Genomic DNA, 55,958 nt, shown 5'->3' on the forward strand with positions numbered 1-55,958 from the left:
CCAGGCCAACACCGCCTTCACCGATCCCGACCACCTGATACGCCACATACGCCACGGCCTCCGCCGCATCCCATACCGCAGTGACCTCATCGACGGATGCCCGGCCGCGACCGGACTCAAGCGAACGACAGAGAGACCAGCATGACGACACCACGCCTACAAACTCAGTAACGGGCGGGGACGCCGCCCGTGCGGCTCCCGGCCAGTGCCTCCGCGGCGGCCACGCCGCAGGCGGCGGTGGCGCCATGGGTGTAGAGCCGGACCGCTCCCGGGAGCGGGCCGCCGGGCAGGCCCATCTCCACCACCACCGCATCGGGGCGGGCCGCGGTGAGGTCGGCGAGGGCGCGCGCCATCCAGGCGTGCCGGGCGGCGTCCCGGACGACGACGACCAGCGGCCGTCCGGCGGCGGGTGCCAGTGCGTGGTCCGCCAGGACGCCGGGCTGCTCGGCGAGTTGCGCGTGCGGTACGCGGACGGAGGTGGTGCCGGGCAGCCGTTCGCGCAGCGGGGCGCCGATGCCCCAGGGCGTCGCGTCGCCGACCGCGAGGTTCGTCGACGGCACGAGTTCCACCACATGCGGCGCGGCGGCCAGCGGAAGCACCCGGTCCGCGGGGCCGTCGACGCGGAGGGCGCGGCGGGCGGCGGTGAAGCCGAGGTCGCGGCGGACCGGATCGAGGGGGACGGCCAGGCCCAGCCGCCGGGACCAGCCGGCGAACCGGTGGACCCGGTCGGCGGCCTCGGCGAGGCGTTCCGCACCGAGGTCCCCGCGGACCACCGCGCCGGTGAGGGCGTCGGTGAGCAGGGTGGCGGTGTCCTCCCCGGCGTTCTCCCCGCCGACGCAGACCGCGTCGGCGCCCGCGGCGACGGCCCGGACCGCGGCGCCGCCGATCCCGTACCGGTCCGCGACCGCGCCCATCTCGATGGCGTCGGTGACGACGAGGCCGTCGAAGCCCAGCTCCTTGCGGAGGAGATCGTGCAGGATGCGCGGGCTGAGGGTGGCCGGCAGCTCCGGATCGAGGGCGGGCACCAGCAGGTGGCCGGTCATCACCGCGCCCACCCCGGCCTCCACCGCGGCCCGGAACGGCGGCAGTGCCTGGGCGGCGAGGGTCTCGGCGTCCGCGTCGTAGCGGGGCAGCCCGTGGTGGGAGTCCACCGCGACGTCCCCGTGCCCGGGGAAGTGCTTGGCGCAGGCGGCGACACCGGCCGACTGGAGGCCCCGGACCCAGGCGGTGGCGTGCCGGGCGACGCGCGCCGGGTCGGCGCCGAACGACCGGACGCCGATGACGGGGTTGTCGGGGTTGGAGTTGACGTCGACGCTGGGCGCGTAGTCCAGGCTGATCCCGGCGGCGTGCAGCTGGCGGCCCAGATCGCGGGCGACGGCCTCGGTGAGGTCGGGGTCGTCCACGGTGCCGAGGGCGAAGTTGCCGGGCCGGGTGGCGCCGGTGGCGGTCTCCAGCCGGGTGACGTCCCCGGCCTCCTCGTCGATGGCGATGATCAACTCCGGGTTGGCGGCGCGGAGTTGGGTGCTGAGCCGGGCGACCTGTTCGGCCGAGACGATGTTGCGCGAGAAGAGCACCACGGACGCCAGCCCGTCGCCGATGGCGCGCAGGATCCAGTCCGGCGCCACCGTCCCCGTGAAACCGGGCTGGAGGACGGAGAGCGCGAGGCGTCGCAGCTCCTGGCTGTGCGGGGTGGCGGGCATCGGCGGAGCCTTCCCTTCGGGCGGTGCGACAAACAGGAGCTTGGTGTAGACCAGCGGATATTGGCCTGGACCAATCCGCGCTGTCAAGGGCAACTCCGGGCTTGACACCCCGAGTTGGTCTAGTCCATTTTTGTGGGGCGTGAGTGAAGCAAGTGACGTGAGTTACGTCAGGGGCGGATGACCGGCCGCCCTACCCGTCCCACTCACCTCCACCACCCCGACCACCGCGGCACGGACCCCCGGGCGCGCCCCACCGCGCCGGGCACCGCGCCCCCGCGGGGCCGTGCCCCGACCGTCCCGACGCGCCCGCCGACCGGCATCCCGGACCGGCCGGCGGACGCCCCGGCCCCGCCACCCCGCACACCTTCGAACGAGGGAGCGCTGCATGCCGGCGACCGACCCGTACCTCTACCGAGCCTCCAGTGACGTCCCCTACTTCAGCGCCGACGGCGAGACGTACCTGGCCCGCACGCCGCTGCGGGACCTTCGCAAGACCCGGCCGCTCAGGGTGCTGTCCGAGGAGGACTTCGCCTTCTGGCAGACCTACGGCTACGTCGTGGTCAGAGAGGCCGTCCCCGCCTCCGCGGCCCGGCGCCTGCTGGACTTCGCCTGGGACTTCCAGGGCCTGGACCCGGCCCGGCCGGACACCTGGTACCAGCACCGCACCTTCCGCTCCGACCTCGACCGGGACCTGTACGTCTACGGGTTCGTGGAGGCGTACCACCACCAGCTGCTCTGGGACAGCCGCCAGCACCAGCGGGTCTACGACGCGTTCGTGGACGTCTGGGACTGCGAGGAGCTGTGGGTCACCCTGGACCGGCTCAACCTCAACCCGCCCAACGTCAAGAACCGCGACCGCGCGCTCATCGCACCGACCGCGCGCGGTTTCGACATCGAGCTGCACTGGGACGTCGACACCTCCCTGGGCGTCCTGCCGCAGCGCGTCCAGGGCATCATCGCCCTCAACGACACCGACCCCGACTGCGGCGGCTTCCAGTGTGCGCCCGAGCTGTTCCGCCGCTTCGAGCGGTGGCGGGCGCTCCAGCCGGCGGACCGGGACCCGCTCCGCCCCGCCTTCGACCGCGCCGAGATGCCCGTCGTCCGCCCCGACCTGCGCGCCGGCGACCTGCTGATCTGGAACGGACTGCTGGCGCACGGCGTCGCGGCCAACACCTCCCGGGACGGGGTGCGCGCGGTCCAGTACCTCGCCATGATGCCGGCCCTCGAAGCCCACCAGCGGCTGCGCGAGAGCCGTATCGACTCCTGGCGCCACCTGCGGACCCCCGACTGGAACGCCACCCTGCTCGGCGACGCCGCGCGGCCCGAGTCCCTCCGCTACGGCACGGCCGAACTGAACGGCCTGGGCGCCAGACTGCTCGGCCTGGAATCCTGGCACGGGCGGCAGCCCCTGGAGGCCGTGGGGGCGGGCGCATGCGCAGAATCTGCCTGACCCTCCCCACCAACCGCCCCTGCGCCGCGACCATCGCGGCCATCGGCGCGGAGGCCGCGTACGCCGCCGAGCACTTCGGCGCCGAGGTCCACCTGCTGATCCTGGACTCCTGCGACGCGCCGGTCCTCGCCGCCCACGCACGCGCCGTCCGGGCGCTCCGCCCGGTCCCGGGCGTCGTCGTGCACCACCTCGACGAGCCGGCCCAGCGGGACTTCCTGCGGCGGGTGATCCGCGACGCCGGCGTCGCCAAGCCCGAACTGATGCTGGAGCTGATGCTCCCCGCCGAACCCTCCTACGGGGCCTGCACCAACCGCGCGTTCCTGATCGCCGCGGCCCTGGGCTGCGCCTCCGTCCACCGCCGGGATTCGGACAGCCGCTACCAGACCCACGGCGGTGCGCCGGTCTTCCCCGTCCACCACGAACTCCGCACCCTGGGGCGGCGCGCGGCCGACGCCGCGCCGCGCGTCTCGGAAACCGCCCTGGACCCCCGCTACGCGGACCGGCCCGTGGCGATGGCCGGCAGCTCCTTCGTGGGCGAACCCTCCGTCGACCTCGCCGAGATCGAGCGGCTGGACCCCGCCCTGTACGCGGACATCGTCGGCCTGTGGGCGCCCGCCGGCCAGCCCGAGCAGGCCCGGCGGCAGCTCGTCGCGGAGTCCTTCCGCGGGGCCGGCACCGCGCCGTTCACCGGCGACCACGCGCTGCTCACCCTGGTCGACCCGATGCGGGTGGACATGTGCAACATCAGCTTCCACCAGGTGCACGAACGCGTCCCGCTGCCGCCCGCCACCAACACCATCGGCAGCGACTACTTCCTCATCCACCTGGTGCACGACGCGGCCCTGCCCGGCGTCCTGCACAACCGCAACATCGTGAACTTCTACACCGGCGCCCGCCGCACCGGCCCCGGATTCGTCGCGTACCAGCTGCGCTACGTGAAGTTCCTGCTGTCGATGCTCTACTTCCACGCCGTCTACGACCGGATGGCGCGGGCCGGTGGGTCGCTGCTCGACGACCGGCAGCAGGTGCGTGCCCCGCTAATCGCCGGTTTCGTCCGCGAGAGCACCGCACTGGACCGCACGGAGAACCTCGACCGGCTGGCCGTCCTCGACACCTCCTACCGCCAACTGGGCGGGAAATACGCCGTGGTGGCCGACGTCGTGGCGTCCCGCCGCGCCCGCCTGCTCCACGAGGCCGGGCAGGACATGGCGGACTTCGCCCTGCTCATCGAGGAGTGGGCGGCGCTGATCGGGGCCGCCCGGGCCGGCGGACCGCACCGGATCCCGCACCGGCCGGACCGTGACCGCCGATGAACCACCCCACCGCACCCCTGCACGCCGCCCTGGCCGCCGCGGACCAGGACCAGATCATCTACGACCTGGCGGGCATCGCCGGCAACCTCGACACGCTGCGCCGCGAACTCCCCGGCGCGGACGTCCGGTTCGCCGTGAAAGCCTGCCCGGTGGACGCCGTGGTCGCCTGCCTGGCGGAGCGCGGCGCGGGCGCCGACGCGGCCGGCCCCCGCGAGATCGCCCAGGCACTCCGCTCCGGCGTACCGGTCGAGCGCATCCACTACGGCAACACCGTCAAGTCCGACGAGGACATCGCCGCGGCCTACCGCCTGGGCGTCCGGGACTTCGCGACGGACAGCCTGGCGGACGTGGCCGCGCTCGCCGCCCACGCGCCCGGCGCCCGGGTGTTCTGCCGGCTGGCCACCGACGGCGAGGGGGCGCTGTGGGGGCTGAGCGGCAAGTTCGGCTGCTCCGCCGCCGATGCCGTCCGCGTCCTCGCGGCGGCGCGCGCGGCCGGCCTGACCCCGTCCGGACTCTCCTTCCACGTCGGCTCGCAGCAGATGACGGCCGGTGCCTGGCGGCGGGCCCTGGACCTGGCGGCCGGGACCCTGGCCGCGCTGCGCCGCCGCGGTATCTCCCTCGCCCACGTCAACCTCGGCGGCGGCCTGCCGGCCCTCGGCTACGCCGACCGGCACGGCCGACCGCTCGACCCGCCGGTGGACAAGATCTTCGCCGTACTCCGGGAGGGCATGGCCCAGCTCGGCGAAGCCGCCGGCCGCCCCCTGGACTTCCTGGTGGAGCCGGGGCGCTACCTCGTCGCGGACCACGGTGCCATCCGCGCGCACGTCGTCCGGCTCACCGACCGGGAGCACCCGGACGGGACGCGGCGGCACTGGCTGTACCTGAGCGTCGGCAAGTTCAACGGCCTGTACGAGATGGACCAGGTGCAGTACCGGCTGGTCTTCCCCGGCCACCGCGGCGCCGCCCGCGTGCCCGCCGTCGTCGCGGGACCCACCTGCGACAGCGACGACGCCTTCACCACGGCCGGCGGGCCGGTCCAGGTGCCCGGCACCCTCGCCTCCGGCGACCCGGTCTGGGTGCTGTCCAGCGGCGCCTACGCCATCAGCTACCTCACCCGGGGCTTCAACGGCTTCCGCCCGCTCCCGCACACCTGGATCCACGGCCCGGCGCGTCCGGCCCCGGCCCGGCGGGAGGCACCCGGCGGATGACCGATCAAGACTTCCGCGCGCACCCGGGCATCCGGGCCGTCGCCGAGGACGACTGGGACGGCATCACGGCGCTGGAGTCCCGCGCCTACGCCGCCCTCGGCCTGTCCGAGGAACCGGCCGCCCTCAGGTCCCGGGCCCGCTCCTCGCCCGCCACCTGCTTCGTCCTCGACGTCCGGGGCCGGCTCGCCGGCTACCTGCTGGCGCTGCCCTACCCGCCGTACCGGTACCCCGACCTGACCCGGGCCGAGGCGGACCGGGCGGCCGCCGCCCCGACGCGCAACCTCCACCTCCACGACCTCGTCGTCGACGGCCCGTGCCGCGGCCGGGGCCTCGGCGGGCAGCTGCTGCGGCACCTGATGGCGACGGCCGCGGCGACCGGCGGCTACGACCGGCTCTCCCTGGTCGCGGTCGCCGGCAGCCGGACCTTCTGGGCGGCCCACGGCTTCACCGCGCACCCCGGGGTCGTCCCGGCCGGAGCCTACGGGCCGGACGCCGTCTACATGACCCGGCCGCTCCCCCCGCACCACCGGGCCGGGGCGCCCCGGCCGGCCGCCCCGGGCACCCCATGACCCCCACCACGACGAAGGGGAACCACTCCGTGTTCCGCGTCCACGACCCCTTTCTGCGGGCGCAGTTGGCGATCGCCGCCCTGTTCTGCTCGCTCGGCTTCCAGTACGCCACCTGGGCGGCGCAGATCCCCGCGCTCAAGGCCCACCTCGGCCTGTCCGCCGCCGAGGTGGGCGTCCTGCTGATGTCCACCGGCGTGGGCGCGGCGGCCTCGTTCCCGCTGGTGACCGTATTGATGAACCGGCTGGGCGCGAGACGCCTGGCCCTGCTGTCCGCCCTCTGCCTGGCCCTGCTGCTGTTCGCCCTGGCGGCGGCCCCGAACTACCCGGCCGCCCTGGCGGTCCTGGGCGCCGACGGCGTGCTCGTGGGGTGCCTGAACGTCGCCATGAACGCCCAGGGCGCCGCGCTGGAAGCCAGGCACGGGCGCAACGCCATGGCCAGGCTGCACGCCACCTTCAGCGGCGGCTCGCTGGCCGCCGCGGTCCTCGCGTCCGGCATGAACGCGCTGTCCGCGACCGTCACCGCGCACTTCGCGGCCGCCGCGGCGGTCCTGCTGCTCCTGCTCGGCCACGCGCGCCCCGGCCTGCTGCCCGACGAACCGCCCCCCGCGGCGGCCGTCCGCGCGGACCGCGGCCGCCGGCGCCTGCCGTCCCGCATGACCCTGTGGATGTGCGGCGCCATGGCCTTCGGCACGGTGACCGAAGGCGCCATGAACGACTGGTCGGCCCTCTACCTCAAGGACGTCGCCCGGGCGTCGGCGGAACTGGCCCCGATGGGCATCGCCGTGGTCTCGGGCGTGATGGTGCTGGCCAGGCTCTTCGCCGACGGCTGGCGGAGCCGCTGGGGCGATGCGGTGATCGTCCGGGCCGGCGGCGCCCTGGCCGGGGCCGGGCTGGCCCTCGCCCTGCTGGCCGGCGGGGTGCTGCCGGCGCTGCTCGGCTTCGCCTGCGTCGGCCTGGGCATCGCCGCCGTCACCCCGTGCGTCTACGTGGCCGCGGCCGGCCAGGGTCCGCAGGCTCTGACCCTGGTCGCGGCCATGGGCACCACCGGTCTGCTGGCCGGTCCGCCGGCCATCGGCTTCCTCGCCAACGCCCTCGGCCTGGTGTGGGGGATGGCCGCGGTCGCCGCCTCGGCGGTGGTCGTCACGCTGTGCGGTCTGCGGATCCGGTGGACGCCGCGCCCGGCCGCGGTTCCGCCCGCGGCCCCGGGCGCGGCTGCCGCGGGCGAGGTCTGACCTGGCCCCGGTGGGCCTCAGCAGGCCCCGAGGTCCTGCCAGACACCCCACTCGCCGGTGGTCCCGGGCTCCTCGCCGGTCGTCCACCACTTGGCCTTCCAGGTGTGCCCCTGGTGCGAGACCTGCTGGCCGGCGGTGTAGACCGTGCCCGCGGCCCACGGCGCGGCCGTGCACACGTGCCCGCTCCCGCCCGTGACCGTCAGGTCGTACCCCGTCGTGCGGGTGCCCGAGGGGCCCGTGCCGACGATGCTGAGGTGGTACGTACCGGAGGCGGTGGCCGCGGTCGTGGACAGGGTGAGCGTGGAGGTGCCGCCGGCCGTCACCGAGTCCGGGCTCAGCGAGGCGGTGACCCCGGCGGGGGCGCCGCCGACGGTGAGCCGGACGGTCTGCGCCGCACCGGAGGTGACCGCGGTCCGTACCGTCGTGGTGGCCCGGTCGCCCGCGGCCACCGTCCCGGCGGCGGGCGCCGCGGTGACCGAGAAGTCGTCGGACGGTGCGGTGCCGCCGCCGGTGAACGGCGCGAAGAGATGGGTGAAGTCCCAGGTGTTCTGGGCGATCCCGGAGCAGCTGTCGGTGGACGGGCCGCCCGGGCAGCTGCCGTTGTCCCGCTGGAGGGCCCAGAACGACAGGGTGTTGATGCCCTTGGCGACCGCCCAGTCGTAGACCTGCCGGGCGTTGGCCAGGCTGAACGTCTCGGCCGGCCCGAAGTCGTCGATACCGGGCATCTCGATGATCCCGATCATGCCCCACAGCTGGGCCGGGGTCTTGTTCGGGTACAGCGGCGCGAGTTGGTCGTACAGGCCCTGGGCGGCGGTCTGGGTGTCCTTGGCCATGTCGTGGGTGGCGTTGTCGTAGTAGTCGAACGTCATGATGTTGGTGACGTCCACCCGGGCGCCGTTGCGCACCGCGCTGCGCAGCACGGCCAGTCCGCTGTCGGTCAGGCCCCGGGTCGTGGTGGGCAGGGTGTAGGAGATCTCGACGGTGCGCCCGTTGGCGGCCGCCCGGTCCTGGACGAGCTTGATGGCCTTGTTGCGCCGGTCGACGGCGGCGGAGTCGTCCAGTGAATCGGCCTCGATGTCCATGTCGAGCCGGGTCACGTCGTAGGTGGTGATCACCTTCTCGTACACCGCGGCGATCTGGTTGACGTCGGTGCAGCTGTCGGCGATCTCGGTGCCCGTGGTGTCGGCGGTGTACCCGCCGAATGACGGGATGACGTCACCGCCCCTGCCCTGGATGGTCGTGATGTCGCTGCCGAAGGAGGCGGGGGAGACGGGCGTGTCGGTGCTGCCGTTCCAATAGGCGGTGCACGAGCCCTTGGCGGCGGTCTGGAGGAACGCCATCGTCAGGTGCCCGGCACCGGACCGGGCGGACAGCGCGGCGGGGCTCTCGCCCGTCCAGGACTCGAAGTAGGGGGCGAACACGTGGCGGGGGAGCGGGGTCGCGGCCTGGGCGGCGCCGCCGCCCAGCGCGGTCAGGCCGAGGGCGGCCACGGTGGTGGCGGCCGCGGTGAGCAGGGTGCGTAACGAGCGCCTGCGTCTCATGTCTGTCCCGGTGTGAGGAGGAGGTGAGGAGGAGTGGACCGCCGATTCCCCTGGTACGCGGCGGTGTTGCCTCAAGGGGATAGCCCTGGGTGCAGGGGCATGTCAATGGACTGGACCAAGACAGGACTAGACCACTTCGCGCGCGCCGCCGGGACGCCGCTGCCCAGTGCCCGCACGGCCGGGTGGACCACCCGGTGGCCCGGGTACCGCCGTTCGGCGCCCGGCCCCGCGGGGTGGCCGCCGCCTCGCAGGTGCGCGGGGGGCCGGCAGCAGGAAGCGTGGAGGGGGTCTGCGCCGTACGGGGGCGCTCCTGGCTCGTCATGGGTATGACGCCTCCTGCCGAGAAGGGGAAGGGGGCGGGCGGCAGGAACGCGGCGACGTGCACCGCGAACGAACGGACCTGCTTGTCGGACAAGCTCGCGTCGTTCGCACCGGTCTATCGGGCGCCCAATGACGTGCCCATGCTCCTTTACCGATCCGTTGATTCCACCTCCGGCCGCTCTCGTACGCCGGAAACGTCGCCCTTCGCCCGTGGTGTACGGGCGACATGCCCGCCGTGTGCCGACTGCGGGCCCGCCGTGTGGCGCCGTTGCGGCCGTCGCGGGCCGGGAGTCGTCCGGCGACTGGGATCCGGTCGCTTCCCTGTCGGGGGACGTGCCATACTCCGGCTCCATGACCTTGTCTGACAAGCTTCCGCCGCACGCCGCCACGCCGCCCGCCACCTCGCACACCGCTCCGACTCCCGCCCCGGGGGCGGCGGTTGCGGGATCCGCTCGCCTGCTGGACCGCGAGCAGGTCCGCCGGGCGCCCAAGGTCCTGCTGCACGACCACCTCGACGGCGGACTCCGGCCGCAGACGATCATCGAGCTGGCCGAGGCGATCGGATACCGGCAGCTGCCGGTCACCGAACCGGCCGCACTCGCCGAGTGGTTCCGCCGGGCCGCCGACTCCGGTTCGCTGGAGCGGTACCTGGAGACCTTCGCGCACACCTGCGCCGTGATGCAGACCGGCGAGGCGCTGTTCCGGATCGCCGCCGAGTGCGCCGAGGACCTGGCCGCCGACGGCGTCGTCTACGCCGAGGTCCGCTACGCCCCCGAACAGCACCTGGCCGGCGGCCTGACCCTGGACGAGGTCGTGGAGACGGTCAACGCCGGCTTCCGGGAGGGCGAGCGCCGGGCCGCGGCCGCCGGCCGCCGGATCCGCGTGGGCACCCTGCTGTGCGCCATGCGCCACGCCGACCGCGCCCGCGAGATCGCCGAACTGGCCGTGGCCCACCGGGACCGCGGCGTGGCCGGCTTCGACATCGCCGGCGGCGAGATCGGCAACCCCGCCTCCCGGCACGCCGACGCCTTCGACTACCTGCGCAGCCAGGGCGCCCGGATCACCGTCCACGCCGGCGAGGCGGTGGGCGCGGAATCCATCCACCAGGCGGTCCTGCGCTGCGGCGCCCACCGCATCGGCCACGGCGTCCGCATCACCGACGACCTCACCATCGAGGCCGACGGCACCGTCCGCCTGGGCCGACTGGCCTCCTACGTCCGCGACATGCGCATCGCCCTGGAGGTCTGCCCCACCTCCAACCTCCAGACCGGCGCCGCCACCAGCTACCCGGACCACCCCATCGACCTGCTGCGCCGACTGGGCTTCCGGGTCTGCCTCAACACCGACAACCGCCTGGTCAGCGGCACCACCATGACCCAGGAGTTCCAGCACCTGGCCGACACCTTCGGCTACGGCGCCAACGAACTGGAAGCGCTCACCCTCAACGCCGCCAAGGCCGCCTTCCTCCCGTACGACCAGCGCACCGCGCTGATCAACGAGGTGATCCGCCCCGGCTACGCCCGGTTGCGCGCCGGGGAACTGAGCCGGGTGCCGGTACGCGGAGGGGGCGCCGCAGCGGCGGCGTGACCCTCCCGTACGACGGACGGCACCCGTCACAGGGGCCGGGACCGGGCGTGCCGGCCCCGGCCCCGCCCGGCGCCGCGGCCCGCGTCCCGGCCTCAGCCGCCCGCGGCGTACTCCAGCGGCGGCGCGATGGCCTGGGCGTCCGCGCCCTCACCGACCCACAGGCCGATCAGCAGCGCGGCGGTGGCCTCCAGCAGGGCGGCCCGGTCGAGACCGCCGGCGGCGAGCGGCTCGCAGCCCAGGTCCCGCACCAGGCGGCGCACGGTCGCCAGCGCCGGTGCGTGGTCGCCGCAGAGCGGGACCGCCAGCGGGCGGCCGCCGAAGACGGGCGGCGAGTGGCGCCAGACACTCTCGTGGCAGAGGTTGAACGCCTTGACCACCCGGGCCCCTGGCGCGGCGGCGGCCAGGCGCTCGGCGGCCGAGGGCCCGCCCCGGGTCTCCAGCACGAAACCGGGGCCCACCGGATTGGTGCAGTCGATCAGCGTCCGGTCCGCGAGCGCCCCGGCGAGCCCCGCCGCCACGGTGGCCGCGGCCCCGTACGGCACGGCCAGCAGCACCGCGTCCGTGCCGTGTCCGACGGCGTCCCGCGGCCCGCCCGCCCGGGCGCCGATCCGTTCGGCGAGCGCGGCCGCGCGGTCCGCGTCCCGGCCGCCGACCAGGACGTCATGGCCGGCCCGCGCCCACTGGCCGCCCAGGGCGTCCGCCATGTTCCCGGTGCCGACGATCCCGATCCTCATCATCCCCACGCTCCCTGTTCCCGTACGGCGCCGCCGCTGCCGTTGCCGCTGCCGCCGCTGTGTCGGTGATACGGCCACGACATTAGGGAGCCGTTCGGGCACCATTCGGTACGTGACCGCTGACCAGAGCTTTCTCGCCGACTGCCGGGCCCGGCTCGCCTTCGACCTGCTGGCCAACACCTGGAACGCCGTGGTGATCTGGGCGCTCCGCGACGGTGCGGCCCGCCCCGGGCACCTGCGCGCCCGCATCGGCGGCATCAGCCCCAAGGTGCTCACCGAGACACTGCGCCGACTGGAGTTCAACGGCCTGGTGGCGCGCCGCGCCCGCACCGGGGCGCCGCCGCGCGTCGACTACGAACTCACCGCCCTGGGACGGACGTTGCTGCCGCCCATCGAGGCGTGCGGTGCCTGGGCCTTCGCCCACGGCGAGGAGGTGCTGGCGGCCCAGGAGCAGAGCGAACAGCGGGCGGCCGGCGGGCGCTGACCGCCGGTGGGGGAGGGGCGCACGCCACCGCACGGGCGGCGGCGTGCGCCGTCGCGGTGCGGCCGTCAGCTCCCGCAGGTGGTGAAGGTGGGGCTGGTCTCGGCCACGTAGATGCTGGCGTGGCCGGCGTTGTCGTTGCGCAGCGGGACCGTGATGGTGTCGTTGGCGGTCCACGGGAAGCCGTTGACGTCGAAGGTCCACTTGCCGGTGACCTTGGTGGCCAGCTCGGACAGCGACACCCAGCCGTAGTTCGCGGGCGGGACCTCGAACTCCAGGCTGCTGCCCAGTTCCTGGGTGAGGTTGTACGTGACCTCGCCCTTGATGGAGTTGGAGACCGACGCGGCGATCGGGGACGCCTCGCCGGAGCCGATGGTGGTCTGGAACTCGAACCCGAGCGCGGTGGTCCACCCGGTGGTGGTCTTCAGGGAGAAGGTCCACGGCACCGGCTTCTGGGTGCCGTTGTACCAGACCGGCGAGATGCACTGCTTGGGCAGCGGGGCGGCCGGGGTCTGGCTCTCGGCGGTCCAGGAGCAGGCACCCGCGTTGGTGGTGCAGACACCGGCGGCGTAGGCGACCGCGAGCTGGAACGCCTGCGGCTGGGCGGCGGCGGGCACGGTCCACTGCTGCGGCTTGGTGTTGTTGCAGCCGTAGCTGCCGGTCCAGGCGTCGTTGTAGGTGGCGCCGAGCAGCACGTCCAGGCAGTTCTTGTCGTCGGCGTGCCGGATCATGAAGGTGTTGGGCGCGCCGGTGGGCTGGAAGTACCACTTCTCCCCGCCGCGGCCGTCGCACGGCTGGAGGCGGTTGGGGACGCCGGCGTCCAGGCACTTGCCGTTGGCGTCGTTGACGACGGCGAACGACGAGTCGCGCGGGTTCACGTTCAGGTGCCAGGTGGTGTGGTAGCCCGGCGCGTTGGTGACGATGATGGTCCCGTCACCGGAGTTGCCGTTCTGGACGTCCAGGGCCCGGCCGTTGTTGACGTTGGTGAAGGTCAGGCCGGTGACGGAGCCGCCGCCGGACGGGGCGGCCGCGGCCGGTGCGGCGGCGGCCACGGAGAACACGGCGGAGAGTAAGAGCGCCGCGGTGACCGCGGCGAACGTCGTCAGCCGCGCGAGCACCTGTCTCGCAATGCCGGTGTCAGACACGGGAAGTGTCCCTTTCTGGGAGTGGTCGGTCGATCGCACAGGTATGGCGATCCCGTGCAACTTAGGGGGAACCGGTGAAGCGGGCAATGGCCCGTGGGTGGTCGCGCCTGTGAACTGGGTCTCGGGCGGCGGCCGGCGGTGTGTCATGGACCCATGACCGTCCCCCTGTCCTCACGCGCGGCCGGCGAACTGGTCGCCGCGCGCGCCCGCGCCGCCCCGCACGGCCGCCCCGCCCTGGTCGCACTGGAGGGCCCGGCCGGTGCCGGGAAGACCACCCTGGCCGCCCAACGGGCGGACGCTTCCGGCCCGTTGGGCCCGGCGGCGGTGGTGCACGGAGACGGCTTCCTCCGCCCCCTGCCCTGGCCGGACCGCCTGGCCATGACGCCGCACCAGGGCTATCTGCGGCTCTTCGCCTGGCAGCGCCTGCGCGACCAGGTGCTCGTCCCGCTCCGCGCCGGACGCGCTGCGCGCTACGAGCGGTACGACCCGGCGGTCAACGGCCTGCGGCCGGACCGGCCCGGACGCGTCGCCCCGGCCGGCACGGTCATCGTGGCAGGCGTCCTCACCGCCCGCCCGGAACTTGCCGCCTGCTACGACGTGATCGTCTTCGTCGACACACCCGGCGAGGTGTGCCTGCGCCGCCTGCACGCCCGCGGCACCGACGCCCGGCGACTGGCCTGGATCAGGACCTGGCAGGCCGTGGAGCGGCACTGCTTCGCCGCGACCGCGGCACGCGAGCGGGCCCACGTCACCGTGACGAGGTGACGGCTCACCCAGGAGCCCGCTCCCGTACCCGTCAGGAAGCGCAGCGGGTTGCGCCCGGTCATGCGGTCCAGGAGGCCGTCGGGGACGCCGGCGGCCCGGAGCCGGGGCAGGACGGTGCGGAAGAGGTGGCCGTAGCCCGTCCCGCCGCGGCAGGACAGATGGCTGTGGCGCGACACGTCGCAGGAGAGCAGGATCCGGTCGGCGTGCCCGGCCTCCAGCAGGGCGAGGAGCAGCCGCAGCCGGGTCCCGTCGTCCTGGTAGCCGTGCTTGCCGAAGGTGTCGAAGGAGAGGTAGGAGCCTTCGGCCGCCAGGCGGTGTCGCCCGTGCGCACCTCCGCGGGATGGAACGCCTCGTGGTACCAGCCGGTACCGGCCACCACGGCCACCCCGCAGGCAGCCGCGATCCCGGCGACCGCGGCCACGTCGCGCCCCATCCCGCGGCAGGTCTGCTCGACGACCGGCGACAGGCCGAACTCCCGGCGCAGCGAGGCGAGTTCGGCGGCCACCGCGGCGGCGTGCCGGGCGTCCAGAAAGGCGTCCGGGGCGCCCGGGCGGCGCAGGTCCGGCCGCAGGTGCTCGTGCGCCGGCACCGGCCCGGCCGGCGCCCCCGCACCGACCGGGCCCGCTACCGTCCGGATCGTCGCCACCCCGCCTCCCTAGGGGGCGTCCTAGCACGGCGGCCGCCCGAACGGCAGGGGGTACGGCCCGGACGACCCGGCGCGCGCGACGGGGGCACCCGGGCTCTACTGGGAGGGATGCACGGACCACCCGGGACCCACCTGGGACGACGACCTCGTCATATGTGGAGGCACCCGTGGAACTGGCCTTCCTGAACACGGTGTACGCAAGCGGGGGACCCTACGCCTGTGCCTGTCTCGACACGTCGGGTGATGCCGGCCCGTCGCGGGGGCCGGGAACGCCCGGCACGTCCGGCGCGGCCCCGGATCCCGGCCGTGCGGGCACGCCGCGCAGCCGGCACCTCTGCGCGGCGCTCGCCGCCCAGGGGGCCGACGCGGCCACCGTGGAGGCGGTCCGCGCGGCAGCGGACGGTGAGCGGGAGGTCGCCGGGCGGCACGGGCGGATGATCGTCGCCAGCCGCGGGCGGGTGCTGCTGGCCGAGGAACTGCCCGAACCGCCGGCCCGCGACGAGGCCGCGGTCACCGGGCTGCCCGACCTGCTGCCGCTGGCGGTGCAGTACGCGCCGGGCATCCGCTACGTCGCCGCCGGCGTGTACGGCACGCCCGGCCCGCGGGGCGGGCCCCCGGACGTGGTGGAGGTGGTGTTCCAGGCCGGGACCTGGCCGAGCAGTGCCGTCGCGCCGGGCGCCTGCTACCGCATGCGCAGCCCCGCCGCGGGCCGCCGGCTGAACGGGGCCGGGCCGCTCGCCGACGGCATCGCCGGACTGGCCCGCGGCAGCGGCGCCGAGGCGATCGTGCTGGGCGGGATCGACTGGGCCCGCGACGCGCTCGCCGACCAGCTGGCCGCACGCTGGCGCAAGCGCCTCGTCATCGGCGGCGACACCCCCGCCCCCGGCGGCGACGGGAGCCGGCCGGACCCGCAGGGCACGCCCCTGCCCCCGCCCGGCCGGGCGCTGATGGAACCGGAGCTGGCCGAGGTCTTCCGGGACGGGCTGCGCACCGCCGACGCGGCGCGCCTGGAGCTGTTCCAGGCCCGCCGCCCCAGCCGGCACGGCGCCGTCGAGGGGGTGGCCGACGTGGTGGCCGCCCTCCAGCGGTCCCAGGTCGCGACCCTGCTGCTCAACGTCCCGCTCCGCTTCCCGGCGCGCCGGCACGTCAGTGCCTGGGTGACCGCGCAGGGGCTCCCGGAGGCGGCGCCGGCCCCTTACGGCCTGCTCGGCTTCCGCGAGGGGCCGGTGGGGGCCGCGGTGCTCCGGGCCGCGGTGTGCACCGGCGCGGAACTGGTCGTCGTCCCGCGGCACCACCTGGCCCTGTCGGACGGCCTGGGAGCCCTGCTGCGCTACGCCGGGCCGGAGCGCACCCCGCACTTCTCCCGCCCCGCCCGCCGCTGAGCGGCGGGCCGCTCGCTCACGGCCGCCCGGCGGGCGTGCGGACCGCGCCCGTACCGCCCCCGAGCGGCCACTCGCGGTGCAGCGGCCCGAGCGGAATGCTCCGCTCGAAGACCGGGGTGCCGAAGATGTCCAGGTGCGCCCGGAGCGCACCGGACAGGTCCACCCCGCCGTACGCCGCCCACTTCCCGACCAGCGCCCCGGTGCCGTCCGAGGCGCCGGTGGCGGTGCCCTCGGCCTCGGCGCGCAGGTACGGGGCGAGGGTGCCGGTGACGCCGACGCTGCCGTAGAGCCCGACACTCGCCTCGGCCCCGAGCGCGGCCTTGACGCGTCCGGCGGCCGTCGCGGTGACCCGCACCGGGGTGCCCGTCAGGTCGGCCCGGGCGAGCGGCGTCCAGCCCGTGGCCCGGTCGTAGGCACCGCCCACCCGGAAGTGCCCCTTGACGTCCTGGCTGACGTCGACGCTCACCTTGCCGTCCGCATCGACCTGGAGGTAGCAGGTCAGCGCGAGGTTGACCACGACCGGCACCGCGCCGACCCGGATGACCGGGTCGGCGTGCAGGGTGGCGAACGGCACCCGCAGCGGTGCGCCGCCCGGCGTCGCGGCGGCCGCCCGGCCCTTCAGCTCCCACCGCGAGGTCCAGTCGCCGGCCAGGCTCACCGACGCGGTCCCCGGCCGCCCGGTGGCGCCGCCCGTGCCGTCGTAGGCGAAGTCCACCTGCGGCGTGAGCTGGACGAAGCCCGCAGCGGAGGCGTCGGCGGTACCCGCCGGGGTCCGGACGGCGGGCAGCGCGGCGCGGACGTCGATCCGCAGGCTGCCCAGCGGCAACCGCCCGCCCTCGGGCCCGACGCGCAGCCCGCCGGTCTTCGCCCAGGAGACCGCCACCTTCGGGGCGAGCGGCTCGACCGTCACCGCGGCCGGATCGACCGGCACCCGCCCGCGCGCCGTGGCACCGCCCAGTACCGCGCCCAGCGTGGCCGGCGCGGTCCGCACCTCGGTGCCCCGCGCGCTGGTCCCCACCACGCCGGTGACCTTGGCCAGCGCACCGTGCGGGGCCCCCGGCGCGGGCGCACTGGCGATGACGTCCCCGACGGCAACGGGCGCCACCGGCTTGCCCGTTGCCCCCGGCCGCCCCTTGTCCGCCCCGCCGGTACCGCCCGCCGGCCGGGCGCTGAGCACGGCCCGCCCGCTGCGCTTGTCGAATTCCACGATCCGCAACGGCGACGTGGCCGCGGGGCGCCGGCCGGGCCCCGGCGTCGCGACGGCGCCGGACCCACCGGACCCGCCGGACGCCGCGGCCACCGCGAGCGGTGCCGCCCCGCCCCCGTCCGCACCGCCGCCCGCGTTCTCGACGGCGGCCGGGGGCACGTCACCGCCGCCGTTCCGCCCCGCGGCGGGAGCCCCGGACGGCGCTCCTCCCGCGCAGCCGGTGACGACGAGCAGGGACGCGGCGGTCAGTGCCGGTAAAACGGCATACCGGAGGCAGTGGCGCACAGTGGGGTTCCTCGGAAGCGCTGATGTGGGGGCGGCCGAGGGAGGGGAGCACGGCTCCGCGACGCCCCCGGCCGAACGATTACCCGTGGGTAATGATCGGCATGATCGTGCCACGCGCGCCGCCCGCCCCACACCGGAAATCCGGCCGGGGGGCGATGATCTGGATCACATCCGCGGTCGCGGACCGGGAGCGGGGCCCGGCAGCCGCGCCTCCTTCCGCCCCCGCCCGCAACCGACCGGCCAGGCCCCCGGCCCGCGCCCCGGTCCCTACGCCCCTTCCCGAGCCTCCGGGCGTCCCTCTTCCTCCGGGCGTCCCTGCTCCTCCGGGCGGTGGGCGCGGCGCCGGCGGACGCGGTCCGCGGCGATCAGGGCGGCCACCACGAGGGCGGTGCCGGCGAGCTGCTGCCGGCCGTCCTGGCTGGTGGCCATCACGCCGAACACGCCGAGGAGGGCGGCCAGGGCCAGCCAGGTCAGGTACGGGAAGCCCCACATGCGGACCAGCAGCAGTTCGGGAGCCGAGCGCTCCAGGCGGCGCCGCATCCGCAGCTGGGTGAGGCAGACGATGGTCCAGACGACCAGCACCGAGCAGCCGGCGATGTTCAGCAGCCAGGCGAAGACGGTGGTCGGCCAGATGATCCCGGCGACCACGGCGGCGAAGCCGAAGACGCAGGACGCCAGGACCGCCGCCGCCGGGACGCCGCGGGTGACCTTGCTCAGGAACCGCGGCCCCTGACCCCGGCTGACCAGGGAGTACGCCATCCGCGACGAACCGTAGATGTTGGCGTTCATCGCGGACAGCAGGGCGATCAGCACCACGATCTGCATGATCGTGCCGGCGGCCGGGATGCCGAGCCGGTCCAGCACGGTGACGTACGGGCCGTCCGTGGCGACCTTCGGGTCGTTCCACGGCACCAGGGTGACGACCACGGCCATGGAGCCGATGTAGAAGACGGCGATGCGCCAGACGGCGGTGCGCACGGCGCGCGCCACGTTCCGGCTCGGCCGGTCCGATTCGGCCGCCGCGATGGTGACGGTCTCCAGGCCGGCGAAACCGGAGATGGTGGTCAGCAGCCCGGCGGCGAGGCCGGCGGCGCCGGTCGGGAAGAACCCGCCGTGGCCGGTCAGGTGGTGGGTGCCCGGCGGGTTGCCGAACACGCCGAGGATGCCGAGCACGCCCAGCACCAGGAACGCGACGATCACGGTGACCTTGATCGTGGCGAACCAGAACTCGAACTCGCCGAAGTTCTTGACCGCGGTGAGGTTGCTGGCGCAGAAGAACACCATGAAGACCGCGACCCAGCCGTAGGCGGGGAGGAACGGCAGCCAGTTGTGCACGAGCGTGCCCGCCGCGGTGGCCTCGGCGGCCACTCCGGCGCAGAGCATCAGCCAGTACATCCAGCCCGAGGTGGTCCCGGCCCAGGAGCCGAGCTCCTCCTCGGCGTGCACCGAGAACGAGCCGGTGGAGGGCCGCGCTGCGGACATCTCGCCGAGCATCCGCATGATCAGCATGACCAGCGCGCCGGTACCGGCGAAGAGGAGGACGATGGCCGGACCCGCCGCGGCGATGCCGACGCCGGAGCCGACGAAGAGGCCGGCACCGATCACCCCGCCGAGCGCGATCATCGACAGATGGCGCTGTTTGAGGCCGTGGGACAGCACGGGTGCCGCGCCCTGCACGGCCGGCGGGGAGCCCTGGGGTGGCCGGTGGACGGTCCGAGTCATGGTCGTGCCTGTTCATTGCGTGACGATCAGTGAGCCCGACGAGTCTGCGATCTATCTCGCCGAGAGGACGTGAACGCCCGCTATGCGGACACGGCGCTCACGGAGCGTGGGGCGGCGCGCACGGCGGGAAGGGGTGGCGGGGGTGAGGGTGCCGGGTGGGCGGCAGTGACGCCGGGCGGCTTATTGCACATCAGATGCAACTACGATGTGGGCGCAATAGCAGCTATGAGGGAGTGGCCATGACGCAGGGGCGGACGCGGGCGCGGACACGGGCGCCGATCGTGCTCGGGATCGAGTCGTCGTGCGACGAGACCGGGGCCGGGATCGTCTCCGGCGGGCGGCTGCTGGCACATGCGGTGGCGTCGAGCATGGACGAACACGCGCGGTTCGGCGGCGTGGTGCCGGAGATCGCGGCCCGGGCCCATCTGCACGCGTTCGGGCCGGTGGTGCGGGCGGCGCTGGACGAGGCGGGCCTGCGGCTGAGCGACCTCGACGCCGTCGCCGTCACCACCGGCCCCGGGCTGTCGGGCGCCCTCCAGGTGGGTCTCGCCGGCGCGAAGAGCCTGGCGTACGCGGCCGGGGTGCCGCTCTACGGGGTCCACCACCTGGCCGGCCACGTCGCGGCCGACACGCTGGCGCACGGGCCGCTGCCCGATCCGTGCCTGGTGCTGATCGTCTCCGGCGGCCACACCTCGCTGCTGCTGGTGCGGGACCTCGTGCGGGAGCCCCTGGCGCACCTCGGGGACACGGTGGACGACGCGGCGGGGGAGTGCTTCGACAAGGCGGCCCGGGTGCTGGGCCTGCCCTATCCCGGCGGCCCGGCGATCGACCGGGCGGCGCGCGGCGGGAACCCGTGCGCCGTCGCCTTCCCCCGCCCGCTGACCGGCGCGCGCGCCGACCCGTACGCGTTCTCGTTCTCCGGGCTGAAGACGGCCGCGGCGCGCTGGGCCGAGGGCTACCGCCTGCGCGGGGACGCACTGCCGCTGGCCGACGGCGCCGCCTCGCTCCAGGAGGCGGTGGCGGACGTGCTGACCCGCAAGGCGCTGGCCGCCTGCCGGGAGTTCGGCGTGCGGACGCTGGTGGTGGTCGGCGGGGTGGCGGCCAACTCCCGGGTGCGGGCGCTGGCCGAGGAGCGGTGCGCCGCCGCCGGGGTGGCGCTCCGGGTGCCGCCGCTGACGCTGTGCACCGACAACGGGGCGATGATCGCCGCGGTCGGCGACCTGCTGGTCCGCGCGGGCGCCGCCCCGGCCCCACCGGACCTGTCCGTCGACCCGTCCGCGCCCCTGGAGTACGCGGCCCTGCACCCTGCCGCCGTGCCCTATGCCCGCTCCGCGTGACCCGGGGCCGCCGAGTGCGGCACCCAGGGCACCGTCCGGTCGAGGGTCGCGCCCGGCCCGGGCGGTCACCGCGTCACGCGGTCATCCGCGCGGAGCGCCGCAGCGCCTCCCGTACGCCCTCCAGGTCGCCGGCCGCGGTGCGCGCAAGCTGCTGGGCGAGGTCGTGCATCGCGCGGCTCACGGCCAGTTCGTCGCCGATCTCCGGCACGTCGGGGTCCCGCGGACCGCACCGGGCCGTGCCGCGCCCGGTCAGCGTGGCGGTCCCGGTGTCGAGGACCACATGGGCCTTCGTGGCGGTGTCCTCCTCGAAGAGGTGCACCCGCACCTTCCACTCAAGGGTCCTGGCCATGACGCACCTCCCGCGCTCGTCCCCCGGCATCAGGGTCGGCCCGCGCCACCGGGCCCGGACAGGGCCCAAGCGCCTGGGCCGGTGAGCCGACCGGCCCCTCGCCGCCCAGGAGGGCGAGGTCCCGGGCGATCCGGGCGACGAGCGGGCGGACGGCGGCGGCGACCGGCGGTGACAGCGTGCGGCCCGGGCCGGTGTCCGCGGCCTCCACCGCGTAGAGGAGCAGTTCCCCGGGCAGCCGGCCCAGGACACGGGCCAGTTCCACCGCATCGGCCAGCGCGAAGCCGTGCGAACTGGTCCCCGCGGGGCTGCTGCGGCGGCAGGCTTCGTGGAGCCCGAACCGGTGGACCCGGCCGGGCCGGGGCGACGGACGGCAGCGGGCCGCGTCCACCACGATCGCGGTGCGCGCACCGTCCCAGGCGGCCAGGAGCCGGGACGGCTCCCCGTCGCTGCGGAACAGCGCGATCCCGCGGGGGAGCCGGCGCCGCGCCAGTCCGGCCACCACCGCCCAGCCCACACCGTCGTCGCGGCGGTGGTCGTTGCCGATGCCGATCACGGCGATACGCGCGGGCGGGCCGGAGGAAGGGTGCATGGTGCGGGTCCTTCCCGCCCGGGCCGCCGCCGAGTCGCCCGGCGCGGCTCCCGGGGGCCGTCCGGGCTATCCGCAGCGCTGTCCGGGGCACGCCCCGGACCCGTCGGCGCGGCCCGGTACCGCGGCCGGTCACATACTGACCCGGATGGCGCGAGCGCACCGGGAGGCAGGCGATGACGGGCGAGGCAACCACCGCGGTGCTCGGCACCGACGGCATGGCGGCGCTGATCCGGGCCCTCACCGCCCGGGGCCGTACCGTCATCGGCCCCACCGTGCGCGACGGCGCGATCGTGCTGGCGGAGCTCACCGACGGCGCCGAACTGCCCTACGGCTGGGGCGTCGAGCTGGCGGCCGGGCACTACCGGGTGCGGCCCCGTGCGGACGGTGCCGCGTTCGCGCACAGCGCCGGACCGCAGTCGTGGAAGACCTACCTCCACCCCCAGCGCGAGCGGCAGTGGAGCGCCGACCGCGCGGCCGACGGCGCCTGGGTGGTGTCCGAGGAAGCCGCCCCACCGCCGGCGTACGCGTTCCTCGGGGTCCGGCCCTGCGACCTGCGGGCGATCGCCGTGCAGGACCGGGTGCTGGCCGGCGGGCCGCACGCCGACAGCCGCTACCGCGCCCGGCGCGAACGCGCCTTCCTGGTGGTGGTGGAGTGCACCGAACCGGGCGCCACCTGCTTCTGCGCCTCCATGGGCACCGGCCCCGCCGCGGACGGCGGCTACGACCTGGCGCTGACCGAGGTCGTCGACGCGGGCGGCCACCGGTTCTGGGCCCGGGCGGGCAGCGACGAAGGGGCATCGGTGCTCGCGGAGCTGCCGCACCTCCCGGACGACCCCGCACTCGCCACCGGGGCGCGGGACCTGGTCGCCGCGGCGGCCGGCCGGATGGGACGCACCATGCCCGAAACCGACCTCCAGGCGCTGATGCGCGAGACCCTGCACGCCGACCGCTGGAACGATGTCGCCGCCCGCTGTCTGACCTGCGGGAACTGCACCATGGCCTGCCCTACCTGCTTCTGCACCTCCGCCGAGGACGTCACCGACCTGACCGGCGACCACGCCGAGCGGTGGCGGCGCTGGGAATCCTGCTTCGACCTGGAGTTCAGCCATCTGCCGGGCGGCCCGGTCCGCGCGTCCGGCCGCAGCCGCTACCGGCAGTGGGCCACCCACAAACTGGGGACCTGGTACGACCAGTTCGGCAGCTCGGGGTGCGTCGGCTGCGGGCGGTGCATCGTGTGGTGCCCGGTCGGCATCGACATCACCGAGGAGGCCCACGCGCTGCACACGGAGCGGGCGGCCGGCGGCGCGCCGGGGGAGGAGGGCCGGTGACCACCGAACGGCCCGGCTTCCTCGCCGCCCTGCCGTCCGCGCACCGCGACCGGCTCCTCACCCTCGCCCGCGAGGCTGCCTTCCCGGCGGCCCTGCGGCTCTTCGACGAGGGCGGTCCGGCCGACCGGTTCTGGGTCCTCCGCTCCGGCACCGTCGCCCTCGACGTGTACGAGCCGGGCCGCGGCACGATCGTCGTGGAAACCCTCGGCCCGGGCGAACTCCTGGGCTGGTCCTGGCTGTTCGAGCCCTACCGCTGGCACCTGGGCGCCCGCACCCGCACCCCGGTGGCGGCCTACGCATTCGACGCCGCGCGGGTCCGGGCGGCGATCGACGCCGACCCCGCCTTCGGCCTGGCGGTCACCCGCTGCGTCGCCGCGGTCGCCATCGGCCGGCGGCTGCGCGCCGCCCGGATGCGCCTGCTGGACCTCTACGGGGCGCCGGGCACCCCGCCCGGGACCACGGGAGCGGTACCGTGACCGCCGCACGCCCCGACCTGGTGCCGGTGCCCTACCGGGTCGGCGAGCGCACCGAGCGGACCGACGACACGGCGGACCTCGTGCTCGAACCGGTGGCCGGCGCCCTGCCGCCGTTCGTCCCCGGGCAGTTCGCCATGGTGTACGCCTTCGGCGCCGGTGACATCCCGCTCTCGCTGAGCGGACTGGACGGCCACCGGCTGACCCACACCGTCCGCGCGGTCGGCGCGGTCTCCCGGGCGCTGCACGGTCTGCCGCCCGGCGCGACGGTCGGCGTCCGGGGGCCGTTCGGCATCGGCTGGGGCCTGACCGCCGCCCGGGGGAGGGACCTCGTGGTCGTGGCCGGAGGGCTGGGACTCGCCCCGCTGCGCCCGCTGGTCCGGGCCGCGCTGGCCGCGCCGTCGCGGTATGGCCGGCTGACTGTGCTCATCGGCGCCCGCTCCCCCGGCGACCTGCTCTACGGCCGCGACACCGACGCCTGGCGGGCCGCCGGCGCGCGGGTGGAGGTCACCGTGGACCGGCCCGACGACGGGTGGCAGGGCGACGTGGGCGTCGTCACCGCCCTGCTCGACCGGGCGGAGTACGACCCCCGGAACGCCACCGCCTTCGTCTGCGGACCCGAGGTCATGATGCGGGCCACCGCCCGCGACCTCCGCCACCGCGGACTCGGCGCCGACCGGATCCAGGTCTCCCTGGAACGCACCATGCACTGCGGCACCGGCCACTGCGGGCACTGCCAGCTCGGCCCGCTGCTGCTGTGCCGCGACGGCCCGGTCATCCCCTGGCGGCATGCCGAACCCCTGTTGTCCGTAAGGGAGTTGTGAGGTGACGGTCACCACCGGAACGGCCCGGAACGGCCGCCGGCCGGAGCTGGCGGTGTGGAAGTTCGCGTCCTGCGACGGCTGCCAGCTCACCCTGCTCGACTGCGAGGACGAACTCCTCCCCCTCGCCGGCCGGCTCAGGATCAGCTACTTCCTGGAGGCGTCCAGCGCCCCGGGGCCGGGCCCGTACGACCTCTCCCTGGTCGAGGGATCGGTCACCACGCCGCAGGACGCCGAACGGATCCAGCACATCCGCGCCGCCTCCCGCCGCCTGGTCACCATCGGCGCCTGCGCCACCGCCGGCGGTGTCCAGGCGCTGCGCAACTACGCCGACGTCGCGGAGTTCCGGGCCGCCGTCTACGCCCGGCCCGACTACATCGACACCCTCGCCACCTCCACGCCCATCAGCGCCCACGTCCCCGTCGACCTCGAACTGCACGGGTGCCCCATCGACCGCGGCCAGCTCCTGGAGGTCATCACCGCCTACCTCGCCGGCCGCGACCCCGACATCCCCGCCCACAGCGTGTGCTTCGAATGCAAACGCCGCGGCACGGTCTGCGTCACCGTCGCCCACGGCACCCCCTGCCTGGGACCGGTCACCCACGCCGGATGCGGAGCCCTGTGCCCCGCCTACCAGCGCGGCTGCTACGGCTGCTTCGGCCCCTCGAACTCCGTCAACTTCCCCTCGTTCGTCCCGCTGCTGCGCCGCGACGGCATGGACACCCTCGACGTGGTGCGGGTCCTGCGCACCTTCAACACCGGCGCACCCGAATTCGACGCGGAATCGCGGAAGCAGGCCGGACGGTGACGCGCCGGGGGACGAAGGTCCTGCGCGTGGACTCGCTGGCCCGGGTCGAGGGCGAGGGCGCCCTGCGCCTGCGCCTCGACGGGGGCCGCGTCACCGAGGCGCACCTGAGGATCTACGAGCCGCCGCGGTTCTTCGAGGCGTTCCTGCGCGGCCGCTCCCACACCGAGCCGCCCGACCTCACCTCCCGGGTCTGCGGGATCTGCCCCGTCGCCTACCAGATGAGCGCCTGCCGCGCCGTCGAGGACGCCTGCGGCGTCAGCGTGGACGGGCAGCTGGCCGCCCTGCGCCGGCTGCTCTACTGCGGCGAGTGGATCGAGAGCCAGACGCTGCACATCTACCTCCTGCACGCCCCGGACTTCCTCGGCCACGACAGCGTCATCGACCTCGCCCGCACCCACCCCCGGCACGTCGAGCGCGGGCTCGCGCTCAAACAGGCCGGCAACGCGGTCATCGAACTGCTCGGCGGCCGGGCCATCCACCCCGTCAACGTCCGCCTCGGCGGTTTCCACCGCGTCCCCACGAAGGCGGAACTGCGCCCGCTGGCGGAACGGCTGCGGCGCGCCCGCGACGCGGCGGAGGCCACCGTGCGCTGGGTGGCCGGCTTCGACTTCCCCGACGCCGGCGGCGACCACGACCTCCTCGCCCTGGCCGAACCGGGCACCTACGCCATCGACGCCGGGACCCCCACCGTCATGCCGGCCCCCGGCACCGCCGGCCTGCCACCGGACAGCGACCGCGCCCTGCCCACCCGCACCTTCCCGGTCCGCGCCTTCCCCGAGCACGTCGCCGAGACCCAGGTACCGCACTCCACCGCCCTGCACGCGCGGCTCGACGGCCGCCGCCACCTGACCGGGACGCTCGCCCGCTACGCCATCAGCGGCCGCTGGCTGCCCCCGGACGTGCTCGGCGCCGCACGCGAGGCCGGGCTCGGCGACCCCCGCGAGGGCACGGTGTGCCGCAACCCCTTCCGCAGCATCATCGTCCGCGCCGTGGAGGTGCTCCACGCCGCCGGCGAGGCACTGCGGCTCATCGACGCCTACGAGCCCCCGCCCCGCCCCCACCTCGACGTCCCGGCCAGGGCGGCCACCGGGCACGGCGCGACCGAGGCCCCCCGCGGCCTCCTCTACCACCGCTACACCCTGGACGCCGGCGGGACCGTCACCGGGGCCTCCCTGGTCCCGCCCACCGCCCAGAACCAGGCCGCGATCGAGGACGACCTGCGGCGGGCCGTCCAGTACCGCCTGGACTCCGGCCGCCCGCCCACCGACGCCGAACTGACCACCTTGTGCGAGCGGGTGATCCGCAGCCACGATCCGTGCATCTCCTGCTCCACCCACTTCCTGGACCTGACGGTCGAGCGGGACTGAGCACGCCCCGGCCGGTGCGGCGGCGCACGGGACGGCGGCCGGAAGAAGGGCCGTTCGGCCCCTCGGCGAGGGCCGGCCGGAACGCGCGCCCGCGGCCGCGGCGCGCTGCACTGAAGGTGACGAGGAGGACGGGCAGACGCGGAGGAGCGGAGCGAAACCGCGCACCGCGCCCTCAGGGCCCGCGAGAAGTGGGCGGTCCTCCCGGGTCACGGATGCCGGCTCGCCTGCGCGGGCCGGCCCGTTCGCATGAGGAGGCCGGTCATGCGGGTCCGCGATGTGATGCGCACGCCGGTGGTCACCGTCGCCGCCGACGCCACCCTGCGGGAGACCGCCCGCCTCATGGCGCGGCACACCGTCGGATGCGTGGCGGTGGTGTCGGACGAGGCGGTGCTCGGCATGGTCACCGACCGGGACCTGGCCGTCCGCGGCCTCGGCGCGGGGCGGAGCGCGACCGCGCCGGTCGGTGCGGTGATGACCGAGCCGGTCCGGGCCGTCCGGCCGGACGACGACGTCGACGCCGCCTACCGCACCATGGCGCACGCCGCGGTCCGCCGGCTCCCCGTCCTGGAACAGGGCCGGCTGGTGGGCGTGGTGGCGCTGGACGACCTGCTGATGGACGTCTCCCGGCGGCTGTCCGCCCTGCTCGGCGCGGTCTCGTGGAGCGTCCTCCCGGATGCACCGGCCGCCGGGGACCCGCCGGCCGCCGGGCAGGTGCCGCACCCGGGATGAGGGCCGCCCCGGGGCGGCGGTGCGGCGGCCGCCGGGACGGGGCGGCCGGACCGCGCTCCACCGGTACCGGCCCCCGCCCGCCCGGGCCGGGGAGCCGGCGGGGCACCGACGAGGACGACAGCCACCCTGCCGACGCCGTGCCCCGGCGGCCGGCCGGCGTCAGCCCCGGGCGCGCAGTGCGTCCGCCAGGGCCTGGTTCAGTTCGACGACGTTGACGTACGGCTGGCCGAGGAAGCCGAGCGCCCGCCCGTGGACGTGGCGGGCGACCACCTCCCGGACCCGCGCCGGAGCCAGCCGGCGGGCCCGGCCGACGCGCGGTGCCTGCTGGTACGCGTACGCCGGGGAGATTGCCGGGTCCAGACCGGAGCCGCTGGCGGTGACGGCGTCCGCGGGCACCGAGGCCGGGGGGACGCCGTCGAGGGCGGCGACGGCCGCGCGGCGGGCCCGCACGGCCTCGGTGAGCGCGGGGTTGGTGGGCCCGAGATCGGTGGCGCCGGAGCGGGCGGGGTCGTAGCCGGCGGCGGAGGGGCGGGGCTGGAACCAGGCGGGGTCGGGGCGGGCAGCCCCGCCGGGACCGTGCCGGGGGAGCGGGAACTCCTGCCCGATCAGGCGGGAGCCCACCGGACGGCCCTGGTCCGTCGTGAGGAGGGAGCCGTTGGCCCGGTCGGCGAAACCGGCCTGGGCGATGCCGGTGACGAGCAGCGGGTAGCCGGCGCCGGTGACGGCGGTGAGCACGAGCAGCATCCGCAGCGCCGCCAGGTGGGGACGGAGCACACGGGGGAGCGCGGTACGGGCCATGGATCCCTTCTCCCGGTCCCGCGGGCCGGTCAGCGCAGGCCGGGGACGAACTGGAGGACGAGGTCGAGCAGTTTGATGCCGAGGAACGGCAGCACGAGGCCGCCGAGCCCGTAGCGCCAGATGTTGCGGCGCAGCAGTTCGGCGGCGGAGGACGGGCGGTAGCGGACGCCCCGGAGCGCCAGCGGGATCAGGGCGACGATGATCAGAGCGTTGAAGACGATCGCGGAGGTGATCGCCGATGTCGGGCTGTGCAGGCGCATGAGGTTGAGCCGGTCCAGTCCCGGGTGGACGCTCGCGAACATCGCCGGGATGATCGCGAAGTACTTCGCCACGTCGTTGGCGATCGAGAACGTCGTCAACGCGCCGCGGGTGATGAGGAGTTGCTTGCCGATCTCGACGATCTCGATGAGTTTGGTGGGGTTGGAGTCGAGGTCGACCATGTTGCCGGCCTCCTTGGCGGCGGAGGTCCCGGTGTTCATCGCCACGCCGACGTCCGCCTGCGCCAGCGCCGGGGCGTCGTTGGTCCCGTCCCCGGTCATCGCGACCAGCGCCCCGCTCTCCTGCTCGCGCCGGATCAGCGCCATCTTGTCCTCGGGGGCGGCCTCGGCGAGGAAGTCGTCGACCCCGGCTTCCTGGGCGATGGCGCGGGCGGTGAGCGGATTGTCCCCGGTGATCATGATGGTGCGGATGCCCATCCGGCGCAGCCGGCCGAACCGGTCGCGCATGCCTTCCTTGACGACGTCCTTGAGGTGGATGACACCCAGGACGCGGGCGTCCGGGGGCGCCGCGCCGCGCCGCGTCACCTGGCCGACCACCAGCGGGGTGCCGCCGCTCGCCGAGATGCCGTCGACGACGTGCCCCACGTCGTCGGTCGGGTGCCCGCCGTTGTCGCGGACCCAGCGCATCACCGCCGTCGCCGCCCCCTTGCGCAGGGAGCGGCGCCCCTGCGGCACGTCCAGGTCGACGCCGCTCATCCGGCTCTGCGCGGTGAACGGCACGAACGCCGCCCCGGCCAGCTCTCCCTCGCCGCGGGCGCGCAGGGCGTACTGCTGCTTGGCGAGGACGGCGATCGAGCGGCCCTCGGGGGTCTCGTCGGCGAGGGACGACAGGTGGGCCGCGTCGGCGAGGTCCTCGACGTCCACCCCGGGCACCGGAAGGAAGGCCGCGGCCTGCCGGTTGCCGAGGGTGATGGTGCCGGTCTTGTCCAGCAGCAGGGTGTTGACGTCGCCGGCCGCCTCCACCGCGCGTCCCGACATGGCCAGCACGTTGCGCTGCACGAGCCGGTCCATGCCGGCGATACCGATGGCCGGCAGCAGGGCGCCGATGGTCGTCGGGATGAGCGCGACGAGCAGGGCGACCAGGACGACCAGGGGCTGCTCGGCCCCGGCGAAGACGGCGAACGGCTGGAGCGTCACCACGGCGATCAGGAAGATGATCGTGAGGGAGGCGAGCAGGATGTTCAGCGCGATCTCGTTCGGTGTCTTCTGCCGGGCCGCCCCCTCCACCAGGGCGATCATGCGGTCGATGAAGGTCTCCCCGGGCCGGGCGGTGATCCGCACGACGATCCGGTCCGAGAGCACCTTGGTGCCGCCGGTGACCGCCGACCGGTCACCGCCCGATTCCCGGATCACCGGCGCCGACTCCCCGGTGATCGCCGATTCGTCGACGCTCGCGATGCCCTCGACCACATCGCCGTCCCCGGGGATCAACTGCCCGGCCTCGACGACCACATGGTCGCCCGGCCGGAGCCCCGTGCCCGGCACCTCCTCCTCGACCGCGTCCGCGCCACCGGGCCGCCAGCCGGTCAGCCGCCGGGCCGTCACGGTGGTCTTGGTGCGGCGCAGCGCCGCCGCCTGCGCCTTGCCCCGGCCCTCCGCCACCGCCTCCGCCAGATTGGCGAAGACCACGGTCAGCCACAGCCACCCCGTGATCACCCACGGGAACACCCCGGGGGCCCGGATCGCCGACAGCGTCGTCAGGACCGCCCCGACCTCCACCACGAACATCACCGGGTTGCGGTACATCGCCCGCGGGTCCAGCTTCCGCAGCGCGTCCGGGAAGGAGCGCGCCAGCTGACGCGGATTCAGCAGGCCCCCCGCGGCCCGGTGCGGCCGGCGGCCGGCTTCCGGCGCGGCCATCAGTGCAGGCCCTCGGCGAGGGGGCCCAGCGCCAGGGCCGGGAAGTACGTCAGGGCGACCACGATCAGCACCACGCCGGTCAGCAGGCCCGCGAACTGCGGCCGGTGGGTGGGCAGGGTCCCCGCGGTCACCGGCACCGGCTGCTGTCCCGCCAGCGACCCGGCCAGCGCCAGCACGAACACCACCGGCAGGAACCGGCCCAGCAGCATCACCACACCGAGGACGGTGTTGTACCAGACGGTGTCCGCGGCCAGGCCGGCGAACGCCGAACCGTTGTTGTTGGCGGCCGACGTCAGCGCGTACAGCACCTCGGAGAAGCCGTGCGGCCCCGGATTGCGCATCGCCGCCCGCTCACCGGGGAACGCCATCGCCAGCCCCGTGCCGGTGAGCACCAGCGCGGGCGTGGTGAGGAGGTAGAGCGAGGCGTACCGCATCTCCTGGCCGCGCAGCTTCTTGCCCAGGTACTCCGGGGTGCGGCCGACCATCAGCCCGGCGACGAAGACCGTGATGACGGCCAGCACCAGGATGCCGTAGAGCCCCGAGCCCGCGCCGCCCGGCGCGATCTCACCCAGCATCATGGCGAAGAGCGTCATGCCGCCGCCGCCCGGCGTGTACGAGTCATGGGCGGAGTTGACCGCCCCGCACGAGGTGAGGGTGGTGGAGACCGCGAACAGCGCCGAGGACCAGATGCCGAAGCGCGTCTCCTTGCCCTCCAGCATCGCCCCGGCCGCGTGGCCCGCCGGGCTGCTGACCCGGTGCAGTTCGTTGGCCGTGGTCAGGGCGACCGAGCCGGCCCACAGCAGGGCCATCACCGCGACGATCACATAGCCCTGCCGGTGGTCCCCGGCCAGCGCGCCGAACGTCCGCGGCAGCGCGACCGGGATCACCAGCATCAGGTAGATCTCGATCAGGTTGGTCAGGCCGCTGGGGTTCTCGAAGGGATGGGCGGAGTTGGCGTTGAAGAAGCCGCCGCCGTTGGTGCCGAGCACCTTGATCGCCTCCTGCGAGGCGACCGGTCCGCCCGGCAGGCTCTGGTGGCCGCCGGCGAGCGTGGTGATGCCGAGCGGGCCGTGGAGGTTCTGCACGACGCCGGCGGCCACCAGGACGACCGCGGAGAGGAGGGCGAGGGGGAGCAGGACGCGCAGCACCAGCCGGGTCAGATCCGTCCAGAAGTTCCCCACGCACCGGGTCCGCTTCCGGGTGAAGCCGCGGATCAGCGCGGCGGCGACGGCCATGCCCACCGCCGCGGAGACGAAGTTCTGCACCGCCAGCCCCGCCATCTGCACCAGGTGCCCCGGCACCGTCTCCCCCGCGTACGCCTGCCAGTCGGTGTTGGTGGCGAACGACGCCGCGGTGTTGAACGCCAGGTCCGGAGGGACCGCCGCCCTCCCCAGCGAGAGCGGCAGCCGGTCCTGGAGGCGCAGGAAGGCGTACAGGAACAGCACCGAGACCGCAGAGAAGGCCAGCAGGCTCCTGAGGTAGACGGGCCACCGCTGGTCGGTGTCCTCGTTCACCCCGGCCGCGCGGTAGAGGAGGCGCTCCACGCGCCAGTGGGGGCCGCCGCCGAGCACGCGCGCGAGGTGGTCGCCCAGCGGCCGGTACGAAAGCGCCAGCGCCGCCACCAGGACGGCCGCCTGGAGCCAGCCGGCCGCGGTGTCGCTCATGACCGCCCCCTAGAACTTCTCCGGAAAGAGCAGGCAGAGGACGAGGTAGACCACCAGCGCGGCGGCGACGACCAGCCCGACGGCGTTGTCGACGGTCACCGGCGTCCGGCACCTTTGGCGGCCAGGCCGAGGACGGCGAACACCACGACCGTCAGGCCGATGTAGGCAACGTCCGTCATGGGTGGGGCACTCCGCGGTGGCGTCAGGGGGCGGGACGCGGGTCCCGTCCGGCCGGCAGGGATCGAGCGCCCCTGACGGTATATCAGGTTCCCGGCGCGGGCGGCCTGCCGCGCCGTGGGCCGCCCGGCGCGGAACCGGGCAGGGTGAGCGCCACCGCGTAACCGCCGCCCCTGCGGGACGTCTTCAGCGACCCGCCCATGGCCTCGGCCAGATCGCGCGAGAGGCGCAGCGCCAGGCCGTCGGCCCGGGGACCCGCCGGCCCGGTGGCCGCGGCGGGGCCGCCGGACCCGTCCGCCACCCGGATCGCCACCCGGCCGTCCCGGTTCTCCGCGGTGATCAGCGGCGGCCGGTCCGGCGGGCTGTGCCGGAGCGCATCGGCCCCCAGCGCGGCCAGGACACGGGTGAGCAGGGCGGCGTCGGCGATCACATCGGGCAGGTCCTCCGGCAGGCGCACCACGATCGAGTGGCCGCCGGCTCCGAGGTCGTCCAGCGCCGCGCCCAGCGCCTCGCCCACGTCGACCGGGCGGAGGTAGAGGTCGAGCGCCCCGGCGTGCAGCCGGCTCAGGTCGTCGAGGTCGGTGACGAGCCGGGCCGCCCGGTGGACGGCCGTGCGGGCGGTCTCCAGCAGCCGCTTCTCCTCCGGGGCCCGCTCCTGCGGACGCTGCCGGAGCCGTCCCAGCGCGTCCTCGGCGGTACGCAGCGGCGCGCGCAGATCGCGGCCGGCGGCGAGCAGGAGGGCGGCCCGGGTCCGCTCCGCGTCGGCGAACGGGTCACCGGGCCCGGCGAAGCGGCCCCGGGCGTGGGCGAGTCCGAGCTCGGCCGCGCACGCGTCGAGCAGCCGCCGGTCCTCCGTACGCAGCCCCGGACCCCGCGCGGCCAGGGTCCGGAAATCGTCCACCGGGCTCTCCACATCGGCCTCGTACGGCCGCTCCGGGGGAGCGTCGCCGGCGCTGGCCACGACGTACCAGCGCGGCGTCGGGGAGGCCCTGGGGTCCCGTTCGAGCAGGCTCACGGCGGTCAGACCGAAGTTCTCCCGGATCAGCTCCACCAGCGCCGGCAGGTCCTGGCCGCGCAGCACGTTGGCGGCCAGCCGGCTCAGGGTGCGCGCCTCGGACGTCGCCCGGGCCGCCTGCCGGGTGGCGCGGGCGGCGGTTCCCGCCGCGGTGCCGACCAGCACCGCCGTGGTGACGAAGACGGCCAGCGCGACGATCTCTTCGGGGCGCGCCATGCCCAGGGAGTGCAGCGGCGCGGTGAAGTAGTAGTCGGCCAGCAGCGCCGCGGCGACCGCGACCAGCAGCGCCGGCCAGACGCCCCCCGCCAGCGCCACCACCACGACCAGCAGCAGATAGGCCGCCAGGACTCCGGCCAGGCCCAGGCGGCCGCGCACGGCGGCCAGCAGCAGCGTCAGCGCGGGCAGCAGCACCGCGGCACCGGCCAGCGCCCCGCCGAGCCGCCGCGGGCCCGCGCCGGCGCCCGGCCGCGGCAGCCGGAACGCCGCCCGCCCGGCCGCCTCCTCGTGCGTGACGATGTGCACGTCGATCGGCCCGGAGCCCTTGATCGTCCGTTCCCCCACCCCCGCTCTCAGGGACGAGGCGAGCCGGTTGTGCCGAGTGGCGCCGAGCACGATCTGGGTGACGTTCTCCGCCTCGGCGAACCGCAGGAGGGCCGCGACCACGTCCTCGCCGGTGGTCTGGTGGAAGCTGCCGCCGAGCGATTCGAGCAGGACGCGCTGGGCGTTCAGCGCCGCCGGGTCGATGCGCGCCGAGCCCTCCTCGGGCACCACGTGCAGCGCCAGCAGGTCGCTGCCCGGCGTGCGGGCGCAGATCCGGGCGGCCCGCCGGATCAGCGTCTCGCCCTCCGCCCCACCGCTGAGGCCGACCAGGATGCGCTCCCGGGTCTCCCACGGCGCGGCGATGCCGTGTTCCGCGCGGTAGCGCTGGAGTCCCTCCTCCACCCGGTCGGCCAGCCACAGCAGGGCGATCTCCCGCAGCGCCGTGAGGTTGCCGACCCGGAAGTAGTGGGTGAGGGCGGACTCGATGCGGTCCGGCGGGTAGATGTCGCCGTGCACCATCCGCCGGCGCAGCGCCTCCGGTGTCAGGTCCACCAGCTCGATCTGGTCGGCCCGGCGGGCCACCTCGTCGGGCAGGGTCTCCCGCTGCCGCACCCCGGTGATCTGCCGGACCACGTCGTTCAGCGACTCCAGGTGCTGCACGTTGAGCGTGGTGACGACGTCGATGCCGGCGTCCAGCAACTCCTCGACGTCCTGCCACCGCTTGGCGTTGCGGGACCCGGGGACGTTGGAGTGGGCCAGCTCGTCGACCAGGGCCACCTGCGGCCGGCGGGCCAGCACCGCGTCCGGGTCCATCTCGGTGAACCGCGCCCCGCGGTGCCGCACCACCCGCCGGGGGACGGTCTCCAGCCCCTCGGCCATGGCCGCCGTCGGCCGCCGGCCGTGCGGTTCGACGTAGCCCACGACCACGTCCGAGCCCAGCGCGCGCAGCCGCTGCCCCTCCGCGAGCATGGCGTACGTCTTGCCGACCCCGGGCGCGGCCCCGAGGAAGATCCGCAGCCGTCCACGTCCCACCGGTGGCCCTGCCGTCCGTCCTGGTGCCTGGCGCGTGCCCTTCCATGGTGCGCCCGGCGCGGCCGCGGGCGTGCCGTCCACGCCGCGGTGAGGGCGTCCTTCAGGGCGGCGGCGGGCCGGCTCCGGGCGGTCCTGCCGCGGAGCCGCCGGCCCGCTCCCCGGCGCCCCGGGCCGGCCGAAGGTCCTCGGACACCGAGACCACCCCGTCGACGCTCGCGCACATCCGCACCAGAACGGGCACCAGCAGCGGTTCCGCCACCGTGCCGTGCAGGGCCACCTGGCCCCGGCGGACCTCGGCGGTCACGTCCGAGGCGCCGAGGCGGGCGGTGCGCCCGATCACCTCCCGGGTGATCTCCTCCTGGATCGCCCGGTCCTTCCGCAGGAAGACGCGCAGCAGGTCGGCACGGCTGACGATGCCCAGCAGGGCGTCGGTCTCGTCGACCACCGGGAGCCGCTTGAGGCCCTGCACCTCCATCAGGCGCGCCGCCTCCACCACCGTCCACTCCGGGTGCGCGCACACCGCCGGCGCGGACATCAGCTCGCCGGCGGTGCGCCCCTGCGCGCGCGCCTGCTCCCACGCCTCCAGATGCGGCAGCGGCGTCCGCCCGGACAGGTCGGACCGGTCGGCCGCCTTCCGCAGCAGGTCGGCCTCCGACACCACGCCGGCCGGCCTGCCGAGGTCGTCCAGGACGGGCACGGCACTCACCGCGTTGTCGGCGAGCGTCTGCGCGATCTCCTTGAAGGGGGTGTCGATCCGCACGCTCACCACCTTCCGGGTCATCAGCTCGGCGATCGTGCGGTGCTCCATCTCGGTCTCCTTCCACCGCGGCGGCCGGCGCCCCGGCCGCCCCACCAGCGTCGCCGGGCCGACAGCCGCACCGATATGAGCCACTCGGCCCCTGCCCGCCGCCGGGCGTCCCCGGGCCCCGGGGCCCCGGTGGGAGCCGCAGCGGGCGGGCGGCCGCGGCGAGGCGCGGACCGTCGTCTTCCGACCGCCCGGGGCCGGCCGCCGCCGCGCCGCGCCCGCCGTGTGCCGTCCGCCGCGCCGTGGTCACACTGGAAGCACGACCGCATCGAGGCGAGACCGGCGGCAGGAGGTACGGCCGTGGTGGCGTTGCGCGATCTGCTTCTGCGTTTCCGGCCGGTGAGCACGCCCGGACCGGCGGCCACCGGCGTACCCGCCGACCGCACCGCGGAACTGACCGGGGAACTCACCCCGCCCCTGGCCCAGCTGGACCGCACGGCCGCCGAGGCCGACGCCGTCCGGGCCGCCGCACACCGCACGGCCGACGGGATCCGGCGGGACGCCGCCCGCCGCGCGGCGGACCTCGCCACCCGCGCCGCGGACCGGGCCGAGCGGGTGCGGGCGCAGGCCGCCGCCCGGCAGCGGGAACGCGGCAGCCGCGCGGCGGCCGAGCTGGCCGCCGCGGGCGAGCGGGAACGCGCCGCGCTGCGCCGCCGGGCCGCCGACCGCACCCCGGCCCTGGCGGACCGGCTGGCCGGCGACGTCCGCCGCGAACTCGGCCTGCCCGGCCCGGAAGGACCGCCGGGAGGCGAGCCGTGAGCGCCGCCTGGGTGGCCGGGGTGACCAGGGCGCGCGGCCTGCTGGCCCATGCCCCCGGCCCGTCCGGGGCCCGGGAGGTCGCGACCGCTGGCACTCCGGCGGACGCACTGCGCCGCCTGGCCGCGTCCCCCTACCAGCGGGTACCGGCCGCCGCCTCCCTGGCCACCGCCCAGCGCGCGGTCACCGGCACCCTCCTGTGGCACCTGCGGGTGCTCGCCGGCTGGCTGCCGCACCGCGGGGTGGAGTGCCTGCGCCTGCTGGCGTCCGGTTTCGAGATCGCCAACATCGAGGCCCGGTTCCGGCAGCTGAACGGAGCCGAGGGGGAGCCCGCCCCGTACGAACTGGGGGCGCTCGCCACCGCCTGGCACCGGGCCGCCCGCGCCGCCGGCCCCGGGGAACTGCGCGCCGCGCTCAGCACCTCCGCGTGGCGGGACCCCGGCGGGACGGCCGCCGAACTGGCCGTCGGGCTGCGGCTGACCGCGGCCGCACGGACCGCGGCGCGGGTCCCGGGCGCGGCACGGTGGTCGGCGGGCCGCGCGGCCCTGCTCGTCGCCCGGGAGCGGTTCGTGCTCGGCCGGGACCTGCCGGACCGGGCCCGGGCGCCGGCCGCGCGGCTCCTGGGCGCCGCCCACCGGGCGCCGGACTTCGACGCCTACCGGCGGCGCCTGCCGCCCGCGGCCGGCTGGGCGCTGCGCGGCATCGACGCCCCGGAGGGCCTCTGGCGGGCGGAGGGCCGCTGGTGGAGGGATATTGAACAGGACGGTCTGCGGATGGCGCGCCGCACCCGCTACGACGCGATCCCCGTCGTGGGCGCGGTGGCGGCGCTGTCGGCCGACGCCTGGCGGATGCGCGCCGCGCTGGCCCTCGCCGCCCACCCCGGCGTCCCGCGGGAGGAATCCGATGGCTTCGGTGTCCTGGTCTGAGGTGCTCTTCCCGGTGCCGATGCAGCGGGTGGCCGTGGTCATGCCGCGGGCCGCCGAGGAGGACGCGCTCCGGTGCCTGTCCGACGCCGGCTGTGTCGACCTCGACCGCACGGCCGGCCCCGGGCAGCCGCAACGGCCCGGTCCCCCCGAGGAGGAACGGCAGATGGCGGACGTCCTGGCCGACGCCGTCCGGCGCGGCGGGGCATCCGCGCTCGCGGGCTGGTGCCCGCGCTCGGAGGTGCCGCGGGTGCGGGCCCGGCTGGCCGGCCTCGGCGGGGCGCTGGTGCCGCTGGCGGCACCGCGCGGCATCGATCCGCCGACCGCGCTGCGCCGCACCGGCCCGGTCCGCGGCGCCGGAGCCACCCTGGTCACCACCTACGGCACCCCGGCCTACGCGGACCTCGACCTCTCCTGGGGGGCCGCCGCCCTGTACGCCGTGATGTTCGGGATGATGTTCGGCGACGTCGGGCACGGCGCGCTGCTGGTGCTCGGCGCCGCCGCCCTGGCGCTGCGGCGCCCGCGCCGGTGGGCCGCGTGGCGCGGCGCCTGGCCGCTGGTGGCCGCCGCCGGCGCCCTGAGCATGGTGGCGGGACTGGCCTACGGCGAGTTCTTCGGGCCGACCGGAGTGCTGCCCGTCCTGTGGCTGGACCCGCTGCGCCGGCCCGCCCGGCTGCTGGTGTCGGCGGTGGTCGTGGGCGCCGTCCTGCTGCTGGCCGCCTACGCGGCGGGCTGCGTGAACCGGTGGCGGGAAGGCGGCTTCACCGCCGCCCTGTACGCGGTGTCGGGCCTGGCGGGCGGCGGGCTCTTCGCCGGGCTCGCCGGGGTGGCCGCGGGCGCCTGGCTCCACGCGGCATGGCTGGTGGCGGCGGGCGGCGCGGTGGCCGCCGTGGGCGCCGCCCTCGCCGCCGCCGGCTTCTACGCCGACAGCGCCCGGGGCGTGGCCGGTCTGCTCCAGGCCGGTGTGCAGCTCTTCGACGGCGTCCTGCGCATCGCCTCGAACGCGGTGTCCTTCGCCCGGCTGGCGGCCTTCGGCCTGACCCACGCGGCACTGGGGGCGGTGGTCTGGGCGGGCACCGCGGGCCTGGCCCGGCACGGTCCGGCAGGGGTGCTGGGGGCCGTCGCCGTGTTCGCCGTGGGCAATGCGCTCGTCTTCGCGCTGGAGGCGCTGGTGGCGGGCGTGCAGGCGCTGCGCCTGACGTACTTCGAACTGTTCTCCCGCGTCTTCGAGGCCCAGGGCCGGCCCTTCCGCCCCTGGCGCCTCCCCGTCCGCCGTCCGGAGGCCGTGCCGTGATCGCCTGGTTCGTCTCGCTCCCCGTCATCGCCGCGATGTGGTGGGCCGTGCGCACGCTGTTCCGCAGACGCGGCGGCCGGCGCGCCCTCCGGTACGTCGTCGGCGCCAATCTGCTGCTGCTGGCAGGAGCGCTGGCCCTGCTGGCGGCGGCGCTGAGCGGGGGTGCGGCCCAGGCGGCCCCGGCCGCGCCCGCGGGCGCCCCGCACGCCAACTCCGCGGCGCTGATCGGCGCCGCCATCGCCGTCGCGGGCGCCTCGATCGGCGCGGCGATCGCCGTGGCCTACACCGGCGCCGCGGCCCTGGCGGCGCTCAGCGAACGCCCGGAGCTGTTCGGCCGGGCGATGGTGATCGTCGGGCTGGCCGAGGGCATCGCCATCTACGGCCTGGTGGTCGCGGTGCTGCTGATCGGCAAGGCGTGAGCGATGGGCACCGTCGTCGCCCTCGGTGAGCGGACCCGGACCGCGGGGTTCGCCCTGGCCGGCGTGCGGGTCCGGGCCGCCGAGGACCCCGAGCGGGTCCGCGCGCTGTGGCGGGACCTGCCCGCCGACACCGCCCTGGTGATCCTCACACCGGCCGCCGCCGCGGCCCTGGGCCCGGGGGCACTGGACGGCCCGGCGCCGCTGACGGTGGTGATGCCGCCATGACACCGGCCGCCACCGGCCCCGCCGACCCGCTCGCCCCCGTCCGCGCGGCGCTGCTGCGCGCCGCCGAGGAGGATGCCGGCCGGCTGGTGGCCGCGGCCCGGCACGACGCCGGCGCGACCCTGGCGAAGGCCCGCGCGGCGGCGGCCGCCACGCTGCGCGAGGCCCGCCGGCACGGCGCGGAGGACGGCGCCCGGGCCGCGGCGGCCGGCGTCGCGGAAGCCCGCCGCACGGCGCGCGCCCGGCTCCTGGAGGCCCAGGCCGACGCCTACCAGGAGCTGCGCAGGCAGGTCCTCGTCCGGGTGCGGCGGTACCGCCGGGAGGCGTGCGCACCGGAGGTGCGGGAGCGGCTGGCCCGGCAGGTGTACCGGGCGCTGGGGCCGGGTGCCGCCGTCGCCGCGCACCCGGCGGGCGGGGTCACCGGGACGGCGCCGGGACGGCGCGTGGACCTCACCCCCGAGGCCCTGGCCGCCCGCGTCCTGGACCGCGCCGGCCCGGGGGTCGAAGAGCTGTGGCGGAGCTGACCGCGGCGGGGCCCGGGGCCCGCCGGCCGGCGGCCAGCCGCATCCTGCGGGTGGCCGGGCCGCTCGTGGAGGTCGCGAACACCGGCCGGATCGCCATGAACGACCTGCTCCTCCTGGGCCCGGCGCAGGTGCCCGCCGAGGTGGTCGCCCTCACCACGTCGCGGGTCACCGCCCAGGCGTACGAGTACACCGGCGGCCTCGCACCGGGGCAGCCCTGCCGGCCGCTCGGCCACCCGGTGACGGCCCGGCTCTCCCCGGCCCTGCTGGGCGGGGTGTACGACGGCCTGCTCCGCCCGCTGGCCACCGCCGGGGACCGCCTCGCGCCCGGCACCGCCACCGGCCCGGCCCCCGGCCCCCGCTGGCGGTTCACCCCCGCCGTCGCCACCGGGGCGCAGGCCGGGGAGGGCACCGCGATCGGCGAGGTGTGCACCGAAGGCGGGCAGCGGACCCGCGTCCTGGTACCGCCGGGCCGCGGGGGAGAGGTCGGCCACGTGGCCGACCCGGGCGACCAGGCCGAGGACGCCGTGCTGGCCGTGGTCGGCGGGACCGAGATCCGCGCCGTGACCGACTGGCCGGTGCGCCGGCCGCGGCCGGTCCGCGAACGGGTCCCGGCACGCCACCCGCTGACCACCGGGCAGCGGGTGATCGACCTGCTCTTCCCGGTGGCCCGCGGCAGCACCGTCGCGGTACCCGGGGGCTTCGGCACCGGCAAGACGGTCCTGCTCCAGCAGATCGCCAAGTGGTGCGACGCCGATGTCATCGTCTACGTCGGCTGCGGCGAGCGCGGCAACGAGATGGCCGAGGTCATCGCGGACTTCGCCGAACTGCCCGATCCGCGCACCGGCGGGCGCCTCGCCGACCGCACCGTGATCATCGCCAACACGTCCAACATGCCGATGATGGCCCGGGAGGCCAGCATCCACACCGGCGCGACCGTCGCCGAGTACTTCCGCGACACGGGCCGGGACGTGGTGGTCATCGCCGACTCCACGTCCCGGTGGGCCGAGGCGCTGCGGGAGTTCGCCTCCCGGACCGGCGAACTCCCCGCGGAGGAGGGGTACCCGGCCGGCCTGGCCTCCGCCCTCGCCGCCTTCTACGAACGGGCCGGGGCGGTACGGACGCTGGGCGCGGGACCCGGCTCGGTCACCGTCCTCGGGGCCGTCTCCCCGCCGGGCGGCGACCTGGCCGAACCGGTCACCGCGCACACCGAACGCTGCGTGCGCGGCCGGTGGGCGCTCGACCGCGACCTGGCCTACGCGCGGCACTACCCGGCGCTGTCCTGGTCCCAGTCCTTCTCCCGGGACGCCGACGTCCTCACCGCGGACCCGGCCGGCCGGGACACCACCGGGCGCCGGGCCGCGGTGGCCGGGCTGCTGGCGGAGGCCGACCGCCTGGCGGACCTGGTGGACCTGGTCGGCGCCGGGGCGCTGCCCCCGCCGGAGCGGGTCAGTGTCCTGGCCGGCCGCCTGGTCCGCGAGGGCCTGCTCCAGCAGAGCGCCCTGTCGGCCAACGACGCGCACTGCACACCGGCGAAGACGGCCGCGCTCGCCGACGCGGTGCTCGCCGTCGTCGCACGCTGCCGGTCCCTGGTGGCCTCCGGCACCCCGCCCGAGGACGTCGAACGGGCCGACTTCACACCGCTGCTGCGGGCCAGGGAGGACGCCGGCCCGGACGACACCGCCCCCGTCCACGCCGCCCGCGACACCGTCCTCACCGCCCTGGGAGGCCCCCGGTGAGCGGGGCGAACGGGCCGGACGGGCCGCCACCCGTCACCTACACCTCGGTGCGCGAGCTGCGCGGGCCGCTGGCCGTGGTGACCGGGGTCCAAGGGGTCGGCTGGGACGAGTTCGCCACGCTCACCCTCGCGTCCGGAGAGCGCCGCTACGGCGTCGTCCTGGAGGTGCGCGACGACATCGCCGTCGTGGAGGTGCTGGAGGGCACCGGCGGAATGGACCCGGCCCGGCTGCGGGTGGCGTTCGCCGGCTCCCCGCTGACGGTCCCCGTCGGCGAGGGCTGGCTCGGGCGGACCTGCGACGGCAGAGGAGCACCGCGGGACGGCGGGCCCCCGGTCTTCGGCCGGGAGTCCGCCCCCGTGGAAGGTGCGGCGATCAACCCCGTGCGCCGTCGGCCGCCGGGGGAACCGGTGCTCACCGGCATCGCCGCGGTCGACGCGCTGACCACCCTGGTACGCGGCCAGAAGCTCCCGGTCTTCTCCGCCGCCGGCCTGCCGCACCTCGAACTCGCGGTGCAGATCGCGGCGCAGGCCACCACGGCGGGCGAGCGGTTCAGCGTCGTCTTCGCCGGCATGGGGCTGACCCACGCCGATGCGTTCGCGGTCCGCGACGCCCTGGAGGAGCGGGCCGCGGCCGGCGAACTGTGCCTGCTGCTCAACACCGCCGACGACCCGGTCATCGAGCGGCTGCTCACCCCGCGGCTGGCCCTCACCGTCGCCGAGCACCTCGCCTTCGACGGCGGACGGCACGTCCTGGTCGTCATGACCGACATGACCTCGTACGCGGAGGCGCTGCGGGAGGTCTCCGCGGCCCGCGGCGAGGTCCCGGCCCGCCGGGCCTACCCCGGCTACCTCTACAGCGATCTGGCCTCCCTCTACGAACGGTGCGGCCGGATCGCCGGGCGGCCCGGCTCGGTGACCGTCGTCCCCGTCCTGACCATGCCCGCCGGGGACCTCACGCATCCGGTCCCCGACCTCACCGGCTACATCACCGAGGGGCAGATCGTGCTCTCCCCGGAGATCCACGCCGCCGGGGTCTACCCGCCCGTCGACGCGCTGTCCTCGCTGTCCCGCCTGATGCGCAGGGGCGCCGGTCCCGGCCGGACCCGCCCCGACCACCTGGACGTCGCCGCCCAGCTGACCGCCGCGCTCGCCCGCGCCCGGCAGGCCGCCGAACTCGCCGCGCTCGCCGGGGAGACCGCCCTGAGCCCCGCCGACCGGAGCTATCTGGCCCTCTACCCGGTCTACCTGCGGGACTTCCTGGACCAGGGGCGCGACCGGACGCTGACCCTGGACGAGTCGCTGGAACGCGCCTGGCGCGTCCTGCTGACCCTGCCGCCCGGCGAACTGGGCATGCTGCCGGCCGCGGTGGTCCGGGCCCGGACCACCGGAGCGGCACCGTGACGGCGGCGTCCCCGCCGCCCGCCGGCCGGGCCGCCCGCCTGCGGCTGCGGCGCAGCCTGGAGACCGCCGCCCGCGGCGCGGACCTCCTCGACCGGCAGCTGCACCTCCTGCGGGAGGAACTGGCCGGGCTGCGGAGGGCGGAGGCGAGCGCCCGGCAGGAGTGGGAGGAGCAGGTCCGGCAGGCCCGGACGTGGCTGCTGCGCGGCCTGCTGCTCGGCGGGGAGGACGCCCTGCGGACCGCCTCCCTGGTGCCCGCAGCGGAGGCCACCGTGGACTGGGCCGAAACCCTGGGCGTCCGGCGCCCGGGCCGCACCGTCACGACACCCGGAACGGCGGCCGCCGACGACGCCGCCCCCGGCAACACCGCGCTCGTCCACGCCCGCACCGCCTACCGCGCCGCGCTCGCCGCCGGTGCCCGCTACGGCGCGGCGGCGGCCGCCGTGCGCGCGGTCGACGCCCGGGCGCACACGACCCTGGTACGGGTGCGGGCCCTGCGCCGGCACCACATCCCCCGGCTCCGGCAGCGGCTCGCCGCCGTCGAACTCGCCCTGGAAGAGGCCGAGCACGAGGACGCCGTCCGACGCCGCTGGGCGGCGCAGCGGCGCGTACCCTGACCGGGCCCCGCGGGCGTCCGCCGCACCCGGCCGTCCCGCCGCCCGCCGGTCAGCCGGTGCGCACGTCGTGCGGCACGATCGCCAGCGGGCCCGGCGCGAAGTGGGCGAGCGTCCGGCTGGTCGAGCCGAGCACCAGCCCGCGGAAGCCGCCCAGCCCGCGCGAACCGACCACCAGGCAGCGCCCGGTGGCGGCGGCCTCGGCCAGGCGCGCCGGCGGCGGCCCCACCACGACCTCCTGCCGCACGAGGACCTGCGGATACCTCTCCCCCCACCCGGCGAGCGCCTGCGAGACGTCGATGAGGGACTCCTGGAGGTCCTCCGGCCAGTCCCCGTGGCGCGGCCGCCGCACCTGCACCGCCACCAGGTCCGCCCGGGCCAGCGCCGCCTCCTCGAACGCGAAGGCCACCGCGGGGACCGACGCCGCCGACCCGTCCACCCCGACCACGACGGGCCCCAGCGGGTCGCAGCGGGCGGCGTCCCCCGGCACCAGGACGACCGGGCACGGCGGGTGACCGGCCAGCGACCTGCCCACCGTGGTGAAGGTGACCGCCTCCAGCGGGCCGCTCACCTGGCGCGAACCGATCACCAGGAGGGCGGCGTCCTCCGCGGCCTCCCGCAGGACGGCGGTCGGGTGGCCGTCCCCCAGCCGCGTCGTGACGCGCAGGCCGGGCACCCGCTCGGCCGCGGCGTCCGCGTGCTCCTGCAACAGGGTCCGGCCCGCGGCCCGGTAGTGCGAGGCCCAGATCTGGCCGGGCTCGTCGCGCCGCTCCTTCGGGGCCGCCCCGGCCGGCCACTCCTGGGCGTGCACCAGGCACAGCTCCCGGCCACGCCGGGCCGCCGCGTCCGCGGCCCACTCCACCGCGCTGCGCGCCGTCGGGGAACGGGACACCCCCGCCACCACCGCACCGCGCGGAACCTCGCTGCTCATGCTGGTTCTCCCTCCGGCGGCCGCCGGCTGACTGCGCGGACCCGGCCGGGGCCCGACCGGGACCCCGCTCCGCCTTGGACCCCGCTCCGCCTTCGATCCTCACCTCCGCACGGCACCGCCGGTAGGGCCGGGTGGCACGCGGCCGGTGGCCGCCCGGCCCGCCGGACGCCGCGCCCCCGCACCGCGACCGGCGGCGGAACTCACGTCTTCTCTATCTCGCCTTCGGCGAAAAAGAAGGAGGGCCCGGAAGGATCCGCGTCCCGCCGTACCTCGTAATGCGCTTCCCCCTTGCGGCCATGGGCGACGTCCACGACAGTGCCGCGGTCGTTCCGCTCCGGCGTATCGGGCCGCGGCGAGAAACGGACATGGTCACCTTTCTTGAACTCCATGGTGCTTCCTTCCCTCCGTGGGCCGGGCCGGACGACGGGCCGTGCGACGGCCCGGGGCCGGCAGCGAGAGCCGTTCGTTCCCCCTCCTCCCATGCTAAGGAGACGGCGCCCGAATGTGCTGCGCGCCGGGCGGAACGGCGCGGAATGGATGACGATGGAAGGCGAGCGGCGGAACTCTCTCGCTCCGACCGTGCACATCCGACCATGCTGTTCCATGAGAGAGGTGGGCGGTATGACCTCGTCCTCGTCCTCCGCGTTTCCGGGCGACAGCCCGTCCCGACCCCAGGGCACCGCACCGGCGGACGACGTCGTGAGCGCCCTGGCGAACCGCGGCTGGCAGGCCCTGATCACCATCGGCCTGGCCTCGATCGCGCTGGGCGCCGTCGTCCTGGCGTGGCCGGGGGAAACACTTCGTGTCCTCGGCATCGCCTTCGGCGTCTACCTGCTGGTCAGCGGTGTCCTCCAGCTGGTCGCGGCGTTCGGCACGCACGTCCCGGGGCACTTGCGCGCCATGCACGTCGTCGCGGGCGCGCTGAGCATCCTGCTCGGCCTCATCTGCTTCCGGGGCACCCTGCAATCGATCCTGCTGCTCGCCCTCTGGATCGGCTTCGGCTGGCTGATGAGCGGCATCATGATGACGGCTGCCGCGGGGTCGGCACCCCAAACCCCGGCACGGGGCTGGCAGTTGTTCCTCGGGATCGTGACCCTGCTCGCCGGTATCGTGCTGATCGTCTCCCCGTTCGGCTCGATCGCCGTGCTCGCGATGGTGGCGGGCATCATGGCCGTCGTGCTGGGCGCCGTGGAGGTGTTCCACGCCGTTCAGCTGCGGATCGCGGCCGGCCGCCACGCCAAGGGGACCCCCACCACCCGGCACCGGCGGTCGCTGTTCCACGCCCACCCGCACCCGCAGCACTGACGCGCCCGCCGGCCCTCCCGCACCGGGACGCACGCCATGGGCAAGGACAGCAACGGGGACGGGGCCGGGGACGCGGGCATCACCGTGCGGGCGGACGGCCCGTTCCGGTTCCGCATCGAGCGGCACGGTGCGATGCGCGTCCCCGGCATCGTCTTCGCCAGCCGGGAACTGCTGCCCCAGGCATCCGGGGACGGCGCCCTGGAACAGGTCGTCAACGTGGCGACGCTGCCCGGCGTCGTCCGCGCCTCCTTCGCCATGCCGGACGTGCACTGGGGCTACGGCTTCCCCATCGGCGGGGTCGCCGCCACGGACATCGAGGCGGGCGGCGTCGTCTCACCGGGCGGCGTCGGCTTCGACATCTCCTGCGGCGTCCGGCTGCTGGCCGCGGATCTCGAACGCGCGGAACTCGCCCCCCACCTGCGGGCCTTGATGGACATCCTGGGGGACACCACCCCGCGCGGTGCGGGTCGCGGCGGGCTGTGGAAGGTCTCCGGGCGCGCGCAGATGGACAAGCTGCTCACCGGCGGCGCCCGCTACGCCGTGGAATGCGGCCACGGCGTCCAGCGCGACCTGGACCGCTGCGAGGACCGCGGCGCGCTGCCGGAGGCAGATCCGGCGCAGGTCGGACAGCGGGCGGTGGACCGGGGGCTCCAGCAGGTCGGCAGCCTCGGCTCGGGCAACCACTTCCTGGAGGTCCAGGCGGTGGACCGGGTGTACGACGAGCGCGCCGCGACCGCCTTCGGCCTGCGCGGCGGCCAGGTCTGCGTGATGATCCACTGCGGCTCGCGCGGACTCGGCCACCAGGTCTGCACCGACCACGTCCGGGTCATGGACAGCTCCCTGCGCGCGTACGGCATCACCCTCCCGGACCGCCAGCTGGCCTGCGCCCCCGTCGTCTCGCCGCCCGGCCGCGACTACCTGGGCGCGATGGCCGCCGCCGCCAACTACGGCCGCGCCAACCGCCAGTTGCTCACCCGGTCCGCACGCCGCGCCTTCGCCACCGCGGTCGGCGCGGGCGTGGACCTGGTGTACGACGTCTCCCACAACATGGCCAAGATCGAGACCCATGAGGTGGACGGCGTCCCGCGCCGGCTGTGCGTCCACCGCAAGGGCGCCACCCTCGCCCTCCCGCCGGGCCACCCGGACCTGCCGGCGGACCTCGCCGGGGCCGGCCAGCCCGTCCTCGTCCCCGGCACCATGGGCACCGCCTCGTACGTCATGGTCGGGATGCCCGGCAACGACGCGTTCTTCTCCACCTGCCACGGCGCGGGGCGGGTGTGGAGCCGCCACCGGGCGCTGCGCGAGGTGCGCGGCGAGGAGTTGCGGGACGCACTGGAATCCCGCGGCGTCGCCGTGCGGCCCTCCTCCTGGCGCGGCCTCGCGGAGGAGGCCCCGAGCGCCTACAAGGACATCGACGCGGTCGCCGCCGCCACCGAAGGCGCCGGGCTGGCCCGGCTCGTCGCCCGCCTCGTCCCGCTCGGCGTCGTCAAGGGCTGAGCCGGTCACACGTCGAGGATGACCGAGCACCGCCAGCCGCCCGGACCGCGACCGCAGACCAGGCCGTGCAGGGTGACCGCCTTCGGCGCGGCGCCCGTCACCGGCAGCGCGGCGAGGTCCGCCAGCTCCAGCACGGCCCGCACCCCGCCGGGTACGGCGGCCACCTCCACCTCCACCGGCACCTCGCCCCGCGCGTCGAGCCGGTAGACGACCTCGTCCAGCAGCGCCACCAGCAGGTCCTCGTCGGTCTCCGCCCGCACCACGACCTCGTCCCGGCGCGTTCGTGCCGCGGCCGCGAGGTCCACGAAGGACTCGCAGGCCCCGCGCACGGCCTGCGCCAGGCACACCTCGCGGGTCGGCCCCCACGCCTCCACCCGCAGATCCGCGGTGTGCGGTACGCCGCGGTGCCCACCGGGCCGCGGCCCGCCGGAGCGCGGCACGTCGTCCGCCGGTCGCATCGTGTGCCCTGCCTTTCCCTCGCCTGCCGGTACGGTGCCGTCCCCCGGCCCCTGGCCGTGCGGCTGCCGGCCCTCGCCCCGCCGGGTCCGCGTCCGGCTCCCCGCACCGTTGCCGCTTCCCGGGCCCGCGCGCATGCTGCCGGTATGCGCTTCTCCGTCAACATCCCGAACTTCGGTGACTTCGCCGACCCCCGCACCGTCGCCACGGTGGCGGCGGCCGCCGAACAGGCCGGCTGGGACGGGCTCTTCGTCTGGGACCACGTCCTGCACCGGCACCACCGAGGGCGCCCCTTCGGCGACCCGTGGATGCTGCTGACCGCGGCCGCGCTGGCGACCTCCCGGATCCGGCTGGGCACCCTGCTGACCCCGGTGCCCCGCTACCGGCCCCAGCAACTCGCCCGCCAGGTCGCCACGTTGGACCGGCTCAGCAACGGCCGGGTGACCTTCGCCGCCGGCCTGGGCGGGCCGGTCGCGGACGAGTACCGCAGCTTCGGCGACACCGCCGAACCCGCCGTCCTCGCCGAGCGGCTGGACGAAGGACTGGATCTGCTCCGGCGCCTGTGGACCGGGGAGCCGGTGACCCACCACGGCCGCCACTACGAGATCCGGGACGTGGCGCTGCTGCCCGCGACCGTGCAGCGGCCCGGCCCGCCGGTGTGGATCGGCGGGTTCTGGCCGCACCGCGCGCCCATGCGGCGGGCGGCGCGGTGGGACGGCGCGGCACCGCTGTTCGAGACGGCCCGGCACGGGCAGGTGCCCGACGTCGCCGAGGTCCGGGAGCTGCTCGGCTACCTGCGCCGGCACCGGGCGGACGCGGCCGGGCGGCCCTTCGAGCTCGTGCTCGGCGGTGCCACGTCCACGGACCCGGCCGAGGCCCGGGACGTGATCGGACCGCTGCGCGACGCCGGCGCCACCTGGTGGGACGAACGGCAGCTCCAGACCGGCCCCGACCTGGACCGCCTGCCGCCGGTGCTGCGCCGGATCGAGGCGGGGCCGCCGGTGCTCTGACCCGCCGCCCGCCCTCACGCCCGTTTGAGGACCAGAACGGTGTTGTGGCCGCCGAAGCCGCAGGAGTTGCTGGCCACGGCCTCCATGCGCTGGGGGCGCGGCGCCTTGGCGACCACGTCCAGGGCGATGTCGGGATCGAGCTGATCGAGGTTGGCCGTGGGCGGAATGGTCTGGTGTTCGAGGGTCAGGGCGGCCAGCGCCGCCTCGATCGCACCCGCCGCCCCGAGCGTGTGCCCGGTGACCCCCTTGGTGGACGTCACGGTGGGCGGGCGGCCGTGGAAGATGCGGGCGAGGGCGGCGCCCTCGATGCGGTCGTTCATCGGCGTACCGGTGCCGTGGGCGTTGACGTGCCCGATGTCGGCGGTGCCGAGGCCGGCGTCGCCGAGGGCCGCGGTGAAGGCCCGCTCGATGCCGGTGCCGTCGGGGTGCGGGGCCGCGTAGTGGTAGCCGTCGGTCGAGGAGCCGTAGCCGCTGAAGTAGGCGCGGGGGCGGGCCCCGCGGGCGCGCGCGTCGGCCGCCCGCTCCAGCACCATCAGACCGGCGCCCTCGGCGAGGACGAAGCCGTCGCGGTCCGCGTCGAAGGGACGGCTGGCGCCCTGCGGGTCGTGCAGGCGGCCGGAGAGGGCGCCCATCTGGGCGAAGCACGCCGAGGGCAGGGGGTGGCAGGGGGCTTCGGCGCCGCCGGCCAGGGCGATGTCGCAGCGGCCGGCCAGGAGCAGGTCGCGCGCGGTGCCCAGCGCGGTCGCGCCGGAGGCGCAGGCGGTGGTGACGGCCATGCTGGGGCCGTGGGCGCCCAGCGCGATGCAGATCTCCGCCGCCGCCGCGTTGGTGGTGGTGCGGGGGATCAGCAGCGGGGAGAGGCTCTCGTACGCGCCGTCGATGAGTTTGCGGACGGCGGGGACGACGAGGTCCTTGCTGTCGTAGCCGACGCCGACGACCACGGCGACCCGCGCCCCGTCCCAGGCCGCCGGGTCCAGCCCGGCGTCGCGGACCGCCTGGTGCGCGGCGATCAGCGCCAGGTGGGTGAACCGGTCCATCCGCCACACCTGCGGCCCGATCAGCGACTTGCCGTCGAACGGCGGGACGCGGCAGCTGAGCGGGATGGGGACGTCGCCGAGGTCCGGGTCGAGGGCGGCCGTGGGGGTCCCGGCGCACACGGTGCGCCAGGTGGTGTCCGCGTCGGTGCCGGCCGGCGTGATCAGGCCGATGCCGGTGACGGCGATGTCACGGGCCGTCATGCCAGGGTCTCGGCGGCCGGGGCGGGCGCCTGCGCCTGCTCGATGACGGCCGCGGCCTCCGCGAGGGTGAGCTGGAGGGACTTGAGGGCGTCGTCACCCGTGGGCACGCGCAGCCCCAGCTCGTCCTGGAGCACGCAGAGCAGTTCGACGACGGCGAGCGAGTCCAGGCCGAGGTCCTCCAGCGTCGACTCGGGGCGGACGGTATCGGCCGGGATGTTGAAGTGGCTGGTCAGCGCGGTTTTGACGGTGTCGTAGGTGGTGGTCATGGCACGGTCCTTCGGTGGGGGGCGGGCTTCACAGGCGGAGCGCCAGGAGGCCGGCGCTGCTGCCGGCGGCCAGGCCGATGAGGGCGACGAGGTCGCCGGGGTTGGCCCGGCCGGTCTCCAGGGCGCGGGCCAGTTGGAGGGGCAGGGAGGCGGAGGCGACGTTGCCGTGCCGGGGGAGGGTGACCAGCAGCTTGTCGCGGGGGACGCCGATGTCCGGGCCGCACAGTTCGTCGAGGTCCGCCAGCGCGACCTGGTGCACGGCGATGAACGCGAAGTCGTCGAATCCCAGCCCCAGTTCACCGAGCGCGCGGTGCAGATGGGTGCGGCCCAGGGCCCGGAGGCTGTCGCGCATCCGCACGCTGTCCATGCGGAAGGACGCGGTCGCCTCCGGTCCCGTACGCCGGCGCAGCGAGGCGATTCCCCCGTGCAGGACGGTCGCCGAGGGCCAGGCCGCCGAGTCGGCGGCGAAGCGGCAGCCGAGGATCCCGCGGGGCGGCAGGTGGCCGGCGGACTCCTCCGCCGTCAGCAGCAGCGCGGCGCCGGCGTCGGAGAAGCCGTAGGCCGGCAGCGAACGGGCGAACGCCGACGCGTCGGGCACCCGGAGCTGCGCGGAGACCGACGGCGCCTCGCCGCAGGTGATCAGGACGGTGCGGTAGCGCCCGGAGGCGATCAGGGCCTGCGTGATCTCCATCGCGTTGAGCACGCTGTTGCAGGCGTTCTTCACGTCGAAGACCGGGCAGGTCAGCGAGAGCTTGTCGGCCACGATGTGCGAGGTGGCCGGCTCGATCATGTCCTGACTGGCCGCGGCGAAGATCATCAGGTCGATGTCGGCGGGCTGCACCCCCTGTTCGGCCAGCAGCTTGCGGGCGGCGCGCACCGCGAGGTCGGACGCCTGCTCGTCGTCGCCGCTGAGGTGCACGCCCTCGACCCCGGTCAGCTGGGTGATCAGCCCCGGGGGTGGGGTGAAACCGCTGCTGGCGGCCGCGATCTGGGCTTCCCGTTCGGTCATCGTGACCCAGCGCTCGGGCAGATGGACGGTGGCCCCTGCCAGACAGGCCCGAAGGTCGCTCATGGGGCCACCGTAGGGCGGCGCCGCGGCCTTCGCCGCTCGTAGGCCGCCAATCATGTGCGCGAATGACCGCTTTGGCGGCGGCGTGCTCGTCTGACGGGGTGGCAGCGTGTTGCCGGACCCCCGTCCCGTCTACACATGGGCTGTGGCAGGGTACCGATGCCTGCCGGGCGAAGGGCGGTCGCGACGATGCGTGGACCCCGCGGCTCCGGGCGGTGGGTGGTGCTGGGCCTGGCCGCCGGACTGGCGGCGGTCTGCGCCTGGTTCGGCGCCTCGGTGCACGCGCACCTGTCCCCCGGGGGCATCGTGCCGGCCGGGACCGAGGCGGCCCGCGCGGACCGCGCCCTGCAACAGGGCTTCGGCGCCACCCCGCCCCACCTGGTGCTCGTCGCCCGGGTGGCCGGTGCCACCGGGACGGTGACGGACCGCGGCGCGGTGGCCGAGGGCGAACGCCTGGTGCGCCGGCTGACGGCCGACCGCGCGGTCTCCCGGGTGGTGTCCTACTGGCGGACCCGGGCACCGGAACTGCGCGCGGCGAACGGGCGCAGCGCCCTGGTGCTGGTGCGGTTCCGGGCGGACGAGGAGGCGGCGACCAGGGCGGCCGGGCGGCTGGTGCCGCGGCTGGCCGGGCGCCACGGCCCGCTGGAGGTCTCGGTCACCGGCGAGGCGGCCTCCCGCGCCGAGGCGCTGCGCCTGGCCGAACAGGACCAGCGCCGCGCGGAGCTGCTGGCCCTGCCGCTGACCGCGCTGCTGCTGCTCGTGGTGTTCGGGTCGGCGGTGGCCGCCCTGCTGCCGGTGGCCGTCGGCGCGCTGGCGGTGCTGGGCGCCACGGCCGTCCTCCGCCTCCTCACCTCCGTCACCGAGGTGTCGGTGAGCGCCACCAACGTCTCCTCCGCGCTCGGCTTCGCCCTCGCCGTCGACTACAGCCTCTTCCTGCTCGCCCGTTACCGCGAGGAGACCGCCTCGGGCGCCGGCCCCGACGACGCCCTGCGGACGACGCTGCGCACCTCGGGCCGGGCGGTGGCGTTCTCCGCCGGCACCGTCACCCTCTCCCTGGCCGCACTGCTGGTCTTCCCCCACACCATCCTGCGCTCCATCGCCTACGGCGGGATCGCGGTCACCGCCTTCGCGGCCCTGGGCAGCCTGGTCGTCCTGCCGGCCCTGCTGGGCGTGCTGGGGGACCGCGTCGACCGGTTCGGGATCCGCCTCCGCCTCCGCCGGCGCCGGGCCCCCGCACCGCCGGCGGACGGCACGGCAGGCGGACCGGGCCGGTGGGGGCGGACGGCCCGCGCCGCCATGCGGCGCCCCGGCCCGGTGGCCGTCGCCGTCACCGCCCTGCTGCTGGTGCTCGCCGCCCCCTTCACCCGCGTCCAGATCGGCCTGTTCGACGACCGGGTCCAGCCGGCCTCCTCCACGGTCGCCGAGGCCGGCGCGGTGCTGCGCGAGGGCTACCGGCTCGGCGCCGTGATCGCCCCGACGACCGTCGTCCTGCCCCACTTCGACCTGCGGCGGCAGGCCCCCGCACTGGACGCCTACGCCCGGCGCATCGCCCGGCAGCCGGGCGTGGACGCGGTCGGGACGGCGACCGGGACCTACACCCCGGACGGCCGCCGGAGGCCACCGGGTGCCCCCGCCGCCGCCTTCGCCTCGGCGCGCGGGGTGTGGCTGTCGGTGGCCACCCCCGGCGAGCCCTACGCCACCGCCAACCGCGACCTCGTCCGGGCCCTGCGCGCCCTGCCCGCCCCGGCCCCCGCCCTGGTGGGCGGACCCGGCGCCGTGCTGAACGACGTGCAGCGGGCGCTCTTCGCCCGCCTGCCGCTGTGCCTGGCCCTGGCGGCCGCCGCGCTGCTGGCCCTGACCCTGGCGCTGACCCGGAGGCCGGTCATGGCGCTCACGGCGCTGCTGCTCAACGCGCTGAGCCTGGCGGCCAGTTTCGGCGCCCTGGTCTTCGTCTTCCAGGAAGGGCACCTGGCCGGCCTGGTGGGCGGCTTCCCCGTCACCGGCACCACCGACGCGCTCATGCCCGCCCTCGTCTTCGGCATCGCCTTCGGCCTGTCCATGGACTACGAGATCCTGCTGCTCGCCCGGGTCTGCGAGGAGTACCGCCGCACCGCCCCCGACGGCGCCGCCGCCATCGTCCGCGGCCTGGACCGCACCGCGCGGCTGTTCACCTGGGCCGCCCTCACCCTGGCCGTCGTCATGGCCGCCCTGGCCACCTCGGAGCTGATCCTGCTGAAGATCGTCGGCGTCGGCCTCGCCCTGGCGGTCGTGCTCGACGCCACCGTCGTCCGCGGTCTGCTCGCCCCCGCCGTCCTGACCCTGGCCGGCCGCGCCACGTGGTGGAGCCCGTGGCCCCCGCCGCCGGCCCCGCCGCCCGCAGCCCCCGCCCCCCGTCCGGCCCTCGCCCCGGCCGGGCCGACCGGCGCCGAACACCCCAGGAAGTGACCGCCGATGACCGACCAGGCCCTGCACCCCTCCCGGAGCCCGCACGCCGTCGCCCAGCGGCTGCTGAGCGCCTCCGCGGCCCACTCCTACGACCCGGACACCGAGATCGACTGGGACGCCCCCCTGGCGGCGGACGCCTGGTTCTGGCCACCGGAACGCCTCACCCTCTACGGCACTCCGCTGTGGGAGCGCATGAACGAGCGGCAGCGCATCGAGCTGTCCCGCCACGAGGCGGCCCACATGGCCGAGATGGGCCACTGGTTCGAACTCGCCATCATCCGCCTGTTCGCCCGCTACCTGATGGCGCGGAACGGCCTGGACGCGCGGGCCTACTACGCGCTGACCGAGATGGCCGACGAGACCCGGCACATCACCATGTTCGGGCGGCTGCTGACCAGGCTCGACCGCCCGCCCCACTGGGTCCCCGCCCGGGTCCGGTACCCCTTCCCGCTGGCCGCCGCCCTCTTCCAGGACATCACGACCTTCACCAGCGCCCTGATCATCGAAGAGGTCCTGGACCGGCTCCAGCGCGAGGCCGCCCAGGACGCACGCGTCCAGCCCCTGGTGCGCTCGGTGTGCCGGCTGCACGTCAGCGAGGAGGCCCGCCACGTCAGCTTCGCCCGGGCCGAACTGCGCGAAGCGGTCCGCCTGGCCTCCCGGGGGCACCTGGCCCGCCACCGGACGCTGACCGCGCTGATCGCCGCCCACACCGTGCCGCCGCTGCTCCGCCCCGTGCGGTACGGCGAGGTGGGGCTCCCTGTCCGGACGGCGAGGCGGCAGGCGCTGCACAACCCGCACCACCGCGACACCCTGCGGTGGTGCGGGGAGAAGCTGGTCGCCTTCCTCATCGAGGTGGACCTGATCAGGCCCGCCCAGCACCACCTGTGGCGCCGTTCCGGCCTGCTGGCCTGACCCTCACCAGGGGGTGCACCAGCGCCGGGCCGCGTACTCCACGACCGGATGCGCCTCGGCGCCCAACGCCACCCGCTTGACGTGGTCCTTGACCCGTACCGGCACCAGTGCGTCGGCGAGCAGGCCCATCCTGGCCTGCCTGCCGACGACGTACCGGTGGCGCGGCCGGTCCGCGAAGAGCGCCCGGCACACGGCCGCCACCACGGGCCCGTCGTCCGGCAGCCGGGTGGCGGACTCCCTGAGTGCCGCCTCCGCCACCCGGTACATCTCGCCGAACACCGTCCGCCCGTTGGCGGCGAGGGCCGCCAGCGCGTCGGCGGCCCGGGTCTGCATCGCGCTCGCGTAGGCGCCCGCCTCGACGATCACCACCCGCACCCCGCCGGGCCCCGCCTCCATCCGCAGCACGTCGTTCACGGCCCCCAGCGCGGACTTGCCGGCGCAGTACCAGCCCATCCCCGGCGCCGCGACCCGGCCCGCCAGGGAGGAGACGTTGACGATGCGGCCGTCCCCGCGGCGGCGCATGCCCGGCAGCAGCAGGCGGGCCATCCGCGCCGCGCCCACCACATTGACCTCCAGCAGATACCGCACGGCCGCGTCGTCGAGGTCCTCGATCGCGCCCGCCAGCGGGATCCCGGCGTTGTTCACCAGCGCCCAGGGGCCGCCGCCGGTCGCCTCCGCGACCTGCGCGCACGCGCGGTGGCAGGACGCGGCGTCGGCGACGTCCAGCAGCACGGTCCGCAGCACCACGTCCCGTTCGGCCGCCTCGGCCCGCAGCTTCTCGGCCTTCTCCGCGTCCCGGGCCGTGGCGAAGACCTCGAAGCCGGCCTTCGCCAGCCGCAGCGCGGTCCCCCGCCCCACCCCGCTCGTCGCACCCGTGACCAGAACACTTCGACGCACCACGCACCTCCTGGAGACAACGGCCTGCGAACACCATGCGCGCCGCGCCCGCGGACCGGCGCAACAGGCCCCGGCGTGTCCCGGACCCACCGGCCCGGTTCAGCCGTTCACCCCGCAGCCGCCCGCCCCCGGGGCGGGGACGGGGAAGCACTGGGGCGCGGCCGTCGCCCGGTGGGCCCCTCCTTCCTCGCCGCGGCCGCCGTCGGGGCGCGCTTGGGGACGTCCGCGTCCTGGGTCAACTGCCTCGGCACGCCGGCCCGTTCGGCGGCCGCGCCGGTGGGGTCCTACGTGCCGGGGAGGTGAACCCCGGGGGCCGGCGGCCCGTCCGCGGCCGGGGGCCCGCCGCGTCCTGCGGTGCCGGCGCCGGCGGCTTCGTCCGGGGGCCGTGTCCCCGCCGCCGGCGCGGCCCGCAGGGACAGGACCATGGTGAGGCCGCCGCCGGGGGTGTCCTCGGGGGTGAGGGTGCCGCCCATCGCCTCGGCCAGCCCGCGGGACAGCGCCAGACCCAGGCCCAGGCCGGTGGTGTTGTCGTGGTCGCCCAGCCGCTGGAAGGGGACGAAGATCCGGTCCCGGTCCTCCGGCGGCAGCCCGGGGCCGCGGTCGATGACCCGCAGCTCGACCCGCGGGCCCAGCGCGCTGGCGGTGATCAGCACCCCGTGCCGCTCGGGGGAGTGGCGCACCGCGTTGGTGACGAGGTTGGCGAGCACCCGTTCCAGCAGCGGCGGGTCGGCGAGGACGTCGCAGCTCTCGGCCAGCCCGCGGGACGTGACCGGGACCGGTGTCGCGGCG

The 55,958-nt window shown here is 75.9% G+C and carries 52 protein-coding genes and 2 pseudogenes (1 of these 54 running past the window's edge); 31 read left to right on the plus strand and 23 right to left on the minus strand.

The window, feature by feature from the left end; all coding sequences use genetic code 11:
• Positions 1-145: pseudogene (locus MUU72_RS35995) on the plus strand (IS630 family transposase); the annotation flags it as partial.
• Between the two features lie 19 nt (positions 146-164).
• On the opposite strand, the gene MUU72_RS03370 reads toward MUU72_RS35995, so the two are convergent.
• A complete protein-coding gene (locus tag MUU72_RS03370; RefSeq protein WP_248011586.1) occupies positions 165-1,700 on the minus strand; it encodes a glycoside hydrolase family 3 protein in 1,536 nt (511 codons plus the stop codon).
• Positions 1,701-2,085: 385 nt separating this feature from the next.
• Here MUU72_RS03370 and MUU72_RS03375 point away from each other — a divergent pair, with 385 nt between their 5' ends.
• The 5 genes from MUU72_RS03375 to MUU72_RS03395 are packed head-to-tail and all read left to right on the plus strand — an operon-like array spanning position 2,086 to position 7,472.
• Positions 2,086-3,150 carry a phytanoyl-CoA dioxygenase family protein gene (locus tag MUU72_RS03375; protein ID WP_248011587.1) on the plus strand — a complete coding sequence of 355 codons (1,065 nt, stop codon included), beginning with the start codon at positions 2,086-2,088 and terminating at the stop codon, positions 3,148-3,150.
• A complete protein-coding gene (locus MUU72_RS03380; RefSeq protein ID WP_248011588.1) occupies positions 3,132-4,463 on the plus strand; it encodes a DUF6271 family protein in 1,332 nt (443 codons plus the stop codon). Before MUU72_RS03375 ends, MUU72_RS03380 begins: the two co-directional genes overlap by 19 nt.
• A complete protein-coding gene (locus MUU72_RS03385; protein ID WP_248011589.1) occupies positions 4,460-5,671 on the plus strand; it encodes an alanine racemase in 1,212 nt (403 codons plus the stop codon). Before MUU72_RS03380 ends, MUU72_RS03385 begins: the two co-directional genes overlap by 4 nt.
• Positions 5,668-6,240 (plus strand): GNAT family N-acetyltransferase, encoded by a 573-nt coding sequence (locus MUU72_RS03390; protein ID WP_248011590.1) that lies wholly within the window; start codon positions 5,668-5,670, stop codon positions 6,238-6,240. Before MUU72_RS03385 ends, MUU72_RS03390 begins: the two co-directional genes overlap by 4 nt.
• A complete protein-coding gene (locus tag MUU72_RS03395) occupies positions 6,237-7,472 on the plus strand; it encodes an MFS transporter (RefSeq protein ID WP_248011591.1) in 1,236 nt (411 codons plus the stop codon). Before MUU72_RS03390 ends, MUU72_RS03395 begins: the two co-directional genes overlap by 4 nt.
• A 17-nt stretch (positions 7,473-7,489) precedes the next feature.
• Here the strand turns inward: MUU72_RS03395 and MUU72_RS03400 are convergent, their stop codons facing one another.
• Positions 7,490-9,013, minus strand: coding sequence for a chitinase (locus tag MUU72_RS03400; protein WP_248011592.1), 1,524 nt, complete (start codon positions 9,011-9,013; stop codon positions 7,490-7,492).
• Between the two features lie 672 nt (positions 9,014-9,685).
• Here MUU72_RS03400 and MUU72_RS03405 point away from each other — a divergent pair.
• Positions 9,686-10,921: an adenosine deaminase gene (locus tag MUU72_RS03405; protein ID WP_248011593.1), complete on the plus strand. Its 1,236-nt coding sequence runs from the start codon at positions 9,686-9,688 to the stop codon at positions 10,919-10,921.
• 92 nt (positions 10,922-11,013) lie between these two features.
• Here the strand turns inward: MUU72_RS03405 and MUU72_RS03410 are convergent, their stop codons facing one another.
• Positions 11,014-11,655 carry an NADPH-dependent F420 reductase gene (locus MUU72_RS03410; RefSeq protein WP_248011849.1) on the minus strand — a complete coding sequence of 214 codons (642 nt, stop codon included), beginning with the start codon at positions 11,653-11,655 and terminating at the stop codon, positions 11,014-11,016.
• Positions 11,656-11,767: 112 nt separating this feature from the next.
• Here MUU72_RS03410 and MUU72_RS03415 point away from each other — a divergent pair, with 112 nt between their 5' ends.
• A complete protein-coding gene (locus tag MUU72_RS03415) occupies positions 11,768-12,139 on the plus strand; it encodes a winged helix-turn-helix transcriptional regulator (RefSeq protein ID WP_248011594.1) in 372 nt (123 codons plus the stop codon).
• Positions 12,140-12,204: 65 nt separating this feature from the next.
• Here the strand turns inward: MUU72_RS03415 and MUU72_RS03420 are convergent, their stop codons facing one another.
• Positions 12,205-13,281, minus strand: a complete 1,077-nt coding sequence (locus MUU72_RS03420; RefSeq protein ID WP_248011595.1) for an RICIN domain-containing protein — start codon at positions 13,279-13,281, stop codon at positions 12,205-12,207.
• A 153-nt stretch (positions 13,282-13,434) separates the two neighbouring features.
• On the opposite strand from MUU72_RS03420, the gene MUU72_RS03425 reads away from it, so the two are divergent.
• A complete protein-coding gene (locus MUU72_RS03425) occupies positions 13,435-14,046 on the plus strand; it encodes a uridine kinase family protein (RefSeq protein ID WP_248011596.1) in 612 nt (203 codons plus the stop codon).
• Positions 14,047-14,072: 26 nt separating this feature from the next.
• Here MUU72_RS03425 and MUU72_RS03430 read toward each other — a convergent pair.
• Positions 14,073-14,692 (minus strand): annotated as a pseudogene (locus tag MUU72_RS03430) (phosphotriesterase family protein); the annotation flags it as partial.
• A gap of 374 nt (positions 14,693-15,066) precedes the next feature.
• Here MUU72_RS03430 and MUU72_RS03435 point away from each other — a divergent pair.
• The gene (locus tag MUU72_RS03435; RefSeq protein ID WP_248011597.1) at positions 15,067-16,074 is read left to right on the plus strand and encodes a baeRF2 domain-containing protein; all 1,008 of its coding nucleotides are present in this window, start codon (positions 15,067-15,069) and stop codon (positions 16,072-16,074) included.
• A gap of 16 nt (positions 16,075-16,090) precedes the next feature.
• Here the strand turns inward: MUU72_RS03435 and MUU72_RS03440 are convergent, their stop codons facing one another.
• Complete coding sequence (locus MUU72_RS03440; protein ID WP_248011598.1) at positions 16,091-17,566, minus strand: hypothetical protein; 1,476 nt, start codon at positions 17,564-17,566, stop codon at positions 16,091-16,093.
• 267 nt (positions 17,567-17,833) lie between these two features.
• Complete coding sequence (locus MUU72_RS03445) at positions 17,834-19,288, minus strand: amino acid permease (RefSeq protein ID WP_248011599.1); 1,455 nt, start codon at positions 19,286-19,288, stop codon at positions 17,834-17,836.
• 239 nt (positions 19,289-19,527) lie between these two features.
• Between MUU72_RS03445 and tsaD the strand changes: the two genes are divergently transcribed.
• On the plus strand, positions 19,528-20,625 hold the full coding sequence (tsaD, locus tag MUU72_RS03450; protein WP_248011600.1) for a tRNA (adenosine(37)-N6)-threonylcarbamoyltransferase complex transferase subunit TsaD: 1,098 nt from the start codon (positions 19,528-19,530) through the stop codon (positions 20,623-20,625).
• Between the two features lie 73 nt (positions 20,626-20,698).
• On the opposite strand, the gene MUU72_RS03455 is transcribed toward tsaD, so the two are convergent.
• Together MUU72_RS03455 and MUU72_RS03460 are read right to left on the minus strand one after the other, a co-directional pair.
• Positions 20,699-20,974, minus strand: a complete 276-nt coding sequence (locus MUU72_RS03455) for a DUF1876 domain-containing protein (RefSeq protein ID WP_248011601.1) — start codon at positions 20,972-20,974, stop codon at positions 20,699-20,701.
• Positions 20,958-21,563 carry a hydrogenase maturation protease gene (locus MUU72_RS03460; protein WP_248011602.1) on the minus strand — a complete coding sequence of 202 codons (606 nt, stop codon included), beginning with the start codon at positions 21,561-21,563 and terminating at the stop codon, positions 20,958-20,960. Before MUU72_RS03460 ends, MUU72_RS03455 begins: the two co-directional genes overlap by 17 nt.
• 173 nt (positions 21,564-21,736) lie before the next feature.
• Here MUU72_RS03460 and MUU72_RS03465 point away from each other — a divergent pair, with 173 nt between their 5' ends.
• The 6 genes from MUU72_RS03465 (at position 21,737) to MUU72_RS03490 (ending at position 27,089) form a co-directional block, all read left to right on the plus strand.
• Positions 21,737-22,891, plus strand: coding sequence for a 4Fe-4S dicluster domain-containing protein (locus MUU72_RS03465; protein WP_248011603.1), 1,155 nt, complete (start codon positions 21,737-21,739; stop codon positions 22,889-22,891).
• Positions 22,888-23,367: a cyclic nucleotide-binding domain-containing protein gene (locus MUU72_RS03470; RefSeq protein WP_248011604.1), complete on the plus strand. Its 480-nt coding sequence runs from the start codon at positions 22,888-22,890 to the stop codon at positions 23,365-23,367. The genes MUU72_RS03465 and MUU72_RS03470 overlap by 4 nt, the downstream gene beginning before the upstream one ends.
• Positions 23,364-24,188 carry an FAD/NAD(P)-binding protein gene (locus tag MUU72_RS03475; RefSeq protein WP_248011605.1) on the plus strand — a complete coding sequence of 275 codons (825 nt, stop codon included), beginning with the start codon at positions 23,364-23,366 and terminating at the stop codon, positions 24,186-24,188. Before MUU72_RS03470 ends, MUU72_RS03475 begins: the two co-directional genes overlap by 4 nt.
• A gap of 1 nt (position 24,189) precedes the next feature.
• On the plus strand, positions 24,190-24,993 hold the full coding sequence (locus tag MUU72_RS03480) for an NADH-quinone oxidoreductase subunit B family protein (protein WP_248011606.1): 804 nt from the start codon (positions 24,190-24,192) through the stop codon (positions 24,991-24,993).
• Entirely contained in the window at positions 24,990-26,360 is a 1,371-nt protein-coding gene (locus MUU72_RS03485) for a Ni/Fe hydrogenase subunit alpha (protein WP_248011607.1), read from the plus strand. Before MUU72_RS03480 ends, MUU72_RS03485 begins: the two co-directional genes overlap by 4 nt.
• 261 nt (positions 26,361-26,621) lie before the next feature.
• Positions 26,622-27,089 (plus strand): CBS domain-containing protein, encoded by a 468-nt coding sequence (locus tag MUU72_RS03490; protein ID WP_248011608.1) that lies wholly within the window; start codon positions 26,622-26,624, stop codon positions 27,087-27,089.
• Positions 27,090-27,248: 159 nt separating this feature from the next.
• On the opposite strand, the gene kdpC is transcribed toward MUU72_RS03490, so the two are convergent.
• From kdpC to MUU72_RS03520, 6 genes are all read right to left on the minus strand, one after another.
• Complete coding sequence (kdpC, locus tag MUU72_RS03495) at positions 27,249-27,887, minus strand: potassium-transporting ATPase subunit KdpC (protein ID WP_248011609.1); 639 nt, start codon at positions 27,885-27,887, stop codon at positions 27,249-27,251.
• A 29-nt stretch (positions 27,888-27,916) separates the two neighbouring features.
• Positions 27,917-30,025 (minus strand): potassium-transporting ATPase subunit KdpB, encoded by a 2,109-nt coding sequence (kdpB, locus tag MUU72_RS03500; protein WP_248011610.1) that lies wholly within the window; start codon positions 30,023-30,025, stop codon positions 27,917-27,919.
• Positions 30,025-31,689 carry a potassium-transporting ATPase subunit KdpA gene (gene kdpA, locus MUU72_RS03505; protein WP_248011611.1) on the minus strand — a complete coding sequence of 555 codons (1,665 nt, stop codon included), beginning with the start codon at positions 31,687-31,689 and terminating at the stop codon, positions 30,025-30,027. Before kdpA ends, kdpB begins: the two co-directional genes overlap by 1 nt.
• A gap of 9 nt (positions 31,690-31,698) precedes the next feature.
• Positions 31,699-31,788 carry a K(+)-transporting ATPase subunit F gene (kdpF, locus tag MUU72_RS03510; protein WP_248011612.1) on the minus strand — a complete coding sequence of 30 codons (90 nt, stop codon included), beginning with the start codon at positions 31,786-31,788 and terminating at the stop codon, positions 31,699-31,701.
• A gap of 163 nt (positions 31,789-31,951) precedes the next feature.
• Positions 31,952-34,453, minus strand: coding sequence for a sensor histidine kinase (locus tag MUU72_RS03515; RefSeq protein WP_248011613.1), 2,502 nt, complete (start codon positions 34,451-34,453; stop codon positions 31,952-31,954).
• Between the two features lie 100 nt (positions 34,454-34,553).
• Positions 34,554-35,261 (minus strand): CBS domain-containing protein, encoded by a 708-nt coding sequence (locus MUU72_RS03520; protein WP_248011614.1) that lies wholly within the window; start codon positions 35,259-35,261, stop codon positions 34,554-34,556.
• A 336-nt stretch (positions 35,262-35,597) separates the two neighbouring features.
• Between MUU72_RS03520 and MUU72_RS03525 the strand changes: the two genes are divergently transcribed.
• From MUU72_RS03525 to MUU72_RS03565, 9 genes are read left to right on the plus strand one after another with little or no spacing between them, the layout of a single operon-like run.
• Entirely contained in the window at positions 35,598-36,017 is a 420-nt protein-coding gene (locus MUU72_RS03525; protein ID WP_248011615.1) for a hypothetical protein, read from the plus strand.
• Positions 36,014-36,940 carry a hypothetical protein gene (locus MUU72_RS03530; RefSeq protein WP_248011616.1) on the plus strand — a complete coding sequence of 309 codons (927 nt, stop codon included), beginning with the start codon at positions 36,014-36,016 and terminating at the stop codon, positions 36,938-36,940. The genes MUU72_RS03525 and MUU72_RS03530 overlap by 4 nt, the downstream gene beginning before the upstream one ends.
• A complete protein-coding gene (locus MUU72_RS03535) occupies positions 36,918-38,231 on the plus strand; it encodes a V-type ATPase 116kDa subunit family protein (RefSeq protein ID WP_372502967.1) in 1,314 nt (437 codons plus the stop codon). The genes MUU72_RS03530 and MUU72_RS03535 overlap by 23 nt, the downstream gene beginning before the upstream one ends.
• Positions 38,228-38,650, plus strand: coding sequence for an ATP synthase subunit C (locus MUU72_RS03540; RefSeq protein WP_248011618.1), 423 nt, complete (start codon positions 38,228-38,230; stop codon positions 38,648-38,650). The genes MUU72_RS03535 and MUU72_RS03540 overlap by 4 nt, the downstream gene beginning before the upstream one ends.
• A gap of 3 nt (positions 38,651-38,653) precedes the next feature.
• Entirely contained in the window at positions 38,654-38,875 is a 222-nt protein-coding gene (locus MUU72_RS03545) for a hypothetical protein (RefSeq protein WP_248011619.1), read from the plus strand.
• The gene (locus MUU72_RS03550) at positions 38,872-39,396 is read left to right on the plus strand and encodes a hypothetical protein (protein ID WP_248011620.1); all 525 of its coding nucleotides are present in this window, start codon (positions 38,872-38,874) and stop codon (positions 39,394-39,396) included. The genes MUU72_RS03545 and MUU72_RS03550 overlap by 4 nt, the downstream gene beginning before the upstream one ends.
• Positions 39,384-41,132 (plus strand): V-type ATP synthase subunit A, encoded by a 1,749-nt coding sequence (locus tag MUU72_RS03555; protein WP_248011621.1) that lies wholly within the window; start codon positions 39,384-39,386, stop codon positions 41,130-41,132. Before MUU72_RS03550 ends, MUU72_RS03555 begins: the two co-directional genes overlap by 13 nt.
• On the plus strand, positions 41,129-42,532 hold the full coding sequence (locus MUU72_RS03560) for a V-type ATP synthase subunit B (protein ID WP_248011622.1): 1,404 nt from the start codon (positions 41,129-41,131) through the stop codon (positions 42,530-42,532). The genes MUU72_RS03555 and MUU72_RS03560 overlap by 4 nt, the downstream gene beginning before the upstream one ends.
• A complete protein-coding gene (locus MUU72_RS03565; RefSeq protein WP_248011623.1) occupies positions 42,529-43,146 on the plus strand; it encodes a V-type ATP synthase subunit D in 618 nt (205 codons plus the stop codon). Before MUU72_RS03560 ends, MUU72_RS03565 begins: the two co-directional genes overlap by 4 nt.
• A 49-nt stretch (positions 43,147-43,195) precedes the next feature.
• Here the strand turns inward: MUU72_RS03565 and MUU72_RS03570 are convergent, their stop codons facing one another.
• Together MUU72_RS03570 and MUU72_RS03575 are read right to left on the minus strand one after the other, a co-directional pair.
• Positions 43,196-44,074 carry a universal stress protein gene (locus MUU72_RS03570; protein WP_248011624.1) on the minus strand — a complete coding sequence of 293 codons (879 nt, stop codon included), beginning with the start codon at positions 44,072-44,074 and terminating at the stop codon, positions 43,196-43,198.
• 200 nt (positions 44,075-44,274) lie between these two features.
• A complete protein-coding gene (locus MUU72_RS03575; RefSeq protein WP_248011625.1) occupies positions 44,275-44,463 on the minus strand; it encodes a hypothetical protein in 189 nt (62 codons plus the stop codon).
• A 232-nt stretch (positions 44,464-44,695) separates the two neighbouring features.
• Here MUU72_RS03575 and MUU72_RS03580 point away from each other — a divergent pair, with 232 nt between their 5' ends.
• Complete coding sequence (locus MUU72_RS03580) at positions 44,696-45,379, plus strand: HdeD family acid-resistance protein (protein ID WP_248011626.1); 684 nt, start codon at positions 44,696-44,698, stop codon at positions 45,377-45,379.
• 36 nt (positions 45,380-45,415) lie between these two features.
• Complete coding sequence (locus tag MUU72_RS03585) at positions 45,416-46,876, plus strand: RtcB family protein (protein WP_282503612.1); 1,461 nt, start codon at positions 45,416-45,418, stop codon at positions 46,874-46,876.
• A gap of 5 nt (positions 46,877-46,881) precedes the next feature.
• On the opposite strand, the gene MUU72_RS03590 is transcribed toward MUU72_RS03585, so the two are convergent.
• Positions 46,882-47,334, minus strand: a complete 453-nt coding sequence (locus tag MUU72_RS03590; RefSeq protein WP_248011627.1) for an archease — start codon at positions 47,332-47,334, stop codon at positions 46,882-46,884.
• A gap of 144 nt (positions 47,335-47,478) precedes the next feature.
• Here MUU72_RS03590 and MUU72_RS03595 point away from each other — a divergent pair, with 144 nt between their 5' ends.
• A complete protein-coding gene (locus tag MUU72_RS03595; RefSeq protein ID WP_248011628.1) occupies positions 47,479-48,342 on the plus strand; it encodes an LLM class flavin-dependent oxidoreductase in 864 nt (287 codons plus the stop codon).
• 14 nt (positions 48,343-48,356) lie between these two features.
• Here the strand turns inward: MUU72_RS03595 and MUU72_RS03600 are convergent, their stop codons facing one another.
• From MUU72_RS03600 to MUU72_RS03610, 3 genes are read right to left on the minus strand one after another with little or no spacing between them, the layout of a single operon-like run.
• On the minus strand, positions 48,357-49,580 hold the full coding sequence (locus MUU72_RS03600; RefSeq protein WP_248011629.1) for a beta-ketoacyl-[acyl-carrier-protein] synthase family protein: 1,224 nt from the start codon (positions 49,578-49,580) through the stop codon (positions 48,357-48,359).
• Positions 49,577-49,846: an acyl carrier protein gene (locus tag MUU72_RS03605; protein WP_248011630.1), complete on the minus strand. Its 270-nt coding sequence runs from the start codon at positions 49,844-49,846 to the stop codon at positions 49,577-49,579. The genes MUU72_RS03600 and MUU72_RS03605 overlap by 4 nt, the downstream gene beginning before the upstream one ends.
• 28 nt (positions 49,847-49,874) lie before the next feature.
• A complete protein-coding gene (locus tag MUU72_RS03610) occupies positions 49,875-50,918 on the minus strand; it encodes a 3-oxoacyl-ACP synthase III family protein (RefSeq protein ID WP_248011631.1) in 1,044 nt (347 codons plus the stop codon).
• A gap of 186 nt (positions 50,919-51,104) precedes the next feature.
• Here MUU72_RS03610 and MUU72_RS03615 point away from each other — a divergent pair, with 186 nt between their 5' ends.
• On the plus strand, positions 51,105-53,360 hold the full coding sequence (locus tag MUU72_RS03615; RefSeq protein ID WP_248011632.1) for an MMPL family transporter: 2,256 nt from the start codon (positions 51,105-51,107) through the stop codon (positions 53,358-53,360).
• Positions 53,361-53,366: 6 nt separating this feature from the next.
• The gene (locus MUU72_RS03620; RefSeq protein WP_248011633.1) at positions 53,367-54,272 is read left to right on the plus strand and encodes an AurF N-oxygenase family protein; all 906 of its coding nucleotides are present in this window, start codon (positions 53,367-53,369) and stop codon (positions 54,270-54,272) included.
• Between the two features lie 3 nt (positions 54,273-54,275).
• Here MUU72_RS03620 and MUU72_RS03625 read toward each other — a convergent pair whose 3' ends face one another.
• Both MUU72_RS03625 and MUU72_RS03630 read right to left on the minus strand, forming a co-directional pair.
• Positions 54,276-55,169 carry an SDR family NAD(P)-dependent oxidoreductase gene (locus tag MUU72_RS03625; protein WP_248011634.1) on the minus strand — a complete coding sequence of 298 codons (894 nt, stop codon included), beginning with the start codon at positions 55,167-55,169 and terminating at the stop codon, positions 54,276-54,278.
• Between the two features lie 284 nt (positions 55,170-55,453).
• On the minus strand, positions 55,454-55,958 hold the end of the coding sequence (locus MUU72_RS03630) for an ATP-binding protein (RefSeq protein ID WP_372502969.1). The gene runs 2,135 nt beyond the window's last position; only the last 505 of its 2,640 coding nucleotides appear in the window; its start codon lies off the right edge, out of view; its stop codon occupies positions 55,454-55,456.

This window comes from Streptomyces rhizoryzae (assembly GCF_023155275.1).
Lineage (GTDB): Bacteria > Actinomycetota > Actinomycetes > Streptomycetales > Streptomycetaceae > Streptomyces > Streptomyces rhizoryzae.

Bases quoted from the DNA above. Each gene is read 5' to 3' on its own strand.
- MUU72_RS03375 (WP_248011587.1), top strand. From the start codon at position 2,086: ATGCCGGCGACCGACCCGTACCTCTACCGAGCCTCCAGTGACGTCCCC.
- MUU72_RS03580 (WP_248011626.1), top strand. From the start codon at position 44,696: ATGACCTCGTCCTCGTCCTCCGCGTTTCCGGGCGACAGCCCGTCCCGA.
- MUU72_RS03615 (WP_248011632.1), top strand. From the start codon at position 51,105: ATGCGTGGACCCCGCGGCTCCGGGCGGTGGGTGGTGCTGGGCCTGGCC.
- MUU72_RS03535 (WP_372502967.1), top strand. From the start codon at position 36,918: ATGGCTTCGGTGTCCTGGTCTGAGGTGCTCTTCCCGGTGCCGATGCAG.
- MUU72_RS03570 (WP_248011624.1), bottom strand. From the start codon at position 44,074: ATGAGCAGCGAGGTTCCGCGCGGTGCGGTGGTGGCGGGGGTGTCCCGT.
- MUU72_RS03410 (WP_248011849.1), bottom strand. From the start codon at position 11,655: ATGAGGATCGGGATCGTCGGCACCGGGAACATGGCGGACGCCCTGGGC.
- MUU72_RS03405 (WP_248011593.1), top strand. From the start codon at position 9,686: ATGACCTTGTCTGACAAGCTTCCGCCGCACGCCGCCACGCCGCCCGCC.
- MUU72_RS03490 (WP_248011608.1), top strand. From the start codon at position 26,622: ATGCGGGTCCGCGATGTGATGCGCACGCCGGTGGTCACCGTCGCCGCC.
- MUU72_RS03550 (WP_248011620.1), top strand. From the start codon at position 38,872: ATGACACCGGCCGCCACCGGCCCCGCCGACCCGCTCGCCCCCGTCCGC.
- kdpA (WP_248011611.1), bottom strand. From the start codon at position 31,689: ATGAGCGACACCGCGGCCGGCTGGCTCCAGGCGGCCGTCCTGGTGGCG.
- MUU72_RS03620 (WP_248011633.1), top strand. From the start codon at position 53,367: ATGACCGACCAGGCCCTGCACCCCTCCCGGAGCCCGCACGCCGTCGCC.
- MUU72_RS03460 (WP_248011602.1), bottom strand. From the start codon at position 21,563: ATGCACCCTTCCTCCGGCCCGCCCGCGCGTATCGCCGTGATCGGCATC.
- kdpC (WP_248011609.1), bottom strand. From the start codon at position 27,887: ATGGCCCGTACCGCGCTCCCCCGTGTGCTCCGTCCCCACCTGGCGGCG.
- MUU72_RS03445 (WP_248011599.1), bottom strand. From the start codon at position 19,288: ATGACTCGGACCGTCCACCGGCCACCCCAGGGCTCCCCGCCGGCCGTG.
- MUU72_RS03455 (WP_248011601.1), bottom strand. From the start codon at position 20,974: ATGGCCAGGACCCTTGAGTGGAAGGTGCGGGTGCACCTCTTCGAGGAG.
- MUU72_RS03585 (WP_282503612.1), top strand. From the start codon at position 45,416: ATGGGCAAGGACAGCAACGGGGACGGGGCCGGGGACGCGGGCATCACC.
- MUU72_RS03395 (WP_248011591.1), top strand. From the start codon at position 6,237: ATGACCCCCACCACGACGAAGGGGAACCACTCCGTGTTCCGCGTCCAC.
- MUU72_RS03600 (WP_248011629.1), bottom strand. From the start codon at position 49,580: ATGACGGCCCGTGACATCGCCGTCACCGGCATCGGCCTGATCACGCCG.
- MUU72_RS03595 (WP_248011628.1), top strand. From the start codon at position 47,479: ATGCGCTTCTCCGTCAACATCCCGAACTTCGGTGACTTCGCCGACCCC.
- MUU72_RS03380 (WP_248011588.1), top strand. From the start codon at position 3,132: ATGCGCAGAATCTGCCTGACCCTCCCCACCAACCGCCCCTGCGCCGCG.
- MUU72_RS03575 (WP_248011625.1), bottom strand. From the start codon at position 44,463: ATGGAGTTCAAGAAAGGTGACCATGTCCGTTTCTCGCCGCGGCCCGAT.
- MUU72_RS03545 (WP_248011619.1), top strand. From the start codon at position 38,654: ATGGGCACCGTCGTCGCCCTCGGTGAGCGGACCCGGACCGCGGGGTTC.
- MUU72_RS03610 (WP_248011631.1), bottom strand. From the start codon at position 50,918: ATGAGCGACCTTCGGGCCTGTCTGGCAGGGGCCACCGTCCATCTGCCC.
- MUU72_RS03400 (WP_248011592.1), bottom strand. From the start codon at position 9,013: ATGAGACGCAGGCGCTCGTTACGCACCCTGCTCACCGCGGCCGCCACC.
- MUU72_RS03590 (WP_248011627.1), bottom strand. From the start codon at position 47,334: ATGCGACCGGCGGACGACGTGCCGCGCTCCGGCGGGCCGCGGCCCGGT.
- MUU72_RS03465 (WP_248011603.1), top strand. From the start codon at position 21,737: ATGACGGGCGAGGCAACCACCGCGGTGCTCGGCACCGACGGCATGGCG.
- MUU72_RS03425 (WP_248011596.1), top strand. From the start codon at position 13,435: ATGACCGTCCCCCTGTCCTCACGCGCGGCCGGCGAACTGGTCGCCGCG.
- MUU72_RS03370 (WP_248011586.1), bottom strand. From the start codon at position 1,700: ATGCCCGCCACCCCGCACAGCCAGGAGCTGCGACGCCTCGCGCTCTCC.
- MUU72_RS03385 (WP_248011589.1), top strand. From the start codon at position 4,460: ATGAACCACCCCACCGCACCCCTGCACGCCGCCCTGGCCGCCGCGGAC.
- MUU72_RS03605 (WP_248011630.1), bottom strand. From the start codon at position 49,846: ATGACCACCACCTACGACACCGTCAAAACCGCGCTGACCAGCCACTTC.
- tsaD (WP_248011600.1), top strand. From the start codon at position 19,528: ATGACGCAGGGGCGGACGCGGGCGCGGACACGGGCGCCGATCGTGCTC.
- kdpB (WP_248011610.1), bottom strand. From the start codon at position 30,025: ATGGCCGCGCCGGAAGCCGGCCGCCGGCCGCACCGGGCCGCGGGGGGC.
- MUU72_RS03520 (WP_248011614.1), bottom strand. From the start codon at position 35,261: ATGGAGCACCGCACGATCGCCGAGCTGATGACCCGGAAGGTGGTGAGC.
- MUU72_RS03390 (WP_248011590.1), top strand. From the start codon at position 5,668: ATGACCGATCAAGACTTCCGCGCGCACCCGGGCATCCGGGCCGTCGCC.